Source organism: Halomonas litopenaei, assembly GCF_003045775.1.
Taxonomy (GTDB): domain Bacteria; phylum Pseudomonadota; class Gammaproteobacteria; order Pseudomonadales; family Halomonadaceae; genus Halomonas; species Halomonas litopenaei.
Genome location: NZ_PXNS01000006.1, coordinates 1 through 57,240, shown reverse-complemented (window position 1 = coordinate 57,240; position 57,240 = coordinate 1). Strand labels below are relative to the sequence as shown.

The following is a 57,240-nucleotide window of genomic DNA, read 5'->3' as shown; positions in this document are numbered from 1 at the left end:
GGAAGTACAGCGCCGCCGGAATCAGCGCGGCGAAGGCGATCTCGGTATAGGGGATGCCGGTGATCTCGGCCATGATAAAGGCGCCGGCGCCCATGATCGGTGGCACGATCTGGCCACCGGTGGAGGCTGCCGCTTCGATGCCGCCCGCGCTGAGCGGATGGTAGCCCACCCGCTTCATCAACGGGATGGTCAGCGAGCCGGTGGCCACCACATTGCCCGCCGAGGTGCCGTTGATCATGCCCATCAGCCCCGAGGCGAATACCGCCACCTTGGCCGGGCCACCGCGCGAACGCCCGGCCACGGCGAAGGCGAAGTTGACGAAGTAGTCCCCGACCTTGGAGGCCTGCAGAAAGGCGGCGAAGGTGATGAACAGGATGATGTAGGTGGACGACACCGCTGTGGTCGGCCCCAGCACCCCGCTGTCGGTGTACAGGTAGGTGAAGAAGCGCTTGGCCGTGTAGCCGTCATGTTCGAGGATGCCCGGCAGGTAGGGCCCGGCAAAGGCGTAGAGCAGGAAGACACTGGTGATGGCGATCAGCGCCAGACCGGCGATACGCCGGGTCAGCTCCATGATCAACAGCACCCCACTGGCCGAGACCAGCAGTTCAGGCGTGCCCACCAGCGGAGTGCCCGCCGCCATGCGCCAGCGTCCCAGTACGAAGATCAGAAAGGCCGCCACCACCAGCGCCGATACCATCAGCGCCAGATCCGGCCAGTGAATGCGATCACCACGACTGGGAAAGCACCAGCTCGATACCACCCCCGCCACGCTGGCGATCGCCAGCGCCACCGCCAGATGCAGCGGCAGCCAGTTGGTCACCGCCACACCAGGGCCTTCACTCAGCCCCCACAGGGCCAGCGCGCAGGCGCCCGCGTAGCCACTGGCGAGTGCCGTGATCAGCGCAGCGAGGCGTTCGAGTCCTGCTGGCCTTGAGCCCTTGCCGGCCCCGCCTTCAGGGTCCACCGACATCGCTGCGGTGATGGCGAAGCCGACCATCAGTCCACCGGCGATGTGCAGAATGCGAAAGGTCCAGGTCTCGATCGGCGCGATATTCAGCGCGTAGAGGTGCATCGCGGTAAACAGCACGCAGCCGAGCATCACTGTCCTGCCGACCAGCCCGCCGAGGACGCGCTCGTTGTGGGCACGGGGCAGCTCGTCGGCGCCATCCGCCACCACCGTCTGAAGCGGAGCCACCTCGTCGGCGGGCTCCGGTTGTCTTGTCGTTGTCATCTCGCTGTACCTCAGGTCACGAGGGCCGAGGCCCTGGCGGACCCCGGCTCACGAGCTTCAAGGGCCGACCGTCTCAGACGGCCGGCGCCATAGCACTTCAGCCTTCCAGATCGTCCGGGATGTCGTAGCCGTTCTCCTCGAACCAGCGCACGGCGCCCGGATGCCAGGGCATGAAGCTGTTCTGGGAGAAGTTTTCCGGCAGCGTCTCCTTGGCCGAGCCATGGACCTTGAGCATGCGCTCATGCTCTTCCATCACGGCCTTGGTGACCTCGTAGACCAGTCCCTCCGGCATGTCCTTGTGGGTGATGGCGAAGTTCCAGATCGACACCGCCGGTGTCGGCTCGTCCAGCGACTGATAGGCGCTGGCCGGGATCGACGAGGCGCTGAGTGCCGGGAAGTCCTCGAGGAACTGCTCACTCTCCTCCGGCGAGAACGAGAAGATGTTGACGTCGGCCTGGGCTTCCAGCTGACTGAACGCCGATACCGGAATCCCCGAGGCGAAGGCGAACGCATCGAGCAGGCCATCCTGGACCTGACCGGCCTGGTCGGCAGCGCCGCCGTTGCGGGTATCTGCCTCGATCCCGAGCTTGTCGAAGATCTGCGGGAAATACAGATCGCCGGTACCACCGGCCGGCCCGATACCGACGGTCTTGCCGTCGAGGTCATCGATGGAGTCGATGCCCGAGTCCTCGAGCGCGATCACCTGCAGCGCCGTCTGGTACATCGGGAAGACTGCGCGCACGTCGGTGTGCTCGACCCCCGGAGCCAGCTTGCTGTTGCCCTGCCAGGCCTGGTAGGCCGGTCCCATGGTGACCATGCCGAACTCGTGCTCGCCCATCTGCACCATGGTGACGTTCTGTACCGGGCCACCGGTGACCTCGGCGCCGAACGAGATGCCGGTGCGCTCACCGACCAGGTTGCCCCAGCCGCTGCCGTAGATGTAGTAGGTGGCGCCCTGGCTACCGGTGCCGATGGTGACACTCTGGGGCCAGTCACTCTGGTCGTCGGCGGCCATGCTCGGACTCGCCGCCACCGCGGCGATCACTGCACTGAAAAGAAGGGTTTGGGATTTCATGGCGTTGCTCCTTGGCGTTGTGATTGTTACTGCCAAGCCTCTCGATGGGCTCGTGGAGCGGGGAGTCTCTGCTCGAAAGCCGAGCCTCCCCGAATCCCGCGTCGGTGTTTCGGCATCGATGCCATCCGACGGGGACAAGGTCATCGCCTCCTGCCCGCAGGGGGCAGGAAACGACGGGGATCTCAGACTCAGCCCTGGGCCTCGATGTCGGCGCAGATGGCCGCCGTCACGTCGCGGGTCATGGCGTCGCCGCCCAGGTCCTTGGTCTGCATGCCGGACTCGGTCAGGCGCTCGATGGCTGCCATCAGGCGCTCGGCGGCGGTGTTCTCGCCGAGGTATTCGAGCATCATCGCCGCGGTCCAGAACGAGCCCACCGGATTGGCGATCCCCTGGCCCGCGATATCGAAGGCAGAGCCATGGATCGGCTCGAACATGGAGGGGAAGCTGCGCTCGGGGTTGAGGTTGGCGGTAGGCGCAATACCCAGGCTGCCGGAAAGCGCTGCCGCAAGATCCGAGAGGATGTCGGCGTGCAGGTTGGTGGCGACCACCACATCCAGGGTCTCGGGCTTGAGCACCATGCGGGTGGTCACCGCATCGACCAGCTCACGATCGATCTCGACCTCGGGGAAGTCCTTGGCCACCTCGAAGAACACCTCGTCCCACAGCACCATGCCGTGACGCTGGGCGTTGGACTTGGTCACCAGGGTCAGCTTCTTGCGCGGGCGGCTCTGGGCCATCTCGAAGGCAAAGCGATGGATCCGCTCGATGCCCTTGCGCGAGAAGATGGAAAGCTCGGTGCCGATCTCGTCGGGCAGCCCCTGGTGCACGCGCCCGCCGTTGCCGGAGTATTCACCCTCGCTGTTCTCGCGGATGATCACCCAGTCGATCTTGTCGGCGCCCTCGAGACGACTCTTCACGCCCGGCAGCACCCGCGCCGGGCGCACATTGGCGTACTGATCGAAGCCCTGGCAGATGGCCAGGCGCAGATCCCACAGCGACACGTGGTCGGGCACGTCCTGGCTGCCCACGGCGCCAAAGTAGATGGCGTCGAACTTCGCGAGCTTCGCGAGGCCACCCTCGGGGATGTACTCGCCCTGTTCCAGATAGCGCTTCGAGCTCCAGTCGAAGTCCTCGAATTCGAAGTTGAAGTCGCCGCTCTTCTTGGCCAGCGCCTCGATGACCTGCTTGCCTGCCTCGATGACCTCAAGGCCGATACCGTCACCGGGAATCACCGCCACCTTATGCGTTCTCATCTGCTGTCACCTCACTGAAGATTCTGTAAACCGGAGGTCTTGCCGGGTTCACGAAGGCTAGGTGACAGGGACAATTGGCGGCAATAGACTGGCGGTTGAAGCTACCATGACGCCTGGGTTAACCATGAAATCGCTTGCCGACCTCGAATTCTTTGTCATCCTGTGTGAAGCGGGCAGCCTGTCGCGCACCGCAAAGGATCTCGACATCACCCCGGCTGCTGCCAGCAAGCGCTTGGCAAATCTGGAAAAATCCCTGGACACCCAGCTTTTTTACCGCACCCCGAGAGCTATGAGTCTGACCCCGGACGGGGTCGTCATGTTGCGCTACGCGAAGCGCATGCTGGCCGACATGGAGGCGCTTCACCATGCACTAAAGGTGAACGCCGACGAAGCCTCGGGACAGATAAGAATCAACGCCCCCTTCGGATTCGGTCGACGTCATATTGCTCCTTTCGTCGCATCTTTCGTCGAACAATTCCCCGATATCGACTGTCAGCTTCACCTCTCGGATCACCCGCTTAATCTGGTGGCAAATGCCTTCGATATCGGTATCCGATTCGGCACCCTTCCCGACTCGGGACTGCATGCCAGAAAGATCGCCTCCCACCGACGTCTGCTTTGTGCATCACCCGAATATCTGAAGAAACACGGGCATCCCGACACCCCGGAAGCATTGAGCGAACACAACTGCATCGTGCTCAGACAGAACGAGGACACCTACGGCAACTGGCGCTTCACCCGGGGAGAGCGTCACCATCAGGTCAAGGTCCGTGGCAACCTGTCGGCCAACGACGGCGAGAGCGTGCTGACCTGGGCCATTCGCGGCCACGGCATCGCCGTGCGCGCCGAGTGGGACGTGCACGAACATCTGGAGCAGGGACGCCTGGTACGGGTGCTGCCGGACTACCAGCTACCCAACGCCGACATTTACGCGGTCTACCCCTACGCCGATCACCTGCCGATCCGCATCCGCCGCTTCATCGACCACCTGGTCAGCGAGATGGAGGCCTTGCCGTCGCACGAGTAGGCAGGGGGGACGAAGCGTCTACACCGACTGGCCGCAGGCCACGGCCGACGCCCAGGCCCACTGGAAGTTGTAGCCGCCGAGTTCGCCGGTGACATCGAGCACCTCGCCGATAAAGCGAAGCTGGGGCAGGCCCTGGACTTCGAAGGTCTTCGACGAGATGGCGTCGACGCAGACGCCGCCCATGGTCACCTCGGCGGTGCGCCAGCCTTCGGTGCCGGAGGGCTTGATGCGAAAGCGGTTGAGGAAGTCCGCCCAGGCCGCAAGGCTTGCGTTGGAGCGCTCGGCGAGTACGCCGTCATCGCCTTGCCACTCCACCAGGGACTGCGCCAGGCGCTTGGGGGAGTGCTCGGACAGCCAGGTGGACAGGCGACGCTTGGGGGTATCGCGGCGGGCCTGACACAGCGCCTCGAAGGCGTCCTTGCCGGGCATCAGGTCGATCTCGAGGTCGTCGCCGGGCTGCCAGTAGCTGGAGATCTGCAGCATGGCGGGACCGGACAGCCCACGATGGGTAAACAGCAAGGGTTCACGATACTCGCCCCCGCGACAGCGGGCGACGACGTCGGTGGACACCCCGGCAAGCGCCGCCGCCCGCTCCTTCCACTGCGAAGTGAGGGTAAAGGGCACCAGCGCCGCCCGGGTATCGGTGACCTCCAGGCCGAACTGACGGGCGATATCGTAGCCAAAGCCGGTGGCGCCCATGCTGGGGATCGACAGCCCACCGGTGGCGACGACCACTGCACCGGCATCGATGCGCCCGGCGGAGGTGGCCAGGCGCATGCTCTCGCCCTGGCGTTCGATGCGCTCGACACTGGTCTTCAGGCGTAGCTCGACGCCGGCCCAGTCGCATTCGGTCAGCAGCACCTGGAGCAGGTCCTTGGCGGAGTCGGCGCAGAACAACTGTCCCGGCGCCTTCTCGACGTACTCGAGGCCGTGGCGTTCGACCAGCTCGACGAAGTGCTCCGGGCGATAGCGCTTGAGCGCCGAGATGCAGAAGTGGGGATTGGCGGAGAAGAAGTTGGCCGGGGTCGTCGCCATATTGGTGAAGTTGCAGCGCCCGCCGCCGGACATCAGGATCTTCTTGCCCGGCTTGTTGGCGTGATCGATCACCAGCACCGAGCGTCCGGCGTAGCCCGCCGTCAGCGCACACATCAGACCGGCGGCTCCGGCACCAATCACTACCACGTCAACCTTCATGGATCATTCCCCTCACCGCCCGTTGTTCGCATCACGCCCTGGCGCCCTCGTCGGCAGCGCCTCACCCTGGGCTGGTCGCCATGTGCAAGCGCGCTGCCGAAACCCTTGGCGCAACAAAAGCCCGCCATACTAGCAGAGCCGTCCACTCGATTCGCCCTGAAACACCGTGGCATGCAACGGCCTGTTGTTACTCGGCGAACGACTTGCGAAAAGATTGTGCAACCCGCACCTTGCTCAAGCCAGCGAGGCCATGTCTCAGGCATGCTGTCGCTATCCTCGGACACTTGTGTACGACCATCGTATCCGATCGTTTACGCTGTGCGTCGGCCACGCCTCGAGCGCCGTCCACCGTAGAATGCCCAACGCAGGAAGCTTGCCATGCCGTCAGTTCGTTGCCCCAGGACCCTATCGCATCGCACGTCGAGACCAGGGAGGATGGGGGTTCGCCTGGCCCTGGCTCTGGTGTTGGCCCCGGTGCTGGCGGGTGTGGTGTCGCCCAGCCTGGCGCAGCAGCGCGGTGCCGGCACCCAGGGGCCTCCCCCCACCCCGGTGATCGCCGCCGAGGTGACCCAGGAGGCCTGGTCCGATCCGCTGGAGTCGCTGGGGACGCTATCGGCCAACGAGAGCGTGACCCTGTCGGCCACGGTGACCGACACCGTCTCGGCGCTCAACTTCGAGGGCGGGGAAGAGGTCAGCCAAGGCGATGTGCTGGTGGAGCTGTCCGACATCGAGGAACGCGCCGCCCTGCGCGAGGCCCAGGCACTGCGCACCGAGCGACAGAACGCGGTCAATCGCTTCGCCCAACTCGAAAGCCGCAATCTGGCGCCCCGCGCCGACGTTGAGGACAGTCGTGCCCAGCTTCAGCAGGTGGACGCGACCATCGCCGGGCTCGAGGCGATGCTCGAGAACTACCGGGTCAAGGCGCCCTTCGACGGCGTGGTCGGGGTACGCGATATCAGCGTCGGCACCCTGGTCACCCCGGGCACCGAGCTGACCACCCTGGACGACGTCTCCCACATGAAGCTCGACTTCGACGTGCCCGAGGTCCAGCTCGGTTCGCTGTCACGGGGGCTCACGCTTACCGCCACCACCGCGGCCTACCCGGACCGGGTGTTCGAGGGAGAGATCGCCACCATCGACTCGCGCATCGACCCGATCAGCCGCAGCATCTCGGTGCGCGCCCTGCTCGACAACGAAGAGAGGCTGCTGCGTCCCGGCATGCTGATGCGGGTGACCATCGCCAGAAGCCCGCGTCAGGCGCTGGTGATTCCCGAGTCCGCGCTGGTCCCGGAAGGCCAGCGCCAGCGGGTCTGGGTGCTGACCACGCGTGAGCCGACGTCGACCGAGGCCGGTGAGGTGGTCCGCCGGGATATCGAGGTAGGCTCGCGACGCGAAGGCGACGTGGAAGTCGTCAAGGGACTCGAGGCCGGCGAGCTGGTGGTCACCCACGGCAATGACCGCCTGCATGAAGCCTCCCGGATCACGCTGATCGGCATCGAGGACGAGACCACCAGCGTCAGCGACATCCTGCTCGAGCAGCGCCAGGGAGACGACACCTGATGCGCCTGTCCGACGTTTCCGTCCAGCGCCCGGTGCTGGCAACCGTGCTCGCCGCCCTGATCGTCGCCTTCGGCCTGCTGGCGCTGACCCGTCTGCCGCTGCAGGAATACCCGACCATCGATCCGCCCATCGTCAGCATCCGCACCGCTTACCCCGGGGCGTCCGCCGACGTGGTCGAGACCCGTATCACCCAGGTACTGGAAGAGCGCATCGCCGGCATCGCCGGCATCGAGGTGATCTCCTCCACCTCCACCGACGGCAGCTCCAATATCAACGTCGAGTTCAGCCTGTCCACCGACATCGACGCCGCCGCCAATGACATGCGCGACCGTATTTCCGGCGCCGCCGACAATCTGCCGGACGAGGCCGACCCGCCGGAGGTGCGCAAGGAGGACACCAGCTCCGAGGTGGTGATGTGGCTGATGCTGTCCGGCGAGGGCTATACCACGGCGGAGCTGACCGACTACGCCGAGCGCTACCTGGTGGACAGCTTCTCGGTGCAGGAAGGCGTTTCCGGGGTGTTCGTCGGCGGCGCCAAGGAATACGCCATGCGGGTGTGGCTCGACAATGACGCCCTGGCCGCCCGCGGGCTGACCGTCAGCGACGTGGAGTCCGCGCTCCGGGCTGAAAACGTCGAGCTGCCCGGCGGTGCGGTGGAGTCACAGGATCGCCAGTTCATGGTGCGCCTGCCACGAAGCTTCTCGACCCCCGAGGACTTCCGCGCCCTGGTGCTCGATCGCGGCGAAGGCGGCTATCTGGTGCGGCTGGCCGACGTGGCCCGGGTGGAACTCGGCACCGTGGAGGAGCGCTCGCTGTTTCGCGGCAACGGCCAGACGGTGGTGGGCCTTGGCATGGTCAAGCAGTCCACCGCCAACGTCATGGCGCTGTCCAAGGCGGTGCGCGCCGAAATGCAACGGCTGTCCCCTCGCCTGCCGGACGGCATGAGCCTGTCACTCAACTACGACGCCTCCACCTTCGTCTCCGGCGCCATCCGCGAGGTGGTCAGCACCCTGTTGATCGCCATCGGCCTGGTCGTGGTGGCAATCTTCGTGTTCCTCGGTAACCTGCGCACCACCCTGGTGCCAGCGGTCACCGTACCGGTCACCCTGATCGGCACCTTCGCCGCCCTGGCTGCCATGGGCTTCACCATCAACCTGCTGACCCTGCTGGCGCTGGTGCTGGCCATCGGCCTGGTGGTGGACGACGCCATCGTGGTGCTTGAAAACATCCATCGACGCATGCACCTGTACGGCGAGACGCCGCTGGTGGCGGCCTTCCGCGGTGCCCGCCAGCTGGCCTTTGCGGTTATTGCCACCAGCCTTGTGCTGATCGCGGTGTTCGTGCCCCTGAGCTTTATTCAGGGCGACGTCGGCAAGCTGTTCACCGAGTTTGCCCTGACCCTGTCGGCGGCGGTGGCCATCTCCACCCTGCTGGCGCTGACCCTGACCCCGATGATGGCCTCCAAGATCCTGTCGCCAAGCCTTCACGAGGGGCGCCTGGCCCACTGGGTCGACCAGGGGCTGAACTGGGCCCAGGGCGTCTACCGGGCTTGCCTGGAGGTCGTGCTCAAGGCGCGCTGGCTGGTGGTAGCCTGCTTTGTGGCGATGCTGGCCGGGATCGCCTGGCTGTATCCCCAGCTGCCGGCCGAGTACACCCCGCGGGAAGACCGCGGCACCTTCTTCGTCATCATCAGCGGCCCGCCCGGCGCCACCTTCTCCTATATGGAGGACTACATGGACGAGGTCGAGGCACGGCTGTTGCCCCTGCGCGAGACCGGCGAGGTCGAACGGGTGCTGATCATCGCTCCCCAGGGGCGCGGCAACACCGAGAACTTCAACTCCGGTTTCGCCATCGTCGGCCTGTCGGACTGGGCCGAGCGTCGACCCGCCTGGCCGATCATGAACGAGGTGCGCCAGTCACTGGCCGACCTGCCCGGCATCCGCGCCTTCCCGGTGATGCGCCAGGGCTTCGGCGGCGGCACCGAACAGGGCGTGCAGTTCGTGCTTGGCGGGGGCAGCTACGAGCAGCTGGTGACCTGGCGCGACGCCCTGATGGACCATATTCGCCAGACCAATCCGAGACTGTTGAACCTCGAGAGCGACTACGAGGAAAACCAGCCCCAGCTCAACGTCAATATCGACTACACCCGCGCCGCGGATCTCGGCGTCACCGTCAGCGAGATCGGCCGCACCCTGGAGACGCTGCTGGGGGGCCGCACCGTGACCCGCTTCACCGACCAGGGCGAAGAATACGACGTCATCCTCGAGGGCGAGCGTGGCTCCACCCCTACGCCGAGCTCCCTGGACAACGTACGGGTGCGCTCGGGCCGCACCGGTGAGCTGATCCCGCTGTCTAGCCTGGTCACCGTCGAGGCCTTCGCCGGGCCCAGCCAGCTCAACCGCTACAACCGCCTGCGGGCGATCACCGTGCAGGCCGACCTGGCCGACGGCTACTCCATGGGCGAGGCGCTGGACTACCTCGAGAACGCCGTCAGTGAGGTGTTGCCGGCGGGCGTGCAGACCGACGTCAAGGGCGCGGCCCGGGACTATCGCGAGTCCACCGGCGCCACCACCTTCCTGCTGGTACTCGGCACCCTGGTGGTATTCCTGGTGCTGGCGGCCCAGTTCGAGAGCTTCGTCCATCCGCTGGTGATCATGCTGACGGTGCCCCTGGCCATCGGCGGCGCCCTGCTCGGCCTGTGGCTGACCGGTCAGTCGCTGAATATCTATAGCCAGGTGGGCCTGGTCATGCTGGTGGGACTCGCCGCCAAGAACGGCATCCTGATCGTCGAGTTCGCCAACCAGCTCAGGGACGAAGGCACCGAGTTCCGCGAGGCGCTGATGCGTGCGGCCATGACCCGCCTGCGTCCCATCGTGATGACCTCGGTCACCACCATCGCCGGCAGCGTGCCCTTGATCCTGTCCAGCGGCGCCGGCGCCGAGACGCGCATCGTCATCGGCACCGTGATCTTCACCGGCGTCGCCGCCGCCACCTTCTTTACGCTGTTCGTGGTACCGGTGGCCTACGATCTGATGGCACGGCGCACCGGCTCGCCCGGCGACGTGGCGCGCAAGCTGGAGCGAGAGATGGAACAGTCGCCGGACGCCCACTGAACCGTTGTCCTGGAAACCAGCGTTCTAAAAACCTGCGTTCTCCAGGCAGTCGGCCAGGGTCTCCAGCGCCGGGACACCCTGGACGTCGGTGGCGAGCCAGGGCACCCGCGGACGCGGCAGATGGGCGAAGGTCGTGTCGATACGCGCAAGATATGTCTCTTCCTGCAGGCGACGGGCGGCAAGAAAGTCGCCGTCCGCCTCTACCGGCAGTACGCGGTTGACCAGGGTGGCGGCAACGGGAATCCCCGCCTCCTCCAGCGACGCCACGGCACGGGCGGTCTCGAGGATCGGCAGACGCTCCGGTGTCAGCACGAACAGGAAGCCATTGTGACTTGCGTCCTGGATGCGCCGGCGGGCCTGATGAAACAGCCGCCGTCGCGCCAGCAGGGTCTCGGCGATATCCCGGGTGCGCGGGTCCTGGTCCGGGGACGCCGCCTCGTCGTCCGACTCGAACGGCGAGGTCACGTCGCGCCGAGAGCCAGGCGTCAGATGGGCCAGCACCTTGCCCAGATGCTCGGACTTGCGGCTGTGGGCGAGCAAGCCGTCGGTCCAGGCGGCCATGGCCTCGGGCAAGCTCAACAAGCGCAGGGTATGACCGGTGGGCGCGGTGTCGAACAGCACCAGATCGTAGGGCAGGCTGTCATCGGTCATCAGCCGCGACAGCCGCTCCAGCAGCGCCGCCTCCTGGGTCCCCGGCGACTGCCGCGACAGGCGCATCTGACGTTCCAGCTCGTCCATCATGGCAGGCGCCGCATAGCGCCGCATCTGGGCGGTCACCCGCGCCAGATGCGCCTCGACCTCGCGATCAGGATCGATCTCCATGGCGTCCAGCCCGGGCAATAGCCGCCGCGGGGTATCCCCGAGTTCACTGGCAAAGACGTCGCCCAGGCTATGGGCGGGGTCGGTGGAGGCCACCAGCACCCGCTTGCCTCGGCGTGCCGCCAGCACACCCAGCGCCGCCGACATCGAGGTCTTGCCGACGCCGCCCTTGCCGCCGACCCACAGTCGGCGACGATCCAGCAGTTCCTTCATGGTCTTCCCTTGTCCATTCTGGTCCCTTGTCACCCCAGCCCTTGTCAGCCCTGCCCTTGTCAGCCCTGCCCTTGTCAGCCCGGTACAGCGTTACCCCCTGTCCAGCGCACGCTCGGTCCCGGCGAAGGTTGCTAAAGGGGGGCGTGATGGTCCTCCGCCGCCGGTTCAGCAGCAGCGGAAGTCATCCAGCGGTGAGCGCTCCATGCCCATGCGCTGGTGCCAGTCATGGAACCGTTCCATCAACAGTGGCTGAAGCTCCAGGGTGTAGTAGCCCACCGGATTGGGCATGCCCATCAGCTCCGAGAACACCAGCAGCATGAACAGGTCGTCCTCGTCGCGCCGGGCGCGGGCAATGGCACCGCGATACGGCGCCGAGTAGGACTCCTCGGCGAAGTGGCGCGCCGACGACAACCAGCGACGCCACTTGGCCAGACCCTCGTCGTGATCGCTCACGGCGCCTCCCCGCGCACCTCATGGCGTAGCCGCTTGAGCGCCGAGGCGCACTCCATCGCCACCAGCACCGAGGCGATCAGCACCACAATATCGAGCGCCAGCAGGAAGTAGTTGCCTGCGACGAAGAAGCTCTTGAGCTGGGCCAGCAGCGCCAGCACCGTGACGATCAGCAGGAACACCAGGGGAATCAGGGTGTAATAGACCGGGCGATGGTTGCGCATCAGCATCACCGTGACCACCAGCAGGGTCAGGCCGGCCAGCAGCTGGTTGGTGGTGCCGAACAGCGGCCAGATGATCAGGCCACCGGAACCGTCTGCCCCAGCGCCGAAGGCCAGCACCAGGCACGACAGCACCGCCAGCAGGGTCGCCACCGCCGGCTTCTTCATCCACGGCTGGTCGTAGATCTCACCCCACTCCTGGAAGATGTAGCGCTGCAGGCGCAGGCCGGTATCCATGGTGGTGCCGGCAAACAGTGCCGCCATCACCGTGAGCAGGGTCGCGGCGGTGGCCTGGGGCAGACCGATGCCGTTGTGGATGATGAAGGCACCGCCCTCGACGAAGGCGTTGACCCCGCCCTTGCCGAAGGCATCGTACATGGCCTGCCAGTCGCCGAGGGTGGCGAAGCCAGCGGTGGCCGCCAGGATCGACCCCAGCGCCAGCATGCCCTCGCCCACCGCGCCGAAGTAGCCGACGAAGCGCACGTCGGTCTCGCGATCCAGCTGCTTGGAGGTGGTGCCGGAAGACACCAGACCATGGAAGCCGGAAATCGCGCCGCAGGCGATGGTCACGAACAACAGCGGGAACAGCGACGGCGTGCCCTCGGGTACATCGCTGTTGAAGCCAGGCGCCACGATGTCCGGGTTCAACAGCGCCAGGGCGCCGTAAAGGATGATCAGGCCGATGAACAGCTGCAGGCCGTTGATGTAGTCGCGCGGCTGCAGCAGCATCCACACCGGCAGCAGCGAGGCGATGGCGGCATAGCCGAACAGCAGGAGGATCCACACCGCCTGACCGGACAGCACGCCGACCTCGGTGGGCATCTGGATCGGCACCGCCGGTCCGATGCCGATCAGCGCGTAGAGCGCCACCACACCGATCACCGACACCAGGCCGAGGCCGATGATCCGGCGATAGATCAACTGACCGATGACCAGCGCCACCAGGATGGCGCCCCACACCGGGATGACCGCCGAGGGGAACTTCATCATCAGGCCGGCGATGACCACGGCAAAGACCGCGTTGACCATCAGCAGCAGCAGGAAGATCACGATCATGAAGATGCTGCGGGCACGGGTGCCGACCACTTCCCCGGTGAGCGCGCCCACCGACTTGGCCTTGTTGCGCACGCTGGCCCAGATCGCGCCGGCGTCATGGACCCCGGCGAAGAAGATGGTGCCGAAGATGACCCACAAGAAGGCCGGTACCCAGCCCCAGATGACCGCGATGGCCGGGCCGACGATGGGTGCCGCTCCGGCCACCGAGGTGAAGTGGTGGCCCCACAGCACGTAGCGGTTGGTCGGCACGAAGTCGACGCCATCTTCGAACTCGTGGGCGGGGGTGACGAAGTCCCTGGACAGCTTCAACACCTTCTCGGCGATGAACTTCGAGTAGATGAAGTACCCGAGGGCCATGGCGGCCAACCCTAGGACCAACACGATGACTGCACTCATGAGCGACTCCCTTGCGGCAGGTTATTGGTAACGGCCTTGCGTCGAGGGTCCCTTCCTGAAAGCACAGCACCCGTAGCCACCAGGCTCTCCTCGACGTCTTACCCCCTGCTTAACAGCTTTGTTTTTATTGGAAAAACAGCATCCTGGATATCCGCCAGAATGTGGACCGAGATCAACTATCGTTGCTGGATCTGGCCTGGGGTTCGCCCGGCCCAGGCCAGAAGAAGGGATTGTGGGCCACCTCCCAGAGGTGCCCGTCAGGGTCGGCAAAGTAGCCGGAGTAGCCGCCCCAGAAGGCCTTCTGCCCAGGCTTGAGCAGGTTCCCGCCCGCTCGCCGGGCCTGGAGCAGCACCGCGTCCACTTCTTCGGGGTCCTCGGCCATGTAGGCCAGGGTCACGCCGCGAAAGCCCTCGCCACCGGCGTTGACCATCAGGTCATCGGCCAGATCGTGCCAGCCGTACAAGGCAAGCCAGGTACCCTGCAGCGAAAAGAAGGCGATCCTGGGGGCGCTGTCTTCCAGGCGAGGCCAGCCAAGCCCCTGTTGATAGAAGTCGATGGCCCGTTCGAGCGAGTGAACACCGAGGGTGATCATTCCGATACGCGGCTTGGGCGCGCGGGGTTCGACCTTTGCCATCTGGCCCTCCTGACGCTTTGGCGTACGACAGCTATTGCTGAGAGCCTAGACGGGAAAACTCTGATGCTGGAGATACAAAAAACCCGCCGTGTCGAAACGACACAGCGGGTATCAAGGTGGTTAAGCTTTTTCGTCGGATGCGTAGGCGATCGTCAGGTGTCGCGATCCTATGGGTCTGAGGCACGCGCGCACTGACCGGGGTCTAGTCTAGCCTGACTAGATTTGACCTGGCCTCGCCTCGCCTCGCACCCGCCGTCGACAATCGCAGGCACCTTTCAGACAAGCCTCGGGCTTTCTTCGGAAGGTCGGCGAGCACCGGCACTTTTCGCGCCAGCCTTCCGCTGTATCCTTGGCCTTCGACAACCAGCTTATAGTCCAGGGTTGGATTCAGTGGGCAGGAGTAGACGTATTCACCGGGTTCCAGGCTGACGGCGAAATCCCCGGTCTGGCCGGTGCCGAGGCCACCGCCGGATACGCTGGGTAGCCGAGCGCGGTTGAGCAGGCCGTCGCCACGCAGCCAGAAACCCAGGTCATAGGGCACGCCCTCGTTCTTGACCCGGAACACATAGTCTCCGGCGGGCACTTTCAGCACCCTGGCCTCTGCCAGCCGCGCCTCACCGGTGTCGTCGTTGAAGGCCTCGCAGTCAGCCTTGCTCTGCGGGTGAATGCCGTGATCGGTGCCGTTCTCGCTTTCCAGGAACTGACAGCCGACCTGGGTCAACTCGATGACGGTTGCCTGACCGGAGGACGTGTCGGCTGCCTGGGCTTGCTGTGAATGGGCCGGCGCGACCCAGCCCAGTGCCCCCACCAGGCCGAAGGCCAGGGCCCAGCTCGCCCACCCCACCGTCTGGCCTTTCTCTCCATCCGCTTGCATGTTCGCCACCCTCCTTTGCATGATGATGCCTGGTCTGGTCATGGCGCCGACATTGCTGTGTTCACACCTGTATCTATCGCTACGTTCGAAGCAAGGTCGGGGCCTACCTGTCGTTGTCGCTATCGTTACGTCAGGCCTTACGACCGAGTGCAAGGACGGCAAAGCGTTGGCGTCGAACACGGAAGATCGGCCGCCATGGATGCCACAGCGACTATGCTGAGAAAATCCCGTCACGCTGCATCGCGACGTGAGTCCCGCCGTCCCCGACAAGGAGATTCAAGATGCTCGAGCAGATTCCCCACCCGGCCGAACACGTGGTCGCCATCCGCGCCGGCGGTACCGTGACCGCGCAGGAACTCCAGCAAGCCATCGATCTGATCGAAATGACCAAGAAGCGCTGCCCCAAGGTCAGCCTGGTGGCGGAACTCGATAACCTGCGATGGATGACCCTGACCGCACTGCTGCGTGACCTGGGCTATGGCCTGACCCAGATCGGCGAGCTTGACCACTACCATCGCGCCGCGGTGATCACCGACAAGGAGTGGATCAAGCACATCGCCCATCTCGAGGACAAGCTGGTCAGGAAGATCGAGATCCGCACCTTCTCCCACAAGGAGCACAGCGCGGCCATGGAGTGGGTGGCCGAACTGCCAGAAGCAGCCACCGATGACGCCGATGAAGAGCCCGAGCAAAAGGGCTACCACGGGGCCTGACGCACATCAGGCGCGAGCGGCTCAGTCGGATGCCTTGTCGCCGGTCTCGACGCCTGCCCCGACACCCGTATCGGCGGCTGTCGTGGCACCCGCCGTCCCACCTTCCCTGCGGCGCAGCAGGTGGGGGCCGAGCTGGTCGATGGCGGTTACCCCGAGCAGCGCCATGTTGCGCTCGATCTCCTCGCTCATCAGACGAATGGCGTGGGCGACCCCTGCCCCTCCGGCGACGCTCGCCGCATAGTTGAAGGGCCGGCCGACAAACACGAAGTCGGCCCCCAGCGCCAGCGCCTTGAGCACCTGGCCGCCGCGGCGAAAGCCCCCATCGATCATCACCGGAACCTTGCCCTCCACCGCCTTCACCACCTCGGGCAGCATGGTCATAGGCGCCACCGTAGCGTCGAGCTGGCGGCCGCCGTGGTTGGACACGATAAGACCGTCGGCGCCCGCCTCGCAGGCCCGGCGTGCGTCGTCGGGATGCAGGATCCCCTTGACCACCAGCTGGCCGGGAAAGCGCGAGCGCACGTGCTCGAGGGTCGACCAGTCAAGATGACGCCGGCCGGCGAAGTCGCGGGCGGCGTGCTTCGCCAGCACCGGCACCCCGCGCGTCGCCGCGTTGTTCTCGAAGTGGGGAACGCCATGACGCAACAGGGTGCGCAGGAAGGTGCCGGTGAGCCAGCGCGGACGTGTCAGACCATCCCAGGCCAGCCGCGCGCTCGGCTTCAAGGGGCTCGAAAAGCCCGAGCGACGATGGTTTTCCGGGTTGGGCGGCACCGGGTAGTCGACGGTGATGACCAGACGCTTGTAGCCGGCCTGGATGACCCGCTCAAGCAGGGCGTCGATACCCTCCAGGGTGCCGGGCAGGTAGGCCTGGAACCAGTCCGCACCGGTGGCTTCGGCGAGTTCTTCCATGGGTATCAACGAGGATGCGCTGACGATCATCGGGATCTCGGCACGCTGGGCCTGTTCGGCCAGCACCATGTCACCCCGGTAGGCGGTCAGCGCGCTGATACCCATGGGGGCGATACCGAAGGGCTGCGAGAACCGTTGCCCCAACAGCTCCACCTCGGTGGAAATCGACGACACATTGACCAGCGCCCTGGGCAGCCAGTGCACTTCATTGAAGGCCTCGCGACCAGCCCTTGCCGTCTCGCCCTCCTCGGCCACGCTGGCGACATAGCCGAACAGGGGCCGCGGCAGGTGACGACGCGCCGCCCGCTCGAAGTCGTCCAGGCTCAGGATGCGCTCGAGACGTCGCTTCATGATGCCCTCCCTGCTCGCCAGGACGCCTTGTTGACGGCGTTGACCGGGCCTTCGCCGACCAGCGCACCGATCAGGTTGTCCACCGCGCGCCGCGCCATGGCAGCACGGGTCTCGTGGGTGGCCGAACCGATATGCGGCAGCACCACCACATTGTCCATGCGCGCGAGCGGCGAGTCGGCGTCCAGCGGCTCCCGGGTGAAGACGTCGAGCCCGGCGGCGCGGATGGTGCCCTGTTCCAGCGCCTCGATCAGTGCCGTCTCGTCGACGACCTTGCCCCGGGCGATGTTGATCAGCGCGGCGGAGGGCTTCATCCGGGCAAGGGCGTCGGCATCGATCAGGTGATGGGTGTCATCGCTGTAGGGCACCGCCAGACAGACGATGTCGGCGCGCGCGAGCAGCTCGTCCAGGGAGCAGTGTTCGGCGCCGAGGTGTTGCTCGAGCTCAGGCTTCGGTGCCCGCGCGGTGTACAGCACCGACATGCCGAAGCCCAGCGCGCCGCGCCTGGCGATCGCCGCGCCGATACGCCCCGCGCCGACGATGCCCAGTGCCTTGCCGTGCACGTCGTGACCAAACTGGTCGGGACCGACATGGGACGTCCAGCGTCCTTCCCGCACCATGCAGGACAGCTCCACCAACCGCCGCTGGGTCGCCATGATCAGGGCAAAGGCGGTATCTGCGGTGGTCTCGGTAAGCACGTCCGGGGTATTGCACAGCAGGATGCCCCGACGATTCATCGCCTCGAGCGGCAGCTGGTCGTAGCCGACCGAGATGGTCGACACCACCTCGAGATTAGGAGAGCGCTCGAGCATCGCCTCATCGAGTTCGAGCTTGCCGCCGATCAGACCGTGGGCGCTGGCCATCGCTGCCTCGAAGGCCTCGCGATTGCCCTCGTTCAGATCCTCGAAATAGTCCACCTGGCCCACCTCGTTCAAGGCCGCGAGTTCCTCCTCGCCCAGCCGCCTCAGGGCGACGATACGAGGCGCCTGCCCACGATCGCGGGCAGCGGGTGCTTTATCCATGTTGCTCCTCCTTGAGTCCCGGCATGGCGAAGTCTCGCTCTTCCAGCGCCGCGATCAGCTCCTGGCGACGCCCTGCGGCCAGTTCAATCAAGGGCGGGCGTAGCGTCGCCCAGGACGCCTGTCCCGAAAAATGTGCGGTAGCCGCCTTCATCGCCGGTATCAGCGGATAGCGCTCGAACAGATCGCGCATGGCGTTCAACCCTGCCTGGCGTTCATCGGCCTCGGCTGTCTGCCAGTCGGCGGCGAGCCCGGCGATGGCCGCCGGATTGACGTTGGCGGTGGCACTGATGCAGCCCGCTCCCCCGCCGCGCAGCGTATCCAGCAGAAAACGCTCGCTGCCGGCGTACACCGCAAAGCCGTCGGCGCCGAAGGCGTCGATCAGTGCCTGGGTGTTGGCGAAGTCGCCACCGCTGTCCTTGATCCCCGCGACCATCTCGGGGAAGGCCTCGCGCAGCCGTGCGATCAGCTCGATCGACAGCGGCACCTGGGCCACCGGCGGAATATGGTAGAGATACAGCCGCAGGCGCGCATCGCCTACCCGCTCGATGACCTCGGAATAGTAGCGATAGAGGCCCTCGTCGCTGACGCCCTTGTAGTAGAACGGCGGCAGCATCAGCACTCCGGCCGCGCCCATGTCTACCGCGTCGCGGGTCAGCGTGACCGTATCGTCGATGGCGCAGTGGCCGGTGCCCGGCATCAGCCGGGAGGGATCGATGCCCGCCTGCCCAAGCTGTGAGAGCAATTCGCGCTTCTCGCCAAGGGTCAGCGAGTTGGCCTCGGAGTTGGTGCCGAACACCGCGAGTCCGACCCCGTGGGAATCGAGCCAGCGGCAGTGGGCAATGAAGCGCTCGGTATCGACGGCTAGATTCGACGTGAAGGGGGTGATCACCGGCGACCAGGCGTCGCTGGCATGTGCCAGGTTGGTGGCTGTCATGATGCGATTTCCTTAAATGGAGTGGAGCGCTCGATCGGGGTCGGGCCCCGCCCGACCAGCGTCCGATGACGACGGGTCACGACCAGGGCTCGCTGGCGTAGCGCTCCAGCGCCTCGCTGTCGAAGTTGAAGCCAAGGCCCGGGGCGCTTGGCAGCAGCAGGTCGCCGTCGGAGAACTGAAGCTGGGTGTCGATCAGCCGGCGGAAGTTGAGGACCTGGTCATCGGCGAAGAACTCCACCATGCGCGCGTTGGGCGCCGAGGCCACCAGGTGCACGTGCAGGTCATGGAACCAGTGGGGATAGACCTCGACCCCGTAGCTCGCCGCCGTGGCGGTGATGCGGCGAAACTCGGTGATGCCGCCGCACACCGCAGCGTCGGTCTGCAGGATCATCGCCGCCTCCTTGTCCAGAAGCTCCTTGAAGCGCCAGCGTCCGGCCTCGATCTCGCCGGTGGCGACCGGCACCGGGGTACGCTCGGCCAGACGGCGGTGGTTGTCGATGTCGTCGGGGCTGAACGGCTCCTCGATCCAGAACGGCGAGTACGCTTCGGCCATGCGCATGAACGCGAGCGCAGATGGCAGGTCGCGCCAGGCGTTGTTGGCATCCATCATCACCGCCACATGGGGGCCGACTGCTTCGCGCACCGCCGCCAGTCGCGCCTCCTCCCCGGCCAGGTCCTCGCGGCCCACCTTCAGCTTCACCGCCTTGAAGCCCTGCGCCACGTAGCCGGCCATTTCCTCGCCCAGCATCTCCGGCGTCTTGCCGTCGAGGTAGTAGCCGCCACTGGCGTAGGCCGGGACGCTGTCGCTGTCACTCGCCCCCAGGTACTTGTACAGCGGCAGCCCCGCCGCCCGGGCGTTGCGATCCCACAGGGCGGTGTCGAGAATGCTGATGGCCCGCATCACCGAGCCGCAGCGACCATGCAGCAGAGACTCCTGATACATGGCCTGCCACAGGCCTTCGGTGGCGTGGGCGTCGGCCCCCAGCAGTACTGGCCTCAGCAGCTCACGAACCGCCTGTGATACCAGCAGACCGGCATTGTTGCCGCCGTAGCAGAAGCCGATCCCGACCACGCCGTCGTCGCCTTCGACCTCCACCAGGGCGTAGTCGCGCTTGAACACCTGACGATTGGAGAAGCTGGTGGGATGGTCCAGTGGAACACTGATGGTGCGGGCACGGACGTCGCTGATACGCGTCATGGTGGGCTCCTTTCAAGACATTATTGTGGTTATCGCTAGATGGTTGCAGGCGTGGATGAAGCGCTGTCACCGCTAGTGAAGCGGTGACAGCGCCTCGATCAGCCGGTGCGTGCCCCGCGCCGCAACGAGCTTCGCAGCCAGCGGAAGACCGGCGTGGCCTGGAGGATCGACAGCACCGCGATGCCGAGCAGCACCATGGCGATGGGGCTTTCGACGAAGATCATCGGGCTGTTCTGGCCGATCAGCATCGACTGCTGGAAGCTGGTTTCCATCACCGGCCCCAGGATCAGACCGATGACCATCGGCGCCGGTGAGATGCCGGCCTTGTTCATCCAGTAGCCGAACAGGCCGAAGCCGAGCATCAGCCCCACCTCGAACAGACTGTTGTTGATGGCGAAGGCGCCGATCACGCACAGGGTAATGATGGCGCAGGCGACGAAGCTGTCCGGCACCTTGGTCACCCCGACGCACAGCCGGGTGAACATCAGCCCCACCGCCAGCAGGCCGACATTGGCGAAGATCACCGCCCAGATCAGGGTGTAGGTGACGTCGCCATAGTCGGTGAGCAGGTTGGGGCCTGGCAGGATGCCCTGGACCATCAGCGCCCCCAGCAGGATGGCAGTGGACGAGCTGCCGGGGATGCCGAGGGCGATGGTCGGAATCAGCGCGCCGCCGACCACCGCGTTGTTGGCGGCTTCGGGGGCGGCAACGCCGGCGATGTCGCCCTTGCCGAAGCGGCTCTTGTCCTTGGCAAAGCGCTTGGCCTCGTTGTAGGCAAACCAGCTCGCGGTGTCGCCGCCGGTGCCGGGGATCAGGCCGGTAACGATACCGATGCCGCCGGAGCGCAGGATGTTGGGCATCAGCGTGCGCAGCTCTTTCAGCCGCGGCACCAGCCGATCGGTGATCTTGCTGGCCACCTTGTCGCTGTCGTGGGCGTTTTCGATCAGGATCAACGCCTGGGGAATCGAGAACAGCCCGATCAGCGCCACCGTGAATTCGATGCCGGAAAACAGGTTGATGTTGCCGAAGGTCATGCGCGGTGTGCCGGTGATCAGGTCCATGCCCACGGTGCTGAGCAGCAGCCCCATGATGCCGGACAGCAATCCGCTGACGATGGAGCCCTGGGACAGCGAGCCGATGATGGTGATGCCCAGCACGGCGATGGCGAACAGCTCCACCGGGCCGAACTTCAACACCAGCACCCCCAGCAACGGTGCGGCGGTCAGCAGGGCGATACCGCTCATCAGGCCGCCAAAGAAGGAGGCGAACAGCGACACCCCCAGCGCCTTGCCCGCCTGCCCCTGCTGGGACAGCGGAAAGCCGTCGAGCACGGTGGCCGCCGCCGAGGGCGTGCCTGGGGTCCGCAGCAGGATGGCGGCGATGGAGCCGCCGTAGGAGGCGCCGACGTACAGCGAGGCCAGCATGCTGAGCCCCGTCGCCGGGTCCATGGTAAAGGTCAGCGGCAACAGCAACGCCAGCGCCATGGTGGCGGACAGCCCCGGCATGGCGCCGACGAACAGCCCCAGCAGGGTGCCGCCGAGGATCAGCGCAATATTGGTGAAGGTGAGCACGTTGCTCAGCCCCACCATCACAAGCGAGTCGTTCATAGGGTCAGGCTCCAGGTTCGCGCGGGTGCAATGACGACCTCAGCGAAGCCGATCGGTGTGGCGAAGCGCACGACAGGACTTAAAACAGCGGTGGCAACAGCGGCACGGGCAGGCCCAGAAAGCCGATGAACACCAGGCAGACCACGGTGATCAGGCCGGCGATGCCGATCAGACTGAAGCGCAGCGACACATGGCGCACCAGCCACAGCGACAGGCCCATGAAGGCCGCCGTGGCGACCACGTAGCCGAGCCAGGAGATGCTGTAGATGTAGACGGCGGCGAACGCGAACACCGCCATCGCCTTGAGCGGCCTGGCGGGCGGCGCGGGTGCGCTATCGCCTTCGGTGAGTTCGCCCTCGGCCAGCTGACTGCCCTCGAGGGTGGGCGCGGCGCTCGACGAGGCCTGGGCCCGCGCGCGGGAATGCGCGGTCAACTCCTGCACGATCATGGCGATGGCGAACAGTCCCACCACCACCGCGTAGATCAGCGGCATCCGCGCCGCGGCGTCGGGATAGCCCAGCGAGGTGACCCCGAACAGCGTGGCCACCCCAAGGGCGAAAAGGCCAAACAGCAGGCGACTGAGTTTCATCAGTATGACTCCCTCGGTCGCTTGCCGACGGGCCAGGCCCGTCGGCAAGCGCACCGATCAACCGTTGATCTCGTCCTTCACGCTGGCCCAGATCTCCTCGAACTGGCCTTCCATGTCCTCGATCATCTGGCGATAGTCATCGCCGGTCTGGATATCGAGGTTCATGGCCCGCTCCTCGGCGACCTTCTTGAACTCCTCGTTGGTCTTGAGTGCCTCGAAGGCGTCGATCAGCTGCTGGCGCGCCTCATCGGGGATGCCGGCCGGTGCGCTGTACCCACGTGAGGAGCCGGCCACCACCTCGATGCCCTTCTCGCTCAGGGTCGGCACGTCGGGCAGCATCGACAGGCGCTCGCGGGCAAACACCGCCAGCGGCCTCAGGCTGCCGGACTGAATGTGTCCGTAGACGTTGCCCAGGTTGTTGAAGCTGGCGTCGATCTGCCCGCCCATGGCGGCGGTGGCCGAAGGTCCGTCACCCTGGAACGGCACCTTCTGGAAGCTGATCCCCGAGGCCTGCTCGATCAGGATGGTGGAGAAGAAGTCATCACCGCCCACGCCGGAGTTGCCCACGGTGATGGTGCCCGGGTTCTCTTCGGCGGCAGCCAGGAACTCCTCCACCGTCTCGTAGGGACTGTCCGCCGGGACCACGATAATGCCCGGGTCGGTCACCACATTGGCGATCGGGGTCAGCTCGTCCACCGAGTAGGTGATGGTGTCGTTCATGATGTAGTTGGTCATCAGCATCGGCGTATTGGTGATGCTGATGGTGGTGCCGTCGGCCTCGGTCTGCTTGGCCAGGCGGGTCCAGGCGATGGCACCGGTAGCCCCCGGCAGGTACTCGTTGACGAAGTCCACTCCCAGCGACTCGCGCAGGAACGGCTGGGTCAGCTGGGCTAGGGCGTCACTGCCCCCGCCGGCCTTGAATCCCTGCAGCACCTTGATCTCGTCGCCGGCGGAGTACTCCGCCATGGCGGCGCCGGGCAGAAGCAGGGTCGACAGAAGGATGGCGGCGTAAGCTCCACGATGTTTCATGGCTGCACCTCTTGTGCGGTTGTCGTTGTCTTTATCGTTGTCTTGCACTGGTACGTGCGACGGGCGCGGTCATCGCGCACCTGCTCAGGCGCTGTCTCCGAGCGCTGGGCCCTGTCTCAGGACGCTGGGGCGCTGTCTTGGGGCGCTGAGTCGGGGCGAAGGCGCCGGGCACGTCGTGACTGCCAGATTCAACGTAGACGGTCGCCAATAAAATTGTCAATAATCTTGTTAACCATCTTTTCTCGTCCTAACCTAGCTAGCGAACCACGACGCAACGCCCTCCTGCGAAGGGGCTGTTCGGCGCCAGCGATAAAGATACGAGGACCGATCGATGAGCCAGGACTCAGACAACAACCACAACAACGCCACCCGGGGCATGTCCAACCGCCTGACCAACTACGGTGACGCCGACTTTTCGCTGTTTCTGCGCAAGGCGTTCATCAAGGGCATGGGCTATACCGACGATGCGCTGTCTCGGCCGGTGATCGGCATCGCCAACACCTACAGCGGCTACAACGCCTGTCACGGCAACGTGCCGGGGCTGGTCGAAAGCGTGAAGCGAGGGGTGATGCTGGCCGGCGGGCTGCCGGTGGAGTTCCCCACCATCACCTTGCACGAGTCCTTCGCCCACCCCACCAGCATGTACCTGAGAAACCTGATGGCGCTGGACACCGAGGAGATGATCCGTGCCCAGCCGATGGATGCGGTGGTGGTGATCGGCGGCTGTGACAAGACGGTGCCGGCCCAGCTGATGGCGGCGGCCAGCGCCGATATACCCACCGTCCAGCTGGTCACCGGGCCCATGCTGTCGGGCTCCCATCGCGGCACCCGGGTCGGCGCCTGTACCGACTGCCGTCGCTACTGGGCGGCCTACCGCGGCCAGGACATCGACGACGCCGAGATCAGCGAGGTCAACGACAAGCTGGTGCCTACCGTGGGTACCTGTTCGGTGATGGGCACCGCCAGCACCATGGCCTGCCTGGCCGAGACCCTGGGCATCATGCTGCCCAACAGCGCCACCGCGCCGGCGGTCTACGCCGACCGCCAGCGCATCGCCGAGCAGTCCGGGACCGAAGCGGTACGGCTGGCCCGTGACGGGGTCACGCCCTCCCGGATCCTGACCCCCAAGGCCTTTGAAAATGCCCTGCGGGTGCTGCTGTCACTGGGAGGGTCGACCAACGGTCTGATCCACCTGACCGCCATCGCCGGTCGGCTGGGCATCGACATCGACCTGGACGCCTTCGATCGCATGAGCCGCGAGACGCCGGTGCTGGTCGACCTCAAGCCCTCCGGCGAGGGCTATATGGAGGATCTGCATCGCGCCGGCGGCCTGCCGACGCTGCTGCGAGAGCTGAAGCCCCTGCTGCACCTGGACACCATGACGATCAATGGTCGCACCCTGGGCGAGAACATCGACGCGGCGGTGCATCTGGTCGAGCAGCCGGTGGTGCGCCCACGCTCCCGTCCTGTCTACGCACAAGGCGGTATCGCCGTGCTGCGCGGCAACCTGGCCCCGGCCGGCGCCATCATCAAGCAGTCGGCGGCGTCTGCGGAGCTGATGCAGCATCGCGGACGGGCGGTGGTCTTTCATTCGCTGGAGGATCTGGCGACGCGCATCGACGATCCGGACCTGGACGTCAACGCCGACGACGTCCTGGTGCTGGCCAACATCGGCCCCAAGGGCGCCCCGGGTATGCCCGAGGCCGGATACATTCCGATCCCGAAGAAACTCGCCACCCAGGGCGTCAAGGACATGGTGCGCATCTCGGACGGACGCATGAGCGGCACCGCCGCCGGCACCATCGTGCTGCACGTATCGCCGGAGGCCGCCGAAGGAGGGACGCTGGGGCTGGTGCGCGACGGCGACATCATCGAACTCGACGTCTCTGCCAACCGTATTTCGCTGGAAGTGGACGAGCAGACCCTGGAGAGCCGCCGCCAGGAGACCACGGCCCCGCCGCGTGAGCAGCCACCGATGCTCGGCTATCGTCGACTGTTCATGGAGCAGATCCTGCAGGCCGACCAGGGCTGTGACTTCAAGGTGTGCCGCCCCGAGTCCCACTGTCGCGTGCCGACCCAGGAGTGAGGAAAGTCATTCGAGCCGATGAAGGCGGTGAGCGCTATTGATAGACTGGAGTCGGCGACGGGACCGTCTCGTCGCCGCTTCACCATCGTGATCGCAGAGGATGCGAGATGAGCCAGGTCAGCGTGCAGGACCCTTCCAACAGCACCCGTCGTCCCAGCGCCACCAGCGTGGCGGAGGACATCGTCGGCAGTGTCGAGGAGGACATCGTGCTGGGGCGTCTGCACCCCAGGGAGCGGCTGGTCGAGGAGGACCTGATCGAGCGCTTCGACTGCAAGCGCCACGTGGTGCGTCAGGCGCTGTTTCAGCTCGAGAGCATCGGCCTGGTCGAACGCATCAGGAACCGCGGCGCCTTCGTCAAGGCCTACACGCCCGAAGAGGTCGAGCAGCTCTATGCCATGCGTGAGATCCTCGAACTCGCCGGTGTCGATGCCCTGCCACTACCGGCGCCGGAGCCGTGGCTGAGCGAGCTCGAGGACATCCACCAGCGCTACAGCACCGCCGTGGACGCCCATGATCTGCGACGGGTATTCCACCTCAATATTGCCTTTCACCGCACCCTGTTCGCGGCGACCGGCAATCCCTACCTCTACGAGACCATCAACGAGTTCGCCCAGAAGGCCCACGGCATTCGTTTTATCGCCATCGCCGACAGCCACAGCCTGTCCCGGGCGCGCCACGAGCATCAGGCGATGATCGAGGCGATCCGCCAACAGGACCGCCACGCGCTGCGCGAGCTGTGCCGGCAGCACTTGCTGCCCTCCAAGAATCGCTACCTCGAGCTGCATCCTTCCAATCGCTAGGCGCTGACATCCTCCCTTGCAGGCATCCCTGGCGACCTCCGGGAACTGACGCGCCACTAGACTCTTCCAGCGCGTCCTCCAGCGCTTCCTCCAGCGGCCGACAGGGCGAGCCATCAGCCTTGCTCGCAGGCGCCCTTGGCGACCTCCCAGGACTGACGGATATGATCTTCGAGAAGGTAGCGGGCATCGTGGATGCGCCGGTCCAGCGCCAGCTCGACCAGCTCGCCGTGCTGGGCATCGAGCCGGTCACGAATCTCCGGGTTGCCCGGGGCCAGCCGGCGATAGCGATCGAACTGATCGTGCAACTGCTCGATGAAGCGTAACAGCCAGTGCGAACCACAGGGCGCCAACAGGGTGCGGTGAAAACGCTGGTGGGCCTGCTCCCACTGTTCGATCTCGCCCTGGGCCTTGTTGGCCCGCGACAGACGATGGCTGGCGGCCAGCAACTGCGACTCCCACTCGGCGTCACCCTCCTGGAAGGCCTGGGTCAGCGCCATGCACTCCAGCTGCATACGTAGCCGAGAGATATCCTCGAGTTCTTCCGCCGACAGCGGCGGCACCCGGAAGCCGCGCTGATTGTGCTGCTCCAGCAGGCCGTAGGCGGCCAACCGGTTGAGCGCCTCCCGCAGCGGGCTCAGCCCCACCTCGTAGCGCTCTTTCAGCGCGCTGATGGCGAGCTTCTCCCCCGCCGCAAAACGCCCACGGATCAGGTCCTGCTTCAGCGCACTGAATACCTGGCTCGCCGCCGTCTCGCCGCTCGCCGCTACCTCGGCTGGTTGGGAATTGATCATGACAACACTCGCAAATAACAGGCTTGCAGAGTACGTCGGCAATTGACGTTCGCCAAGCGCTGGGCCATAGTTTTTAGAAAATATCGATATTAACTACAGTAGACGATATTTCTTACAACGATCGAGATATTTCTTCCACAAGGGTCGATATCTCTGACAAAACAGGCCCTGGCACAGAATGCCCCGACACAGAAAACCCTGACCCAACAGGGCGGAGCCTGTCCCCTTCACCACAACAACAGCTTCGGAACACGCCCATGTCCCAAGACGCTTCCCCTTCGACAGCGCCCGCTGTCTCGCTGTCTGGCCCTCGCCATCTGATTCTGCTCATCGCCGCCATCGGCAGTCTGCTGGTCGGCATCATGGGCCTTGGCATTCCCACCGCGGTGGCGCTGATCGTCGCCGGCGCCATCGCCATGACGCTATGCCTTGCCTGGGGTATCGCCTGGCCCCGTCTGGAAAGTGATCTGCTCAAGGGCATCCAGGCCATGCTGGTACCCATCCTGATCCTGATGAGCGTCGGCATGATGGTGGGGGTATGGATGCTCTCCGGCACCATTCCTGCCATGGTCACCCTGGGCCTCGAGTCGCTGACGCCGGGGCTCTTTCTGGTCGTGGCCTGCCTGTCATGCTCGCTGATGTCGGTCATGGCCGGGACCTCCTGGGGCACCCTCAGCACCATCGGCGTGGCGCTGATGGGGGTCGCGCTGGGACTCGGCATCCCCCCGGCCTACGCCGCTGGCGCCATCGTCACCGGCACCTTCTTCGGCGACAAGCTGTCGCCGCTGTCGGATACCACGGTGATGGCCTCGGCGGTATGCGAGGTCAATATCATCACCCACATCCGCCATATGCTGTATTCGACCCTGCCGGCCTACCTGATCGCCCTGGCGGTCTACGCCTGGCTCGGCACCGACGTCGCCGCCTCCGGGGCGACCCTCGCCGGTGACGGCATGTCGACCCAGACCCAGGCGATCATCGACACCCTGGCCGCCACCTTCAGCGACAATCTGCTGACCCTGTTGCCGCCCCTGGTGGTGTTCGGCTGCATCCTGGCCAAGAAGCCGGTGCTGCCCGCCTTCATGCTCGGCATCGTCAGCGCGGCGCTGATCGCGGTGGTGCTCCAGGGCGCGAGCCTTTCCGAGATCGGTTCCGCCATGAACGCAGGCTTCGTCGCCGATACCGGGGTCGCCATGGTCGACAAGATGCTGTCCCGGGGTGGCCTGCAGGGCATGATGTCCACCGTGGCGGTGCTGATCGCCGCCGCCGTATTGGGGGCCCCGTTCAAGAGTGCCGGCACCCTGGACGCCGCCATCGCCTACCTGGCCCGACGCCACGCCGGCCGGCGCCAGGTGCTCGGTGGCTCCATGGCGCTGCATAGCCTCGCCTTTCTGCTGACCGGCAGCTACTACGTGACCTTCTCGCTGCTTGGCCCGCTGCTGCGCCCGCTGGTCGCCAGCAGTGGCAGCCCGACCAGGAACCTGTCACGTATCCTCGAGGACACCGGCACAACCCTGTCGCCGCTGGTGCCCTGGGGCGTCACCGGCGCCTTCACCGCCGCCACCCTAGGGGTCGCCACCGCCGACTTCTTCGTCTACGCCATCCTCTGCTACGGCGCCATCGCCTTCTCGTTGCTCTATGTGCTCACCGGCCTGACCCTGGGTCATGGCAGCGACGAGCGCCAGCCGGCCGGCTCCGCCTCAGGGGCCTGATATTCCGCCAGAGCCTGCGTCACCGCTGGATCGCGGCCACGATGACCATCAAACCCGCCATCATCCACGGGGCCCGCCTTGCCGGGCCCCGAACCGTTGGATCGCTCTTCAGGGGATTGACGGCCTTTCGAGGGCGCGGCATAGTCGGGTCATAAAATCGATTTTTAACACCAATAACGATTGACCCGATCCAGCTTGGATCAGCGACCTCGAGTCAGCCACCTTGAAGAGAGACGCCATGTCTTCCCAGCGCGCGAACCCCAGCTCCCTGTCCACTCCCTACCCCGATGCCACGCCCTACCCGTCCCGGCGCAGCCCGACCTATTCTCGCGATGGCATGGTGGCGGCGTCCCAGCCCCAGGCCGCGCAGATCGGCCGCGATATGCTTGCCCGCGGCGGCAACGCGGTGGACGCCGCCATCGCCACCGCCGCCGCGCTGACGGTGGTCGAGCCCACCGGCTGCGGCATCGGCGGCGACGCCTTCGCGCTGGTGTGGATCGCCAACGACGATCAGGGCAACGGCGAGCTGCACGGGCTCAACGCCAGCGGCGTGGCGCCCCAGGCGCTGAACCGGGAAGCGCTGGTCGAGGCCGGCCACGACAAGGTCCCGCTCTACGGCTGGACCCCGGTGACGGTGCCCGGTACGCCATCCGCCTGGGCCGAACTGTCGCGCCGCTTCGGCAAGCTGGATTTCAAGACCCTGCTCGAACCCGCCATTCGCCTGGCCCGCGACGGTTTTCCGGTGTCACCGGTCATCGCCAGCCTGTGGCAGCGCGACACCGCGACCTTCCACAAGCATCTCGAAGGCGAAGCCACCCAGCCCTGGTTCGACACCTTTACCTTCGATGGCCGCGCTCCCGACGCCGGTGAGTGGTTTCGCAACGAAGACCAGGCCAGGACCCTGGAGGCCATCGCCGAGAGTCAGGCGGAGAGCTTCTACCGCGGCGAGCTGGCCGAGGCCATCGACGCCTTCTCGCGTCGCACCGGCGGCTATCTGCGCAAGGACGACCTGGCGGCCTATCAGCCTGAGTGGGTCATCCCGATCTCGGCCCGCTACCGAGACGTCGACGTCTGGGAAATCCCGCCCAATGGCCAGGGCCTGGTGGCGCTGATGGCGCTGCGCCTGCTCGATGGCTATCCGGCGTCCCACCGCGACGACCCGGAACTGCTGCATCGTCAGCTCGAGGCGATGAAGCTCGCCTACACCGACGGCAAGACCCATATCAGCGAGCCACAGGCCATGACCTACACGGTCGAGGAGCTGTTGTCCGACGCCTACACCGAGGCCCGTCGCGAGCTGATCCAGGACGCGGCCATCGACCCGCAGCCGGGCAAGCCCAGGGCCGGTGGCACCGTCTATCTGGCCACCGCCGACGCGGACGGCAACATGGTGTCCTTCATCCAGAGCAACTATCACGGCTTCGGCTCCGGCATCGTGGTGCCGGGAACCGGCATCGCCTTGCAGAACCGCGGTCACGACTTCAGCCTCGACGAGAGCCACGACAATGTGCTCAAGCCTGGCAAGAAGACCTTCCACACCATCATCCCGGGCTTCCTGACCCGAAACGGCAAGGCGCTGGGGCCCTTCGGCGTGATGGGCGGTTTCATGCAGCCCCAGGGCCACGTCCAGGTAGTGATGAACCTGGTCGACTTCGGCCTCAACCCCCAGTCGGCGCTGGACGCACCGCGCTGGCAGTGGATGGGCGGTCGTACCATCGGTATCGAGCACGGCTATCCGGCACCGCTGGTACGTGCCATGGCCGCACGTGGTCATCGCATGCAGGTAGATACCGACAGCCGCAGCTACGGCCGTGGCCAGGTGATCCTGCGAGACCCCGATACCGGCATCTACTGTGGCGGCACCGAGCCCCGCACCGACGCCACCATCGCGGTGCTCTGACCCATGAGCGTACAAGCTTCGCTATTTGCCGCCTTCTTTCGCATCGGTATCTTCGGCTTCGGCGGCGGTCCGTCGATGATTCCGCTGGTCCACCAGGAGGTGGTCAAGCGCCACGCCTGGATGGACGACGACGCCTTCGCCGATGTCCTGGCCATCGGCAATACCCTGCCGGGGCCCATCGCCACCAAGATGGCCGGCTACATCGGCTATCGGGTCGGCGGGGTGTTCGGCGCCATCAATGCGGTGGTGGCGGTGATCGTGCCGGTGATCTTCGCCATGATCGCGCTGCTCGGCCTCTACAGTCGCTACGGCGACCAACGCTGGGTGCAGGGCATGGGGCTGGGCGTGGTGCCGGTGGTGATGGTGATGATGGCCCAGCTGACCTTCGACTTCTTCCAGAAGTCCCGGGCCGGGCTCGGCGTGGTCGCCACCCTGATCATGGGAGTGGCCGCCGGTGGCCTGATATATGGTCTTGGCGTACACCCTGGGCTGATCATCGGCGCCATTCTGATCGCCGCCCTGCTCAGGCCCGAGAAGCCCCGCAACGCCCCTGAAGGAGGTCGCTTGTGATGATCTACTGGCAGCTATTTCTGGCCTTTTTCATCCCCAATATCGTCGGCTACGGCGGTGGGCCCGCGATCATTCCGCTGATCGAGAACGAGGTGGTCGGCACCTACGGCTGGATGACCCATCAGGGCTTCGCCGAGACGCTGGCGCTGGGCAATGCCCTGCCGAGCCCCATCGCCACCAAGATGGCCGGCTACATCGGCTATGAGGTAGCCGGCGCCGGCGGTGCCATGGTGGCGGTGCTGGCCACCGTCGGCCCTTCGCTGCTGCTGATGCTGGCGGCCCTGGGCACCCTCTATCGCTACCGTGACTCGATCAAGGTCAAGTCCATGAGCCAGTGGGTCCGTCCTGTCGTCATGGTGCTGATGGCCTACCTGACCGTCAGCTTCCTCAAGGAGGGCATGGCGACATCGGGCCTGGTGCACACCCTGATCATCGCGGCAGTGGCGGCACTGCTGCTGCTCAAGACCCGCGTACACCCGGCCCTGGTGGTGTGCTTCGGGCTGGGCTACGGCGCCCTGCTGCTAGGCTGAGAGACGACACAACACCACCGATCCATCCACAACAACTACGCGTGACCTTCGATCCACCCATAACAATCAACCCGACCATCCATCCCAACAATCACAGACAAAAGCCCTCAACGCACAGGACAATCCCATGACCCTGCACCATACCCCGTAAAAGACCGCTCTTTCCCGCCGCTCTTGCACCCGGACCGCGCTGGCCCTGATGGTCTCTGCCTCCGCCCTGGCCGCCGCCAGTGTGGCCGTGGCCCAGGACGCCTACCCTGACAAGCCGGTGGAATTCATCGTGCCCTGGTCGCCGGGTGGCGGCAGCGACACCCTGATGCGCCTGGTCGCCAACCACGCCGAATCCCAGCTTGGTCAGCCGATCCCGGTGATCAACATGCCCGGGGTCAGCGGCACCACTGGCCTCAAGGAGCTGTCCCGGCGTGACGCCGACGGCTACACCATCGGTCAGGTCCATGAAGGCCTGCTGGTGGCCCACCACACAGGCCTGACTCCGCTCAACTATGACGACTTCGAGCCGGTGGCCGGTGTCACCCAGTCGCCCCAGTACCTGACGGCGCCCGCCGACGCGCCCTACACCACCTTCGAGGAGTTCGTCGAGTACGCCAAGGCCAACCCGGGTGAGGTCCGCTTCGGCGTGACCCTGGGCGGTGTGCCGCATATCCACGCCGCCATGATGGAAGAAGCCGAAGACCTGCAATTCCGCTACGTCGGCTTCGAGGGCACCGGCTCGCGCATCCGCGCCCTGGTCGGCGGCCACATCGACGCCGCCATCGGCGACATTTCCTCCAGCGGCGAGTTCGTCAAGAACGGTGACCTGCGATTCCTGGCGGTGGGCAGCGAGGAGCGCCAACCCGAAGCGCCGGACGTGCCGACCTTCGCCGAACTCGGCCATCCTGAGCTCAAGCTGAACATCATTCGCGGCATTCTGGCACCCAAGGGCACCCCGGAAGAACGCATCGACACCCTGGCCGAGGCCTTCGAGGCCATGAGCCAGGACGAGGCCTTCGCCCAGGCGGTGCACAACGCCGGCGCCAGTGTGGTGTTCGAAGGCCCCGAGGCGTTCGCCGAGTACCTCGAGACCAGCAACGCCACCATCGAGCGTCTGTCAGGGAAGCTTGCACGATGAGCCAGAGCACCACCGACCGCTCCCCTTCCGGGGAGCGGCACGCCGCGGGCCGGGGTGGTCCCCTGGCCCATGTGCTGTTGAACATCGCCCTGGCGGCGCTGTTCACCGCGCTCTTTGTCAGGGCCCAGGCGCTGCCATCGTCGATGTGGGAACCACTGGGTTCGGGCAGCTTCCCGCGGCTGGTGCTGGCGGCGCTGGTGGCATTGAACCTGGCCATCGCCTTCAAGGAGGCGCGTGCCTTCCTGCGCCAGAGCCCCGGTGAGCGCGGCCAGGTCGGCGCCTGGATCTGGCGTCACCGGCTGGCCTTCGCTGTGCTGGCGCTGTTTGCGGTGTACATCATCGCCCTGCCCTGGCTGGGTTTCAGCCTGGCCTCGCTGGCCTTCCTGCTGGCGGGTCAATGGCTTCTGGGCGCGCGCTCGCTCAAGGCCCTGGCCATCGCTGTGGTGGTCGCCCTGGTGTTCTCGCTCGGGGTCGATACCCTGTTCCGCGACGTCTTCGTCATCAGCCTGCCCCGCGGCCTGTTCGGCTGAGGCGGCAACGACTCCTCGAGGAAATTGCTCATGATGGATGCGCTGCTGTCCGGCATGGACCAACTGTTTACGCTCTCGACCATGATCGCCATGCTGCTGGGTGTCATCGCCGGTGTCATCGCCTCGGCGATTCCTGGCTTCACCATCACCATGGCCATCGTGCTGACACTGCCGCTGACCTTCACCATGGACCCGCTGCAGGGCGTGGCCACCATGCTGGCGGTCTATGTCGGCGGTTATACCGGCGGCCTGATCTCCGCCGCGCTGCTCGGCATCCCCGGCACGCCGTCGTCGGTGGCGACCACCTTCGACGCCTTCCCGATGGCGCGCAAGGGCGAGCCTGGCCGCGCCCTGGCGCTGGGTATCTGGGCCTCCTTCTTCGGCGCGCTGGTCAGCGTGGTGGTGTTGATCATCGCCGCCCCACCGCTGGCACTGATCGCCGTCAAGCTGGGCGCCTGGGAGTACTTCTCGCTGATCATCTTCGCCATGACGGTGGTCGCAAGCCTGGTCGGCAAGTCCATGCTCAAGGGCCTGATGACCGGCCTGCTGGGACTGTTCATTGCCACCGTCGGCTCCGACCCGATGATGGGAGTGGCACGCTTCACCTTCGACTCGGACCTGCTCGCCAACGGCTTCCCCTTCCTGGTGGTGCTGATCGGTATCTTCGCCGTCAGCCAGCTGCTGTCCGAGGTGGAAGACGCCGAGGGCGTCAAGCACGGCAAGGCGCTGATGCCCGACGACGTCAACTTCAACCCCATGGCGGCGCTGAAGGAAACCTTAAGCTATCCGGTCAACCTGGTGCGCTCTTCACTGGTCGGGGTGTTCATCGGTGCGGTGCCCGGCGCCGGCGGCAGCATCGCCAACCTGCTGGCCTATGACCAGGCCAAGCGCGCTTCGAAGACCCCGGAGGCCTTCGGCACCGGGACGCCGGAAGGGGTGATCGCCTCGGAGTCCGGCAACTCGGCCACCTCCGGTGGCGGCCTGATTCCGATGATCGCCCTCGGTATCCCCGGCAGCGCGGTGGACGCGGTGTTGATGGCCTCGCTGATGGTCCATGGCATCGGCGTCGGTCCGCGCCTGATCATGGATCACGGTGATCTGGTCTACGGCATGTTCATGGCTATGCTGGTGGCCGCCTTGATGGTACTGGTGGTGTGTCTGTTCAGCATGCGCTGGTTTCTGCGCGTCACCGAGGTGCCCAAGTCGATCATCGTGCCGGTGGTCCTGGTGTGCTGCGTGATCGGTGCCTTCGCGCTGAACAACCGGGTCACCGACATCTACCTGCTGCTCGGCGTCGGTGTGTTCGGCTATGTGCTCAGCAAGCTGGACTACCCGCTGGCACCGCTGGTACTGGGCGTGATTCTCGGCCCCATCGCCGAGACCAACCTGCGCCGCGCGCTGATGTCTGACGAGAACTGGACGCTGTTCTTCACCCGTCCGATATCGCTGGGCCTGCTGTTGCTGGCGGCACTGTCGATCGTGCTGGCGGTACGCCACCACCGTCGCGCCAAGCGCCTGCAGGCGGCCTGACGGCCTGGGTGCCAATCACCCGACAGACCCTCGACGGGGCCCTGCTGGCCCCGTCGACGGTCACCATAACGATAACCCCTCCCCCTTCTTCCCTGACGACAAGGTTCCCCATGCGCTCTTTCTCCCAGCGTCTGCTGTCCCCCCTGGCCATCGCCTGCGCGACGATGCTGACGATGCCCGCCGCCTTCGGCGACGAGGCTCGCCAGGTGCGTATCGCCGTCGATGTGCCTTATCCACCGTTCGAATACCGCGACGCCAACGGCGAACTCGCGGGCTTCGAGATCGATCTGGGCAACGAGTTGTGCAAACGCGCCGAACTGGACTGCGAGTGGATCGTCCAGGGCTGGGACGGCATCATCCCCGGCCTGCTGGCACGCAAGTACGACGCCATCCTGTCGTCGATGCGCATCACCGAAGCGCGTGAACGCCAGGTTCGCTTCAGCGAGCCCTACGCCATGTCGCCCAAGGTCTGGGTGGCCCGTCGCGGCGAGGCCGTCGACCCGGAAGACCTGGCAAGCCTCGAGGGCATGACCGTCGGCGTCCAGCGCGGTACCACCCAGGACACCTACATCACCGGGCGCTATCGCGACACCCTCGATATCCGTCGCTACGCCACCGCCGACGAGGTCGCCCTCGACATGGAAAGCGGGCGTCTGGACCTGGCCTTCATCAACTACCCGGTGGCCATCGAGGCGCTGGATATCAAGGCCGAGGATGGCGACTTCACCCAGGTCGGCGAGCGTATCAATTCGCCAGAATCGATCTTCGGGCGCGGCAACGCCATCGCCGTGCGCCCCCGCGATGAAGCCCTGGCCGAGACCTTCAACCAGGCTCTAAACGAGGTCTACGCCGACGGCACCTTCCAGCGCCTGATGGAGCAGTACTTCGACTACGATCTGCGCCCCGCCAGTCGCCTGTAACCGGCATGGCAATCACAAGGGCCCGCCGGAGCATGGCGGGCCCTTGTCGTTTCCTTCGTGGTTTCCCTTGATGCTTCCCTCGATGCTTCCTACGTTGGTCTGACCGGCGTCGGCTCAGCTTTCCGCCTCACCCCGCTTTTCGCCGTCGCTTTTATTACCGCTTTCGTTGCTGTTTTCCGGGCCGCTGTCAGGGCCGGCCTCGCCTCCGTCGACACTAGTACCGCCGCCGTTGTCGTCACTCGCTTTGCGGGCATAGCGTGCCAGCAACCACCTGACGCCTCTCTCCCACGCCCAGGTGGGTAAAAGCCAGTGGAGGAAGATCAATATCCTGGCGTCCCGAGGCCGCGCGTAGCGTCGACGTGGGCGACTGGCGGTCAGGGCATGGACCACCGCCTCGGCGATCATCTCGGGGGTGCCGGCCCGGGAGTGATCGGCAAGGATGGCGGCCATGCCACGCTTGATCCGCGCATAGGGCGCCTCGGGAGGGTCCTCGCACAAGGGCTTGCGGGCAATCGCCGCCCATTCGCTGCGAATCACCCCGGGCTGGATCAGGCTGACGGACAGGCCAAAGGGGCGCGTCTCGACCCTCAGGGCATCACTCAGCGCTTCCAACGCGTACTTGGTGGCGTGGTACCAGCCACCCACCGGAAACCAGATACGGCCGGCCATGGAGCCAATATTGACGATGCGACCGCGCCGTCGACGTCGCATGCCGGGCAAGACCTCCCGGGTCAACGCCATCAGCCCGAACACGTTGACCTCGAACTGACGCCTGGCCTCCTCGATCGGGACTTCCTCCAGCACGCCATAGCTGCCGTAGCCGGCGTTGTTGACCAACCCATCGAGCTCGACGCCGTCGCGCTCGATACGTGTCAGCACCGCGGCAATGCTGTCGGCGTCGGTGATATCCAGCGCCAGCACCCGGGCGCCCTTATCAGCCAGGTGGCTCATGCGCTCGACCCTACGCGCGCCTGCGTAGACGATAAACCCCTGCTCGAGCAGCGCGGTGACGATCGCCTCGCCGATCCCTGACGACGCCCCTGTCACCAGCACGCACCTTTCAGTCCCTTGATGGTTCAACGGCCAAGCTCCCTATTTCATGGATTCGGTTACCACGCTAGCGCGTTTGAATTCGAAGATGGCACTCACCTTTCGAGGTAGGTGCTCGATCTTGTGCTCTTTTAGCCCCGACCATGGTGAAGAGGCACAGGCCTCGGAGAGAAGGCACAGACTCGAGCTTTCATCACGTTATGCTCAAACATGCTTGGACAATCCAGGGGGGCTTCTTATCGGGTAACGCTGATCTAGAGTATGAAGTGCCTTTGAAGCGACTGGCCTCGGCCCTCGGCCGGCCACCGTCTCCCATGTCAGCACCGCCGTTGACACTCGTGCCTGCGCCACCGCCATCACGACCGTGCTCATCGGCGCCAGCGCTATCGATAACCGTCCCAGGAGCCGCCATGCCCATCCGCACGATCAACGCCCTTGCCCTGTCGCTCGCCCTTGCCATCACACCGCTTGCCGTCACACCACTTGCGGCCTTTGCCGACGAGATGCCCGGCCGTCAGTTTGCTGATGTAGGAGACTTTCGCGTCGCCTATCGCGAATGGGGCGAGCCTGGTGACCCGGCGGTCATGCTGATCCATGGCATTCCGCTCAACAGCGTGCTGTTCTCCCGGGTGGGCCCGCTGCTGGCGGAACAGGGCTATCACGTCTTCGCGCCCGGCCAACTCGGGCTCAGCTACACCGACGGCCCCATGGATGCCGACCACTCGCTCAAGGGCCAGGCCGAAATCATGACCGACTTCGCCAATCAGGTGATGCCCGGCCCCTACATCCTGTTCGGCCACGACCTGGGAGGCGGCATCGCCCAGATCATGGTGACCGATTCCGAGCTCAAGGAGCAGAACCAGGTCCGCAAGATCGTGATCGGCAACTCCGCCGTGCTCGACATGTGGCCGGTCCCTGAGGCCAACGCCGCCATCGCCAAGGCCAAGTCCGCCGAGGCCAGCCAGATCTTCAGTGCCGACAACGTCCGCGAGATCGTCAAGAACTTCGCCTCAGCAGGTCTCATGCAGCCGGAGGAGACCCTGACCGACGAGATCCTCGAGGACCTCTACGGCAACTATGCCGAGAACGAGTCGACCCGCAACCATTTCATCGAGTACCTCAAGGCCATGGATAACCGCCTTACCCTTGAGGCCTCACCGCAGATGGTGATGTGGAACAAGCCTGCGATGCTGCTGTGGGGCGTGCATGACCCCTTCCAGCCGCCCTACGTCTCCGGCGTGGCGCTGGCCCGCATCATGCCCCACGCCACCTGGGAATATCTGGACGCCAGCCACTTCTATCCGCTGGAGCGCCCCCAGGAGGTGGTCGACGCCTTCGTCGCGTGGGACCAGCAATAGGAGGTTCTGCCCTTGTCAGCGCTGCTCGCCGGGAGACCCGACCTTGGGTCCTGAACGGCGACGGCGTTCACCATGCCGATCACGCGCCCGCTTGATGCGGGCGCGTGCTGTTTCGCCAGCCGCTTTAAATCCCTTGGCGGTAAGCGAGCCCTCGCTCTCTCGTGGCGGGCGCCAACCTGAGGCATAGTGGACGCTCGATAGATTTCTTTCGCATCCATCATTTGCCCCTGGTCGACTCGCCTGTACTGGCTACCCGGGGCCCTGCAACGGAGGTCAGACATGGCTCGCATCCACGACGACAATGCCCAGGCAATCGGCAACACCCCACTGGTGCGGCTGAACCGGGTCAATGAAGGCGCCACGATCTGGGCCAAGATCGAGGGGCGCAATCCGGCCTACAGCGTCAAGTGCCGGATCGGTGCGGCGATGATCTGGGATGCCGAGGAACGCGGCGTGCTCAAGCCGGGCATGACCATCATCGAACCCACCAGCGGCAATACCGGCATCGCCCTGGCCTTCGTTGCCGCCGCCAAGGGCTACCCGCTGACCTTGACCATGCCGGCCTCCATGAGCCTGGAGCGGCGCAAGGTACTGAAGGCCCTGGGCGCCGAACTGGTGCTGACCGAACCGGCCAAGGGCATGCCCGGCGCCATCGCCAAGGCCGAAGAGATGGCCAAGTCCGATCCGTCGACCTACTTCCTGCCCCAGCAGTTCTCCAACCCGGCCAACCCGCGCATCCACGAGACCACCACCGGCCCCGAGATCTGGAACGATACCGACGGCGAGGTCGATGTCTTCGTAGCCGGCGTCGGCACCGGGGGCACCCTGACCGGGGTCTCGCGCTACATCAAGAAGACCCAGGGCAAGGCGATCACCACCGTGGCGGTGGAGCCCACCGACTCCCCCATCCTGACCCAGGCCAGGGAAGGCAAGGAACTCAAGCCCGCTCCCCACAAGATCCAGGGCATCGGTGCCGGCTTCGTGCCGGACAATCTGGACATGGATCTGGTCGATCGCGTCGAGACGGTCACCAACGAGGACGCCATGGCCATGGCCCATCGACTGATGCGTGAGGAAGGCATCCTCTGCGGCATTTCCTGCGGGGCAGCGGTCGAGGCTGCGGTGCGTGTCAGCAAGCTGCCCGAGTTCGCCGGCAAGAATATCGTGGTGGTACTGCCAGACAGCGCTGAGCGCTATTTGAGCTCGGCGCTGTTCGCCGACCTGTTCACCGAGCAGGAACTCAACCAGTAACGTCGCCCAGACGGTCAACAGGCGAGCCGGCCCGTGCCGGCTCGCCTGTCATTTCGATCCCGCCTTTCATCGCTGCCGCTGGAGAGGCGAGTCGCGCAGCCTCCCGCGGCATCTCAGGTATTGAGCACCACGCCACCGTTGAGGTGCAGCGTCTGGCCACTCATGTAGGACGACTCTTCGCTGGCCAGATAGACATAGGCGGGCCCCATCTCGCTGGGTTGGCCTGCCCGGTTCATCGGCACCTGACCACCGAACTCGGCGACCTTTTGTTCGTCGAAGCTCGCCGGGATCAACGGCGTCCACACCGGCCCCGGCGCCACTGCGTTGACGCGAATCTCGCGATCCATCAGGGTCGCCGCCAGCGAACGTACCAGTGCCTGCACCGCCCCCTTGGTCGCGGTGTAGTCGAGCAGGGTGTCATTGCCCTTGAAGGCATTGATCGAGGAGGTAGCGATGATGGTATCGCCGGCGTCGAGGTGGGGCACCGCCGCCTTGGACAGATAGAAGTGGCTGTAGACATTGGTGCGGAAGGTCCGCTCCAGCTGCGCCTCATCCACCTCGGTAATATCGGACCAGTCATACTGTTCGGCGGCGTTGTTGACCAGGATATTGAGCCGTCCAAAGCGCTCGATGGTGCTGGCCACGGCCTGACGACAGAAGTCGGCATCACCGACGTCCCCCTTGAGCACCAGGCACTCACCGCCTTCCTTCTCGACCATCTGGCGGGTGGTCTCGGCATCCTGATCTTCTTCCAGATGCACGATGGCGCAGTGCGCGCCCTCACGGGCATAGTGCACCGCCACGGAGCGACCGATACCGCTGTCGCCGCCGCTGATCAGCGCCACCTTGCCGTCCAGCTTGCCACTGCCACGGTAGCTGTCCCGGATCACCTCCGGCTCGGGCTGCATGGCCGACTCGCTGCCGGGCTGACGATGCTGTTGCTGAGGGGGTTGCTGTGTAGACATGGATCCACTCCTTCGGCTCATCGACATGGCGAACGTCATGGCCCCCGCCACCACGGGCATCCCTGGGGGCCGGCGGTACGCAACAGGCGTCTGCGGCAGAAGCCCTTTTCTGCACGTGACGTGAAGGTTGTGTACCACTTTTGTACAGAGTGGGACAGTCAGCGACTGACTTCAAGGGCCAAGCAACGACTCTCTACTTTGCACCGTCAAGCATCTCGACCTCTCGCCGCCTTCATGTCGCTCACACTGGTCCATAGGCGCTGCGTGCCGACGTGCCCCCTATCCCCATGGCTTGAAAAGGAACACCCATGCCCCATCGCACTCCTCCCAGCGTCAGTCGCCAACGCAACAAGGTGGTCAGTGCCGAGGAGTCGGTACAGCTGATCCGTGACGGCGACAGCCTTGCCACCGGCGGCTTCGTCGGGGTGGCCTTTCCCGAGGCACTGGCGGTAGCGCTGGAGCAACGCTTCGTGGAGTCCGGCCATCCTCGTGACCTGACGCTGATCTACGCCGCCGGCCAGGGCGACGGCAAGGGCCGTGGCGTCGATCACTTCGGTCACCCGGGACTGCTCAAGCGCGTCATCGGAGGCCACTGGGGGCTGGTACCGCGCTTGCAGAAGCTGGCCATCGACAACCAGATCGAGGCCTACAACCTGCCACAGGGCGTGATCTCCCATCTATTTCGCGACACCGCCGCCGGCAAGCCGGGCACCCTGACCAAGGTGGGGCTCGATACCTTTGTCGACCCACGCCAGGGGGGCGGCAAGATCAACGAGCGCACCACCGAAGATCGCGTGCGGCTGATGCCTATCGATGGCGAGGAGTACCTGTTCTACCAGGCTCAGCCGATTCAGGTCGCGCTATTGCGCGGGACCACCGCCGACGCCGACGGCAATGTGACGATGGAGCGTGAGGCGCTGTTTCTGGAGATGCAGGCCATTGCCATGGCGGTGCACAACTCCGGAGGCATCGTCATCGTCCAGGTCGAGAGTCTGGCCGAACGAGGCACCCTCAAGGCCAAGGACGTGAAGATCCCCGGCGTGCTGGTCGACGCCGTGGTGCTGGCACAGCCCGAGCATCACTGGCAGACCTTCGCCACCCAGTTCAGTCGTGCCTTCGCCGGCGAACTGAAGGCGCCGATGAATGACATCGCCAGCCTCTCGCTGACCGAGCGCAAGGTCATCGCTCGCCGCGCCGCCTTCGAGCTTCGGCCCAACAGCATCGTCAATCTGGGCATCGGCATGCCCGAGGGCATCGCCAACGTGGCCAATGAGGAAGGGCTGCTGGAGTACCTGACGCTGACCGCCGAGCCCGGCGTCATCGGCGGTCTGCCGGCGGGCGGGCTCGACTTCGGCGCCGCCATCAATACCCAGGCGATCATCGACCAGCCAAGCCAGTTCGACTTCTACGATGGCGGCGGCCTGGACATCGCCTTTCTCGGTCTCGCCCAGGTCGACCAGGAGGGCAGCGTCAACGTCAGCCGTTTCGGCCCCAGGCTTGCCGGCGCTGGCGGCTTTATCAACATCAGCCAGAACGCCAAACGGCTAGTGTTCGTCGGCACCTTCACCGCCGGTGCCCAACTGTCCATCGAGTCGGGAAGACTAAAGATCGACGCCGACGGCAGCCAGCGCAAGTTTGTCGAGCGCGTCGAGCACCGCACCTTCAGCGGTCCCCTGGCGGCGAAGCGCGGCCAGCCGGTGCTCTACGTCACCGAGCGCTGCGTGTTCGAACTGCGCGCGCAAGGGCTGACGCTGATCGAGATCGCCCCGGGGGTGGAACTGGAGCGCGACATCCTGGCGCTGATGGACTTTCGGCCCCACATCGACGCGCCCCTTGCCACCATGGATCCCCGCCTGTTCGACAGCACCTCCATGGACCTGCTCGAGACCCTGCTGGAGCGCCCGATCGCCGAGCGCTTGAGCGTCGATCTCGACACTTACCAGTTCTTCATCAATTTCGAGGGACTGGCGGTCAACGACGATGACACCATCGCCACCATCGAGAGGGAGGTCGAACGCCTGCTTGAGCCCCTGGGCCGTCCTGTCTATGCCATCGTCAACTACGACAACTTCACCATCGCGCCGCACCTTGTCGAGCGCTACACCGAAATGATCTGCGGATTGTCCGAGCGCTTCTACGAGCGCGTCACTCGCTACACCACCAGTGCCTTCCTGCGCCTCAAGCTCGGCGACGCGCTGGAGCGCCGTGCCGATGCACCGCACATCTACGAGAACCGCAAGGACGCCCTGAGCCACCTGCTCGACGAGCAGCAAGACAGCTGACCATTCTGCGACCATATGGCTGTCTGATGGCTCTCCATGAAAAAGGCGCTGGAGTTCCCTCCGGCGCCCTTTATGCAAGCGGCTTGGAAAGCGTCTGCCTTCAGCCGGCTTCCCGATCCTGCATGTCCTGCAGGTACTCTTCGGCGAGGTTGGCCTTGGTGGCATCGTCAAAGGCGCGTCCGGCGAGCTGGAACACCTCCTGCTCTTCCTCGTCGAGGTGATGAGTGACCAGATGCTGCAGCTTCTTGGCGCTGGCAAGCCAGCCCGGTGAACTGTAGTCGGTCGTCTCGAGCGCCTCGATCAGCTCATCGATCTCGTGGTGCTCGGCCACGCTGTGCCGCGCCTTCTCCTGGGTCATGTCATGCTCCATCATCGGCATGTACAGGGCCCGCTCTTCTGCGCCAGCGTGGTTCTCGAGCTCCTTCTTGACGCGTTTGAACAGCTCACCACGCCCGTTACTGTCGCCTTCGGTCTCCACCAGCAGTTCCAGCAGGCGGCGCTGCTTGTCGTGGCTCTCACGCAGGGCTTCAAAGATGGTCACGGATCTCTTCCTCCTTGTCGAAGCGAAGCCAGGATCGCGCCGTCGACGGCGTCTGTTCCATGGCGATGTCACGGCTCTTCCATATACCAAACTTGTACAAGGATGGTTGTATTGTTCAAGATCCGCAACCCGAAGCCTACGATCGCCTAAGTCTACCGAGTCTGTCCGTGACTCCTTCTCCGCTTAAACAGAGACTTGCTGCCGGTCCGGCTGACGCCGGGTACGCAACCAGAGCATGGCGCTGACGAAGTACACCAGGGTCGGCGGCACGATCCACCACCGATAGGTCTCGAGGAAATCTTCCGGCGCAGCGGCTCCCAGCCAGGGCCACAGCGACATGGCCAGAATCACCGCCAGGCAAGCCACCGCGACCACGAAGCTCGGCTGTCTGGTCGACACCGGAGCAGGCATCGCGGCCGGTTCGCTCTCGCTGACATCGATGGGACCATAGGCCTCCTCCCAGGGGTCTTGCGTGGAGCAACGAAGGCTCCCCATGACACGACACAGCAGCGGATAGGCGATAAACGAAAGCGCCCACACCGGGATGAAGATGGTGAAAAGGTGCAGCGATCCTTGAAGCAGCAGTCCCAGCGCCAGCAACAATGCCCCGGCCCAGGTCAGTATCGCCGGCAGATTGTCCACACGCTGCTGCCGGTGGCGCCAAAACGGCGCTATTCCGAGGCGTGGCAGGACGAAGTGTTCAGCGGCGATGATCGCGCCGACCGGCGCCATCAGGATGATGAAATAGGACAGCACGTTGAGGAGTTGGGTAAACGCAAAGGGAAAGCAGGCTACCACCGTGGTGACCACGCCCACCGCCAGAGTGACACGGTCAGGATCGTGACGCGTGAACAGCGCCTGAAACGCGAGCCCCGCGCGATACAGACTTGGAATGGAGGTGGTCCAGCCGGCCACCACCACCGCCAGCAGCCCCATCGCCCCCAGTACGCGGAAGGCCACCGCGCCAGGATCCAGCTCTACCAGCGTCGACTTCAGCAACAATGCCGCTGCCGCCCCCATCAAGCCCGCGCAAAGCCAGGCCATGAAGTGACCAATAAACATGCCCGAGGCAGAAAAGTAGCCGTAGGATGCCTTGCGCGCGAACCGCAAGGTGCTCATGTCACTCATGCCCAGGTGCAGGGGCAGATTGACGCTCCAGGCCCAGGCCGCGATCACCCACACCGACAGGCCCGGATCACCCTCGGGAGTCACCCCGGTCCACACCAGCGCATCGAGCACATCGCCGAGAACGGTCAGGCCGTTTGCCGCCCCATGATCAAGCAATACCGGCAGGCACAGAATACCGCTGGCGAGAAAGAGCACGATCATCCAGGGCGCGCAGACACTGGCGAAGTTGGCGATCAGCTTGAAGCCTTTCATCACCATCCAGACCGTGACCCCCCCTACCGCCAGGGCCAGCGCAACAAAGCTCAGACTCTGTGGGTACCAGGCGGTCTGCGGCGGAATATCGGTCAGCACCCGAAAGGCCGAGGCCGACACCGTGATCATGGCGCCGCCGAGTATCATGAAGAACAAACCGTTGACCAGATTGAAGGCCGCCGAAAATCGGCGGCCGGCCACCCGGCCAAGGTAGTCGTACACGGTCATGCGAGCACGCACCGCCACCGGTGCACAGACCCAGGCCCAGGAAAGCACCGCCATCAGGTTACCCAGGATCAGCCCCCAGATCAGGTCGCTGGTCCCTACCCCCAGCGACACCAGCGCGGCGCCGATGACGAACTCGGTACCGGCGATATGCTCACCGGAATACGCCGCCAGAAAGTACTTGCCGCTCAACTGCTGGCTGGGCGGCACTCGCTCAAGGCCGGCCGCTCCCGCCGAGCCACGCGGCTCGGTCGATGTAGAATCGGTCATGATCTTGTTCTCTTCGGGGAATGTTGGCTGCCATCGGGAGTGAATGGCGATCCTGTCGCTGATGACGCGACAGGTGGCCTCTCGCACACCGTCACTCCCGACCCTTTGCCGTCACTGCGTGCCGCTCAGGCCTCCAGGTAGACGACCTGGGTGTGGGTGTACTCGTAGAGTCCGTGCTTGCCGTCGGCGCCGCCGATGCCGGACTTGCGCACCCCGGCGTGGAAGCCCTGCATGGCCTCGAAGTTTTCGCGGTTGATGTAGGTCTCGCCGTAGTCGATCTCGCGGCAGGCACGCATGGCGTTGGCCAGGCTGCGGGTATAGATCGAAGAGGTCAGGCCGTACTCGGAGTCGTTGGCCAGGGCGATAGCCTCGTCCATGTCCTCCACCACCTGAATGGGCAGCACCGGGCCGAAGATCTCCTGACGCATGATGGCCATGTCGTCGCGGCAACCGGCCAGCACCGTGGGTCGATAGTGATACCCCTTGCCCAGATCAGCGACGCTGCCTCCGCTGACCAATTCGGCCCCCTCTCCTACCGCCTGCTTCACCATCGCATCGACCTTGGTCAGGCCTGCCTGATTGATCAACGGCCCCATTTCCACGTCGGGCTGGGCCAGAGGATCGCCATAGGTGGTGGCGTCCATCGCCCGGGACATTCGCTCGATGAACTCGTCGGCCACGCTGCGCTGGACATAGACCCGTTCGGCGCAGTTGCAGACCTGGCCGGTATTGATAATGCGCGAGGCGCGGATGGCCTTCACCGCCAGCTCAAGATTGGCGTCACCGAGGACGATGGCCGGCGCCTTGCCACCAAGCTCGAGATTGAGCTTGGTCAGGTGGCGCGAGGCACTCTGCATGATCCGTGAACCGGTGGCGACGCTGCCGGTAAAGCTGATCAGGTCGACCCGTGAACTGTCGCTGAGCGCCTGCCCGACGCTGCCACCGGTACCACTGACCACGTTGAATACGCCCCTGGGCAGCCCCACCTCCTCGACGATGCGGGCAAAGGCGAAGCAGTTGTTGGGCGTCTCTTCGCTGGGCTTGATGACGATGGTATTGCCGGTCACAAGGGCCGGCGCCATCTTGCGGGCGATCAGGAAAAACGGGAAGTTCCAGGGCAGTATTCCTGCCACCACCCCCAGAGGCTTTCGCAGCATCAGGATGGTCTCGTTGGGCCGATCGCTCTCGATCACCTCGCCTTCGATGCGCCGCGCCCACTCGGCCATGTAATCCAGGTAGTCGGCGGTGAAGTTCACCTCCACCTCGGCCAGACCGCTCACCTTGCCCTGCTCCTCGGTGATCATGCGCGAAAGCCGTGGTACGTCCTGACGAATACGCTCGGCGATTCGGCGCAGGTAGCCGGCCCGCTCGATCGCCGGCAACGCCGCCCAGGCTTTCTGGGCATCACGTGCCGCACCGATGGCTCGCTCCACCTGCTCACCGTCGGATTCGGGAATGCGTGACAGCAGATCGCCATTGGCCGGGTTGAACACCTCCAGGTGGTCGGGCGAGTCGACGAAGGCGCCGTCGATAAAGTTCTGGTGAGTCGGAATCTGGCTCATGTCTGTGTTCCTGTCTTGTCGTTGTCGGATGGTGTGGTGGGACGAGTCTGCGTCAGTAGGTGTGCGAAGCGCCCGCGGTAGCGCTGCCCCCCGCCGCCTCGTCAAACCTCGCCAGTGACGCCCTCGCCGCCTGGCGCAGCAGGCTGACATCGATCGACACGGCGACGAAGTCGCAGCCAAGGCCGATGTAGCGGCGGGCATCGTCTTCCTGCGGAGCGAGAATCCCCACCGCCTTGCCCGCCGCCTTGACGGTCTCGATGGTGGCAGCGATCGCCTGCTGCACCTCGGGATGGCCCGGATCACCGGGGTGTCCCAGCGCCGACGAAAGATCCGCCGGGCCGATGAACACCGCATCCACGCCCTCCACCGCAGCGATGGCGGCGGCATTGTCGACGCCGGCGGCGGATTCGACCTGTACGATCAGACACAGCTCCCGATGGGCCAACGTCAGATAGTCCTCGACATCGTCCCACCGCGTGGCCCGCACCAGCCCGCCACCGACACCCCGCTTGCCATGAGGCGGATAGCGCATGGCCGCCACCAACGCGCGCGCCTGGGCCTCTGTTTCCACCATGGGCACCATCAGCGTCTGGGTTCCGATGTCGAGCAACTGCTTGATCAACGACGGGTCGTGATTGACGCAGCGCACCACCGGCGCCACCGGATACCCCGCCACCGCCTGCAGCTGGGCCAGAATCTGGGGCACCGTATTAGGCGCATGCTCGCCGTCGATCAGCATCCAGTCGTAGCCAAGGCCCGCCTCGATTTCGGCGCAGTAGCCGCTGGCAAAGCCGGACCACAGTCCGAACTGGACGGCATCGCGCTCAAGACCGGCGCGAAAACGGTTGTCGGGAAGTTGCATGGTCAAGCTCCAGGTCAAGGTCGTGTGTCCATTACTATCAAGGCCGCTGTGGTGTCGCCGTCGCTACTGCAGGTTGACGAACATGCCACCATCTACCAGCAGCGAGGCGCCGGTGACGTAGCGGGCCATGTCGGAGGCCAGAAAGACGATGGGTCCGGCCAGATCATCCGGGTTTCCGAGACGTCCCAGCGGCGTCCGCGACTCCATGTACTGGCGTTTTCCGTCGTCGCTGAGATCGTCTCGATTGATGTCGGTCTCGATGGTGCCGGGCAGCACCGCGTTGCAGCGAATGCCGTAGGGCCCCAGCGCCACCGCGCAGGACTGCATCAGCGACAACAGGCCAGCTTTCGTCGGCGTGTAGTGGGTCTGCATGGCGCCGCCCACCAGGGCGCTGATCGAACTGACCGCGATGATCGCCCCGCCTCGGCCCTGCTCCTTCATTTGCCTGGCCGCCGCCTGAACCGCGAAGTAGGCACCGTTGAGGTTGGTATCCACGGTCTTCAGGTAGGTCTCGCGGGGCATGTCGAGAAAGCTGTGGAAGGGGCAGATGCCGGCATTGTTGACGAACACGTCGACGCCGCCGAAGTGCTCCACCGCCGCTGCCACCAGCGCCTCGCCGGTGTCAGGATCTTCTGCCGGGGCACCCACGGCCACGGCCTTTCGCCCCAGCGCTTCAATCTGTTGAATCAATTCATCGACATGGCCCTTGCTGGAAGGACTACCGCTGTAGCCGATGACCAGATCAGCACCCTGGCGGGCACACTCCAGCGCCGCTGCGGCACCAATGCCGCGCGAGGCACCGGTGATGATGACGGTCTTGTCGTTGAGCAACATGGCGTTCTCCTGAAATAGAGGGGTCAAAGCATCCAGATGGGCCGGAGGCGGCGAGCGAGATACCGCTCACAGTCGATAGCAGCGTCTGGCGTTGTCGCGGAACAGGGCATCGCGTTCGCTGTCGGAGACGCCCGTCACGATCTCGAGGTAGGTCCGCCAGATGTCTTCATAGCCGGCGTACAGGCCGTCCACCGGGAAGTTGGAGGCGAACATGGCCCGCTCGATACCGAAGGCATCGATGGCCTCCCACACCAGTGGCACTACCGCGTCTCGCGTCCACCGATGGTCGAGCATGCCGAAGCCACTGAGCTTGATCATGACGTTGTCGCAGGCCGCCAGCTCACGTAGCCCATCCCTCCAGGCACGCCAGCCATCGAGATGCTGTCGGTCCACGTACATACCCGCGTGATTGAGCACGAAAAGGATGTCGTCGCATTCACGTGCCAGCGCAGCCGCCTGGGCCATCTGGCTCGGGTAGATCTGCAGGTCGAAGGACAGCCCCCGCGATGCCAGCATGCGTAGATTGCTTCGCCAGCCTGGCTCGCTGACGTAGTCACGCCCCACGTAGTCGAACAGTGGATCGTCATGAACGTTCAGGATCTGACGTACGCCACATACCCGATCGCTCAGCTCTCGCTGAGCATCGAGCTGCTCTTCGGCGTCCTTATGCGACAGGTCGACCCCGACCACCAGAGCATCGGGCGCCAGCCGTGCTCCGCTGGCGATCACCTCGGCCAACCAGCGGGTTTCCGCCACCGGATCGACCGCATCGGCCTCCACGTGGACGCAGGCCTGAATATCGATCTCACCTCGCGCACGCTCCAGATCCTCCGGCAGATGATCCTGCGCCATCGGCGAGTAGTCCCCCAGCAGATTGGGTACCGGGTTTTCCAGCCAGGGCTGGTTACCGCTGGCCAGTGACCAATAGTGGAGATGGGGATCGACAATCGAGATGGCGCTCATGAGGTGGCTCCTGGAACGAAGGCAAAGACTTCCTCGAGATCTACCACCACAGGCGAATCGTCTGGATGGGTGTCCATGATATCGGCCATGTGCGCCCACCAGCGACGCACGACGGGGAGCTCCGGCAAGTTATCGACGGAGTGGCCCTCGGCCAGCTGCATCACCGCAAACAGGGTGTGGCGATCGCCGTCCAGAAAGATCCGGTAGTCAAGCACCCCGGCGTCGGCCAGCGCCTGGCCCAACTCCGGCCACAACGCGTCGTGGCGACGGCGGTATTCCTGATGCTGGCCGGGGAACAGGTTCATGCGAAAGGCTTTCAATTCCATGGGGCCTCCCTGACGTCACCATCGACGCCGCTGCTCAATGGGTATAGGGACGACTGAGCTCGCATTCGGGATTCAGGCGAACCCCGAAACCCGGCTTGTCCAGCGCCGACACCGACATCCGGCCATGGCTCGGCACTGGCTCATCGAGCAGCAGCGGATGGAACATCGGCACCACCTCATCGGCCTTGGGCGCCATCATCAGGAATTCGGCAAAGGGGCTGTTGTGGCGGGTGATAACGAAGTGATAGCTGTACACCGAGGAGCCATGCGGCACGACCAGCTTGTTGTGGGCATCGGCCAGCGCCGAGATCTTGATCAATTCGGTCACCCCGCCGCACCAGCCCACGTCGGGCTGAATGACGTCGCAGCAGTCCATTTCCATCAGCAGGCGGAAGCCCCAGCGAGTGGCCTCGTGCTCGCCGGTGTTGACCAGCATGCCCTTGGGCACATTACGCTTGAGCTCGGCATAGCCCCAGTAATCATCGGGCGGCAGGGCCTCCTCGATCCACTTGAGCCCCAGTTCACTCGCGCCCTGGGCCAATCGCGTGGCGTAGTTCACGTCCAGGCTCATCCAGCAGTCGTACATCAGCCAGAAGTCGTCACCGACCCGCGAGCGCATCTCGGCCAGATGCTCAAGGTTGCGGGTCAGCCCCTCATTGCCCTCGGCGGGGCCATGAGCAAGCGGCATCTTGCCGCCGATAAAGCCCATGTCCCTGGCCAGATCGGGGCGCGCCCCTGTGGCGTAGAACTGGAGCTCGTCGCGCACGGCGCCTCCCAGCAGTTCATGTACCGGCTCCCCGCGCACCTTGCCGAGCAGGTCCCAGAGGGCCAGGTCGACCCCGGAGATGGTATTGATCACGATGCCCTTGCGACCATAGAACAGGGTGGCGTTGAACATCTGATCCCACATCTTCTCGATCTCGGTGATCTTGCGACCCTCGAGAAACCTCGCCAGATGTCGCTCGACGATAAAGGCGCCGATCTCGCCGGCGGTGGTCACCGCGAAGCCTACAGTGCCATCGCTGGCCTCTACCTCCACCACCAGGGTGCCCAGCACATTAAGCCCGAAGCTACGGCGATTCATCCGGTATTCCGGATACTTGCTCATGGGTGTGGATATCTGCCCGTCGATCCAGTGTCCTTCGGACTGATCATGGTAGTCGGCACCGCCGCCGCGAACGGTGTAGGCGCGAACCTGCTTGATGGTGACATCGGTCATGCGATTCTCCCTCGGATAATGCGCTTGGAATGACTCCTTTCTAGCCAACTCGTGGTCGTCGACACCAATCGAAAAGGCGGCTCTTCTGATACCTTTTTGTTATCGACCGAGGGCAATACCCGTGCCTAGGCGGCCTTCGGCAAACTCCCGCTTACCGCTCTCCAATAACGGTTTAGACCAATGTCTAAGGCATCGGCGGGCGCTACCTGCTCATAATCTTTAGGTATCACTTCTCACTCCAAGGAGATTCGATGGAGGCCTATCAGGCCCTGCTGGCACGCCTGCGCTACAAGCATCTCTTGATGATCGCGACCCTCGGTCGCCGCAAGAACCTTCACCAGACCGCCGACGCCATGCACATGTCCCAGCCGGCCGCCACGCGCATGCTGGGTGAAATCGAACGGGCTTTCGGCTGCCAGCTGTTCAAGCGCACGTCGCGGGGCATGTTGCCTACCAGTGTCGGGGAGATGCTGATCGACTTTGCCGACAACGCCCTGGCGCGCCTCGACCGCTGTGCGGAGGAGGTTCGTCGTCACCAGTTGGGCGGCCAGGGGCAACTGGTGTTGGGCGCCATCATGGGCGCAGCGCCGGATCTGGTCGCCGATGCCATCATCGCGCTAAAGCGTGACCGACCGCTGCTGCAGATACGACTGATGGGCGAAACCAGCGACCAACTGGCCGAGCTGCTTGATCAGGGCAAGATAGAGTTGGCCATTGCCCGCTACACCACCGCCTCGCAACACAACGCCTTCGACTTCGAGGCGCTCGGCGAAGAAACCCTGCTGACGGTCGTGCGGCGCGGACACCCCTTGCTTGAGCCAGAGCTCCCTCCACTATCCGCATTGCTGGACGACTGGCCCTGGCTGCTGCAACCGCTGAGCACACCGGCTCGCCAGGCAGTAGAAAAGGCGTTCGAGGTTCAAGGCCTGGTCTCCCCCCGCGACGTGATCGAGTGCGGCTCGATTTTCGCCGCCTTGCAGTTGGTACAGCGCAGCGACTGCCTGATGGTGATGTCGGAGAGCGTGCTGAGTGAACACCTGGCCATGGGCCATATTCAGGCCCTGCCGCTGTCGCTAGGACGCACCCTGGCGCCCTACGGCCTGATGACCCGCAAGGGAAGCTTGCTTAGTGAACCAGCGAGAGCGCTTTGCGAACGCTTGAGGACGCTAGCCGGTCGGGCTCGTCCAGGAGACGCCAGGTAGCGACCGCCAGCACTGGGACGAACGTCATTTTCGGGCGGACCCAATTGGCAAATTCTTGCTCGGTACGTGCCAAATCGTGCGGCTTCGGGAACACCTCGAGTCGCACCGACAGGTTGGCGGTTAGCATCCGACAGAGGCTGTGTCGACTGACCACAAACTCTGAGGTCAGCCGCCCTGAGTCGGCAATCCCGGCTACAGTGTGTGGGCAGCAAGGAGCGGGGGGAGGGGACGATGGTAGCTTGCCCAGTCACTCGGAAGCTGCGTTACTGTACATGGACACGCAATAGCGGGAGGACACCCTGCCTTGAGAGCCAGCATTCGACTTGCCGTCATGGCCTCATGCATCGTGCTTTCTGCCCGAGCCGCCGACTCCCCTCCTCTGACGTCAGGACAGACCCTCTACCAGCAGGGAACCCACGGCGAGTCACCTCATCCCTCCTGTGCAAGCTGCCACGGTGTCGATGGCCTGGGGATCGATGGCACTGCACCCGCTGTCCATTGGACGGCATTGACCAGCGAAGACCACCAGCCTGGCTATGATCGAACGAGTCTGCTGAAGGCACTGAGTCAGGGCATCGCTCCCGATCAACGCCGACTGTCTGCGCAGATGCCACGTTACGCGCTGGACGACGACGTTCTGGACTCGCTGATCGACCACCTGCAACAGCTCTCGGCGGCGACGGACACCGGCATCGAACCCACACGAGTGCTGGTGGGCATCTCCGGAAATTCGGACCTGGATATCGGCTTCAGCGCGGCCATTGCTGCCTTCAATAGCCAGGGCGGCGCTTTTGGTCGACGTATCGAGGTGACGACGCGGCCTGACGTGTTAACGACCCTGGCCGAGATCGACGACCGGCTGGAAGAGCGCTTGCAGACGGCCTGCCTGGTGGCCTCCGTCAAGGAAGTGCGCAATACCAGCGCACAGCGCGTGGGCCTGCTCGGCCGCCCTGGCGACGAATTTCGCTTTCGGCTGATGACCATGAGTCTTCCGCTCTCGGCGGCAGCCGATGTGACCCTGGTCGCCAGCGACAATATTGTCGACGAACTGGAAAATGGTGAACTGCTGGACACCCCCAGAACCCTGGTCGGTTGTCTGGATCATCTCGGCGAACACGCCGCTGCCCTGGCAGAAGCCGGCCATGAGGTTATCCTCGCCATACCGCACCAGGACGCCCTGAGCTGGGCCGCCCTCCACGATCAGGGGCCCGAAGCCCTGCGCGGCTACGCCCTTGGCGCCCTGCTCGGAGAAGCCCTGGCTGCAGCGGGGGCCGATCTGACACCGGAGCGATTGAACAAGGCACTCGAGAGCATTGCTCTGACGGCCCAGACCGTCTATCTGGAACCTCGCTTCACCCCAAGGTATCTGCTCAGCCCGCCGTGATCAGACGCGCCGCCAGATACATGCCCAGGGCAAAGACGATATGGCCCACCACGTTGTTCATGCGGGCGAGGCTCGGGTTGGGAGCGCCCGAGCAGGCAACCCCCACTCCCATGCCAGGCTGCAGGATGAACCAGCCCGCGCCTACCGTCACCAGGCCCACGATCAAGGCCGGGCCAAAGGTCGGTGCCAACGCCCAGCCATCTCCCCACACCAACAACAGCGCCAAGGCAAAGCTCACGCCCACGACGTAGTGCATGATCCAGCCGATGGCGAGCTCCCCGCCGATCGCAGGCGAGGAAGCGATCCCCTGGCGATGGACCAGTCTCCCCTTGGGCAAGCCCGAAAACCAGCGGCCGACCAGATGCCAGGGTGGCAGTGGTTGCCCTATCGACTTGTTCAACAGCCAATTCCACAGATCCAGCAGCGCCGTCCCGCCGACACCGATCACCAGGGCAAGACCAAGCGTATCGAACATCCCTTTCTCCTGACACTGGACTCCATCAATCGCCCTGGAGCCGAAGGCAGAGGCGCCCGTCACACGATCGGCGTCACCACCGACGCGCGCAGGCCAAGCTGAAAAATACAGGCAAGACAATCGCCCTGCCGAGATAGCATCGACCTGCCCCGCCTTCTTCATGCTGCTTCAAGCAAGCCTCAGCGCCTGATCGAGATCCTCGAGCAGGTCTTCCACGTCCTCGAGCCCTATCGACAATCTCAACATGCTGTCCGAAATACCTCTGCGCTGGCGTTCCTCGTCGCTCAAGTCCACGTGGGTGGTCGTGCGGGGCTGAGTCACCAGACTTTCGGCGCCACCCAGGCTTGGTGCCAGGGCAAACCAGCGAAGCGATTCCGCGATCTTCTCCGTCAACGAAAGGTCCGCCTCCAGCTCGAGCGTCAACATGCCCCCGAACCCACGCATCTGCCGCCTGGCCACCTCGTGCCCGGGGTGACTCGTCAGACCAGGATAGTGGACACGACGTACTGCCGCATGCGATTGCAGCGCTTCGGCGATCGTCTGCGCCGAACGGTTGTGCTGCGCCACTCGAACCGACAGGGTCTTGAGGCTTCGCGACAACAATGACGCTGTCTGCGGCGATGGTGCACTGCCCAGGGACTGACGCCACCAATCGATAGGCTCCAGCAACGCACGAGTGCCCATCACCGCCCCTGCGGTGAGATCACTGTGCCCTCCCAGATATTTGGTGGCGCTGTGCACCACCAGATCGGCGCCGAGTGGCAGCGGCAGCTGGTTGACCGGCGTGGCAAAGGTATTGTCCACCACCACCAGTGCGCCATGGGCGTGCGCCTGCCTAGCCAGCTTTTCGATATCGGTGATGGCAAGGGTCGGGTTGCTCGGTGTCTCCACGAAGACCAGACCAATGCCCTCGCGTAGCCTCCGCTCGAGAGCGTCGCCTTCATCGTCCAACACCAGGTCGACGGGATAACCGAGGCTTGGCAATCCCTTCGCCATCAGCCCCAGGGTGCCACCGTAGATCTCACCGTAGCCCACCACCCCTTTTTTACCGTGGGCCAGCAGCAAGGCGCTGATGGCCCCCATCCCTGCACTGAAACTCAGGGCGGCCTCGGCGCCCTCCAGTCCTGCCAACACGTCCTCGAGGGCGTACAACGTCGGATTCATGCCATAGCGCGAATAGAATCCTCCACGCTTCTTCCCTTCTCCGACCTCTCGCAGAGAGGCCGTATCATCGAAGGCGAAGGTCGTGGTGTCGTAGATCGGCATATGGGGACTGCCGAAGGGATCACGCTGTTGCTGGCCATGGATGGTGCGCGTCGCCAGTCCATAGCGGTCGAGACGGGGCATGCTGCCTCCTTTGTGAGCTTGCAAGCCAATCACCGTCTGACCAACCTAGCGTGAAAGCAGACACTTCACCAGAGACGCATGCCCAAGCGCCCGCGCTCGATAACGACGTCGATAACGAAAGGGCAAGGCCCGAGGAACCATCACTGGATGATATTCACCGGACCCTATCGGCAAGCGCCCGCCGCAGAAATATTCATGGACTCCGCTCTCGGAGGCCGCTCTCAGCAGCCGTCACGGCGCTTAAAAGGCGTTGAGTGGGATCTTGAGGTAGCGACGACCGTTGGACTCTGCCTTGGGCAAACGCCCTCCCAGAATATTCACCTGGAGTGACGGCAGCATCAGCGCAGGCATCGGCAAGTCCTGGTCGCGTCCATTGCGCATGGCGATGTAGCCGGCCTCGTGCTGACCCTGGAGATGGATGTTGTCACGGCGCTGCTCAGCCACCGTGCTCTCCCACCGGGGCTCTCGGCCTCCAGGGCGATAGTCGTGCCCGGTAAATATGCGGGTATCTTCCGGCAAGGCAAGCAGGTCCTGTATCGACTGCCACAACGCCTGAGCGTCGCCACCGGGAAAGTCTGCCCGGGCCGTGCCGAAGTCAGGCTGAAACAGGGTGTCGTGGACGAAGGCCGCATCACCGACGCGGTAGGTCACCGACGCCAGGGTATGCCCGGGAGAGAACAACACCTCGACCTCGAGACTACCGATGGAGAAGCGATCCCCCTCGGCCCACAGCCTGTCCCACTGGCTACCGTCGCAGGCCAGCTCCGGCCAATGATAGATATCCTTCCACAGCGCCTGTACCTCGGTGATCTTCTGCCCAATCGCCGTCGGCGCCCCCGTCTGCTGCTTGAGATACTGCGCCGCCGACAGATGATCGGCATGGGGATGGGTATCCAGCACCCACTCGACTTCGAGGCCGTGCTCCTTCACGTAGCCAAGCAGTTCATCCGCGCTGGCGGTGGACGTCGCACCGGAGGCCGCATCGAAATCAAGCACCGGATCGATGATGGCACACCGTCTGGTATCGGGGTCCGTGACCACGTACTGGACGCTCGATGTCGCGGTATCGAAGAATCCCGTCACCTGTGGCCGCCCCTCGGAATGACGAATTCGTTGCATCTGGCACCTCCTTCGCTCTGTGTACGATGAATATGCCATTTTGATCTTTCTTTATCACCTTCGTTCCATCCAGAGCAGCATTCCGCAGGGGAAGCAGAAACGAAAGAAGCCCAACTCCTCTCGGAATTGGGCTTCTTCTAAAGAAAATCCTGACGATGACGCTTAGACAGCAATGTCGCTCGCATAGGGGTGAGTCACCCCAGCGCTCTTCACAAGGGCTGCAGCGAAGCTGCAAGGGGGGACGAACGACGCGAGCCCGCCCTTGAGAAGAGCCAGGCCGGACCGCGCCGAGGGGGTTATCGGCGCGGCCCCACATATAAAAAGCGGGGTCTGCCCCATGCATGCGAAAAAGCCCAACTCCTCTCGGAATTGGGCTTCTTCTGAATAAATGCCTGACGCCTCTGCGGCCACTTCGTGGCCTTGAGCCTGGGCTCGGGGCGCCGCAAGCGGCTTTACATCCCTCGCCCGTTCGAGCCTGACAATGCGTTGCATTGTCCGGGCGGCTCTCACCCTACTCTCGCATGCGAGGAAGGGTCATCGTACAGACATAAACAAAAACCCCCAACTCCTTCGGAGCTGGGGGTTTTTGTTTATGTAAATGCCTGACGATGACCTACTCTCGCATGGGGAGACCCCACACTACCATCGGCGCTGAGCGGTTT

General features: G+C 64.7%; 49 protein-coding genes (1 of these 49 only partly in view). 19 read left to right on the top strand and 30 right to left on the bottom strand.

From position 1 onward, the window contains the following. From C6W88_RS11770 to C6W88_RS11760, 3 genes are all read right to left on the bottom strand, one after another. Positions 1 to 1,231 carry the 5' portion of a TRAP transporter permease gene (locus tag C6W88_RS11770; RefSeq protein WP_181248644.1) on the bottom strand. 956 nt of this gene lie to the left of the window's left edge, so 1,231 of the gene's 2,187 nt are visible here — the first part of the coding sequence; its start codon is at positions 1,229 to 1,231; the stop codon falls past the left edge of the window. Positions 1,232 to 1,328: 97 nt separating this feature from the next. Beyond that, entirely contained in the window at positions 1,329 to 2,306 is a 978-nt protein-coding gene (locus C6W88_RS11765) for a TAXI family TRAP transporter solute-binding subunit (RefSeq protein ID WP_045993315.1), read from the bottom strand. 188 nt (positions 2,307 to 2,494) lie between these two features. After that, entirely contained in the window at positions 2,495 to 3,559 is a 1,065-nt protein-coding gene (locus C6W88_RS11760; RefSeq protein WP_045993316.1) for a tartrate dehydrogenase, read from the bottom strand. A gap of 124 nt (positions 3,560 to 3,683) precedes the next feature. Here C6W88_RS11760 and C6W88_RS11755 point away from each other — a divergent pair, with 124 nt between their 5' ends. Beyond that, positions 3,684 to 4,586, top strand: a complete 903-nt coding sequence (locus C6W88_RS11755; protein ID WP_108132603.1) for a LysR family transcriptional regulator — start codon at positions 3,684 to 3,686, stop codon at positions 4,584 to 4,586. An 18-nt stretch (positions 4,587 to 4,604) separates the two neighbouring features. Here C6W88_RS11755 and C6W88_RS11750 read toward each other — a convergent pair whose 3' ends face one another. After that, positions 4,605 to 5,780 (bottom strand): BaiN/RdsA family NAD(P)/FAD-dependent oxidoreductase, encoded by a 1,176-nt coding sequence (locus C6W88_RS11750; RefSeq protein ID WP_108132602.1) that lies wholly within the window; start codon positions 5,778 to 5,780, stop codon positions 4,605 to 4,607. Between the two features lie 435 nt (positions 5,781 to 6,215). Here C6W88_RS11750 and C6W88_RS11745 point away from each other — a divergent pair, with 435 nt between their 5' ends. Both C6W88_RS11745 and C6W88_RS11740 read left to right on the top strand, forming a co-directional pair. Beyond that, the gene (locus tag C6W88_RS11745) at positions 6,216 to 7,340 is read left to right on the top strand and encodes an efflux RND transporter periplasmic adaptor subunit (protein ID WP_045993319.1); all 1,125 of its coding nucleotides are present in this window, start codon (positions 6,216 to 6,218) and stop codon (positions 7,338 to 7,340) included. Further along, positions 7,340 to 10,453, top strand: coding sequence for an efflux RND transporter permease subunit (locus tag C6W88_RS11740; protein ID WP_108132601.1), 3,114 nt, complete (start codon positions 7,340 to 7,342; stop codon positions 10,451 to 10,453). The genes C6W88_RS11745 and C6W88_RS11740 overlap by 1 nt, the downstream gene beginning before the upstream one ends. Before the next feature lie 24 nt (positions 10,454 to 10,477). Here C6W88_RS11740 and C6W88_RS11735 read toward each other — a convergent pair whose 3' ends face one another. From C6W88_RS11735 to C6W88_RS11715, 5 genes are all read right to left on the bottom strand, one after another. After that, positions 10,478 to 11,485: an ArsA family ATPase gene (locus C6W88_RS11735; protein WP_108132600.1), complete on the bottom strand. Its 1,008-nt coding sequence runs from the start codon at positions 11,483 to 11,485 to the stop codon at positions 10,478 to 10,480. A gap of 165 nt (positions 11,486 to 11,650) precedes the next feature. Beyond that, positions 11,651 to 11,917: a cory-CC-star protein gene (locus tag C6W88_RS11730; RefSeq protein WP_045993347.1), complete on the bottom strand. Its 267-nt coding sequence runs from the start codon at positions 11,915 to 11,917 to the stop codon at positions 11,651 to 11,653. A gap of 17 nt (positions 11,918 to 11,934) precedes the next feature. Continuing rightward, positions 11,935 to 13,608, bottom strand: a complete 1,674-nt coding sequence (locus C6W88_RS11725; protein WP_108132599.1) for a carbon starvation CstA family protein — start codon at positions 13,606 to 13,608, stop codon at positions 11,935 to 11,937. Positions 13,609 to 13,780: 172 nt separating this feature from the next. Next, positions 13,781 to 14,242 carry a VOC family protein gene (locus tag C6W88_RS11720; protein ID WP_108132598.1) on the bottom strand — a complete coding sequence of 154 codons (462 nt, stop codon included), beginning with the start codon at positions 14,240 to 14,242 and terminating at the stop codon, positions 13,781 to 13,783. Positions 14,243 to 14,444: 202 nt separating this feature from the next. Then, positions 14,445 to 15,116, bottom strand: a complete 672-nt coding sequence (locus tag C6W88_RS11715) for a hypothetical protein (RefSeq protein ID WP_181248645.1) — start codon at positions 15,114 to 15,116, stop codon at positions 14,445 to 14,447. A 281-nt stretch (positions 15,117 to 15,397) separates the two neighbouring features. Between C6W88_RS11715 and C6W88_RS11710 the strand changes: the two genes are divergently transcribed. Beyond that, a complete protein-coding gene (locus C6W88_RS11710) occupies positions 15,398 to 15,829 on the top strand; it encodes a SpoIIAA family protein (RefSeq protein WP_045993324.1) in 432 nt (143 codons plus the stop codon). Positions 15,830 to 15,850: 21 nt separating this feature from the next. On the opposite strand, the gene C6W88_RS11705 is transcribed toward C6W88_RS11710, so the two are convergent. The 7 genes from C6W88_RS11705 to C6W88_RS11675 form a co-directional block, all read right to left on the bottom strand. Continuing rightward, positions 15,851 to 17,089 carry an alpha-hydroxy acid oxidase gene (locus C6W88_RS11705; RefSeq protein WP_108132597.1) on the bottom strand — a complete coding sequence of 413 codons (1,239 nt, stop codon included), beginning with the start codon at positions 17,087 to 17,089 and terminating at the stop codon, positions 15,851 to 15,853. Then, on the bottom strand, positions 17,086 to 18,108 hold the full coding sequence (locus C6W88_RS11700) for a 2-hydroxyacid dehydrogenase (protein WP_108132596.1): 1,023 nt from the start codon (positions 18,106 to 18,108) through the stop codon (positions 17,086 to 17,088). Before C6W88_RS11700 ends, C6W88_RS11705 begins: the two co-directional genes overlap by 4 nt. Continuing rightward, complete coding sequence (locus C6W88_RS11695; protein ID WP_108132595.1) at positions 18,101 to 19,042, bottom strand: dihydrodipicolinate synthase family protein; 942 nt, start codon at positions 19,040 to 19,042, stop codon at positions 18,101 to 18,103. The genes C6W88_RS11700 and C6W88_RS11695 overlap by 8 nt, the downstream gene beginning before the upstream one ends. A 76-nt stretch (positions 19,043 to 19,118) precedes the next feature. Then, entirely contained in the window at positions 19,119 to 20,240 is a 1,122-nt protein-coding gene (locus C6W88_RS11690; protein WP_108132594.1) for a mandelate racemase/muconate lactonizing enzyme family protein, read from the bottom strand. 98 nt (positions 20,241 to 20,338) lie between these two features. Beyond that, positions 20,339 to 21,847: a tripartite tricarboxylate transporter permease gene (locus C6W88_RS11685; RefSeq protein ID WP_045993329.1), complete on the bottom strand. Its 1,509-nt coding sequence runs from the start codon at positions 21,845 to 21,847 to the stop codon at positions 20,339 to 20,341. Between the two features lie 79 nt (positions 21,848 to 21,926). Continuing rightward, a complete protein-coding gene (locus tag C6W88_RS11680; protein WP_108132593.1) occupies positions 21,927 to 22,436 on the bottom strand; it encodes a tripartite tricarboxylate transporter TctB family protein in 510 nt (169 codons plus the stop codon). Positions 22,437 to 22,493: 57 nt separating this feature from the next. Next, positions 22,494 to 23,465, bottom strand: coding sequence for a tripartite tricarboxylate transporter substrate binding protein (locus tag C6W88_RS11675; protein WP_108132592.1), 972 nt, complete (start codon positions 23,463 to 23,465; stop codon positions 22,494 to 22,496). Positions 23,466 to 23,796: 331 nt separating this feature from the next. Here C6W88_RS11675 and C6W88_RS11670 point away from each other — a divergent pair, with 331 nt between their 5' ends. Together C6W88_RS11670 and C6W88_RS11665 are read left to right on the top strand one after the other, a co-directional pair. Next, positions 23,797 to 25,551: an IlvD/Edd family dehydratase gene (locus tag C6W88_RS11670; RefSeq protein WP_108132591.1), complete on the top strand. Its 1,755-nt coding sequence runs from the start codon at positions 23,797 to 23,799 to the stop codon at positions 25,549 to 25,551. A gap of 107 nt (positions 25,552 to 25,658) precedes the next feature. Beyond that, positions 25,659 to 26,351, top strand: coding sequence for a GntR family transcriptional regulator (locus C6W88_RS11665; protein WP_108132590.1), 693 nt, complete (start codon positions 25,659 to 25,661; stop codon positions 26,349 to 26,351). A gap of 113 nt (positions 26,352 to 26,464) precedes the next feature. Here the strand turns inward: C6W88_RS11665 and C6W88_RS11660 are convergent, their stop codons facing one another. Then, a complete protein-coding gene (locus tag C6W88_RS11660; RefSeq protein ID WP_045993333.1) occupies positions 26,465 to 27,142 on the bottom strand; it encodes a GntR family transcriptional regulator in 678 nt (225 codons plus the stop codon). Positions 27,143 to 27,399: 257 nt separating this feature from the next. Here C6W88_RS11660 and C6W88_RS11655 point away from each other — a divergent pair, with 257 nt between their 5' ends. The 8 genes from C6W88_RS11655 (at position 27,400) to C6W88_RS11620 (ending at position 35,963) form a co-directional block, all read left to right on the top strand. Next, complete coding sequence (locus C6W88_RS11655) at positions 27,400 to 28,854, top strand: Na+/H+ antiporter NhaC family protein (RefSeq protein ID WP_108132589.1); 1,455 nt, start codon at positions 27,400 to 27,402, stop codon at positions 28,852 to 28,854. A gap of 238 nt (positions 28,855 to 29,092) precedes the next feature. After that, positions 29,093 to 30,754, top strand: coding sequence for a gamma-glutamyltransferase family protein (locus C6W88_RS11650; protein WP_108132588.1), 1,662 nt, complete (start codon positions 29,093 to 29,095; stop codon positions 30,752 to 30,754). A 3-nt stretch (positions 30,755 to 30,757) separates the two neighbouring features. Continuing rightward, positions 30,758 to 31,324 (top strand): chromate transporter, encoded by a 567-nt coding sequence (locus tag C6W88_RS11645; protein WP_108132587.1) that lies wholly within the window; start codon positions 30,758 to 30,760, stop codon positions 31,322 to 31,324. Beyond that, positions 31,324 to 31,854, top strand: coding sequence for a chromate transporter (locus C6W88_RS11640; protein WP_045993337.1), 531 nt, complete (start codon positions 31,324 to 31,326; stop codon positions 31,852 to 31,854). Before C6W88_RS11645 ends, C6W88_RS11640 begins: the two co-directional genes overlap by 1 nt. 199 nt (positions 31,855 to 32,053) lie before the next feature. Beyond that, complete coding sequence (locus tag C6W88_RS11635; RefSeq protein WP_108132586.1) at positions 32,054 to 32,983, top strand: tripartite tricarboxylate transporter substrate binding protein; 930 nt, start codon at positions 32,054 to 32,056, stop codon at positions 32,981 to 32,983. After that, positions 32,980 to 33,513: a tripartite tricarboxylate transporter TctB family protein gene (locus C6W88_RS11630; RefSeq protein ID WP_108132585.1), complete on the top strand. Its 534-nt coding sequence runs from the start codon at positions 32,980 to 32,982 to the stop codon at positions 33,511 to 33,513. The genes C6W88_RS11635 and C6W88_RS11630 overlap by 4 nt, the downstream gene beginning before the upstream one ends. A gap of 30 nt (positions 33,514 to 33,543) precedes the next feature. Then, on the top strand, positions 33,544 to 35,043 hold the full coding sequence (locus C6W88_RS11625; protein ID WP_231498630.1) for a tripartite tricarboxylate transporter permease: 1,500 nt from the start codon (positions 33,544 to 33,546) through the stop codon (positions 35,041 to 35,043). 110 nt (positions 35,044 to 35,153) lie between these two features. Continuing rightward, positions 35,154 to 35,963, top strand: a complete 810-nt coding sequence (locus C6W88_RS11620; RefSeq protein ID WP_045993339.1) for a transporter substrate-binding domain-containing protein — start codon at positions 35,154 to 35,156, stop codon at positions 35,961 to 35,963. 114 nt (positions 35,964 to 36,077) lie between these two features. Here C6W88_RS11620 and C6W88_RS11615 read toward each other — a convergent pair whose 3' ends face one another. Beyond that, complete coding sequence (locus C6W88_RS11615) at positions 36,078 to 37,016, bottom strand: oxidoreductase (RefSeq protein WP_108132584.1); 939 nt, start codon at positions 37,014 to 37,016, stop codon at positions 36,078 to 36,080. 407 nt (positions 37,017 to 37,423) lie between these two features. Between C6W88_RS11615 and C6W88_RS11610 the strand changes: the two genes are divergently transcribed. Both C6W88_RS11610 and cysK read left to right on the top strand, forming a co-directional pair. Continuing rightward, positions 37,424 to 38,371: an alpha/beta fold hydrolase gene (locus C6W88_RS11610; protein ID WP_045993340.1), complete on the top strand. Its 948-nt coding sequence runs from the start codon at positions 37,424 to 37,426 to the stop codon at positions 38,369 to 38,371. 279 nt (positions 38,372 to 38,650) lie between these two features. Then, on the top strand, positions 38,651 to 39,622 hold the full coding sequence (gene cysK / locus C6W88_RS11605) for a cysteine synthase A (protein WP_045993341.1): 972 nt from the start codon (positions 38,651 to 38,653) through the stop codon (positions 39,620 to 39,622). 113 nt (positions 39,623 to 39,735) lie between these two features. Here cysK and C6W88_RS11600 read toward each other — a convergent pair whose 3' ends face one another. Further along, entirely contained in the window at positions 39,736 to 40,587 is an 852-nt protein-coding gene (locus tag C6W88_RS11600; protein WP_108132583.1) for an SDR family oxidoreductase, read from the bottom strand. A 308-nt stretch (positions 40,588 to 40,895) separates the two neighbouring features. Between C6W88_RS11600 and C6W88_RS11595 the strand changes: the two genes are divergently transcribed. Then, positions 40,896 to 42,869 (top strand): acyl CoA:acetate/3-ketoacid CoA transferase, encoded by a 1,974-nt coding sequence (locus C6W88_RS11595; protein WP_108132582.1) that lies wholly within the window; start codon positions 40,896 to 40,898, stop codon positions 42,867 to 42,869. A gap of 100 nt (positions 42,870 to 42,969) precedes the next feature. Here C6W88_RS11595 and C6W88_RS11590 read toward each other — a convergent pair whose 3' ends face one another. The 8 genes from C6W88_RS11590 to rhmD form a co-directional block, all read right to left on the bottom strand. Next, positions 42,970 to 43,410 (bottom strand): hemerythrin domain-containing protein, encoded by a 441-nt coding sequence (locus C6W88_RS11590; RefSeq protein ID WP_108132581.1) that lies wholly within the window; start codon positions 43,408 to 43,410, stop codon positions 42,970 to 42,972. Between the two features lie 183 nt (positions 43,411 to 43,593). After that, on the bottom strand, positions 43,594 to 45,285 hold the full coding sequence (locus C6W88_RS11585; protein ID WP_146164654.1) for a purine-cytosine permease family protein: 1,692 nt from the start codon (positions 45,283 to 45,285) through the stop codon (positions 43,594 to 43,596). A gap of 125 nt (positions 45,286 to 45,410) precedes the next feature. Beyond that, complete coding sequence (gene aldA / locus C6W88_RS11580; protein WP_108132579.1) at positions 45,411 to 46,847, bottom strand: aldehyde dehydrogenase; 1,437 nt, start codon at positions 46,845 to 46,847, stop codon at positions 45,411 to 45,413. 52 nt (positions 46,848 to 46,899) lie between these two features. Then, complete coding sequence (locus tag C6W88_RS11575) at positions 46,900 to 47,709, bottom strand: aldolase/citrate lyase family protein (RefSeq protein ID WP_108132578.1); 810 nt, start codon at positions 47,707 to 47,709, stop codon at positions 46,900 to 46,902. Positions 47,710 to 47,772: 63 nt separating this feature from the next. Next, on the bottom strand, positions 47,773 to 48,543 hold the full coding sequence (locus tag C6W88_RS11570) for an L-rhamnose 1-dehydrogenase Lra1 (protein ID WP_108132577.1): 771 nt from the start codon (positions 48,541 to 48,543) through the stop codon (positions 47,773 to 47,775). Between the two features lie 66 nt (positions 48,544 to 48,609). Then, positions 48,610 to 49,506 carry an amidohydrolase family protein gene (locus C6W88_RS11565; RefSeq protein ID WP_231498629.1) on the bottom strand — a complete coding sequence of 299 codons (897 nt, stop codon included), beginning with the start codon at positions 49,504 to 49,506 and terminating at the stop codon, positions 48,610 to 48,612. Further along, positions 49,503 to 49,832, bottom strand: coding sequence for an L-rhamnose mutarotase (gene rhaM / locus C6W88_RS11560; protein ID WP_108132576.1), 330 nt, complete (start codon positions 49,830 to 49,832; stop codon positions 49,503 to 49,505). The genes C6W88_RS11565 and rhaM overlap by 4 nt, the downstream gene beginning before the upstream one ends. A gap of 34 nt (positions 49,833 to 49,866) precedes the next feature. After that, positions 49,867 to 51,051, bottom strand: a complete 1,185-nt coding sequence (rhmD, locus tag C6W88_RS11555; protein ID WP_108132575.1) for an L-rhamnonate dehydratase — start codon at positions 51,049 to 51,051, stop codon at positions 49,867 to 49,869. Between the two features lie 251 nt (positions 51,052 to 51,302). On the opposite strand from rhmD, the gene C6W88_RS11550 reads away from it, so the two are divergent. Further along, positions 51,303 to 52,253 (top strand): LysR family transcriptional regulator, encoded by a 951-nt coding sequence (locus C6W88_RS11550; RefSeq protein ID WP_108132574.1) that lies wholly within the window; start codon positions 51,303 to 51,305, stop codon positions 52,251 to 52,253. 331 nt (positions 52,254 to 52,584) lie between these two features. Further along, entirely contained in the window at positions 52,585 to 53,637 is a 1,053-nt protein-coding gene (locus C6W88_RS11545) for a c-type cytochrome (RefSeq protein ID WP_108132573.1), read from the top strand. Here the strand turns inward: C6W88_RS11545 and C6W88_RS11540 are convergent. The 3 genes from C6W88_RS11540 to C6W88_RS11530 all read right to left on the bottom strand — a co-directional run bounded on the left by C6W88_RS11540 (position 53,624) and on the right by C6W88_RS11530 (position 56,578). Then, entirely contained in the window at positions 53,624 to 54,112 is a 489-nt protein-coding gene (locus C6W88_RS11540) for a DUF2938 family protein (protein WP_108132572.1), read from the bottom strand. The two genes, C6W88_RS11545 and C6W88_RS11540, sit on opposite strands and share 14 nt — an antisense overlap. Positions 54,113 to 54,280: 168 nt before the next feature. Then, the gene (locus C6W88_RS11535; protein WP_108132571.1) at positions 54,281 to 55,459 is read right to left on the bottom strand and encodes a trans-sulfuration enzyme family protein; all 1,179 of its coding nucleotides are present in this window, start codon (positions 55,457 to 55,459) and stop codon (positions 54,281 to 54,283) included. A gap of 240 nt (positions 55,460 to 55,699) precedes the next feature. Further along, positions 55,700 to 56,578, bottom strand: coding sequence for an MBL fold metallo-hydrolase (locus tag C6W88_RS11530; protein ID WP_108132570.1), 879 nt, complete (start codon positions 56,576 to 56,578; stop codon positions 55,700 to 55,702). Between the last annotated feature and the right edge of the window lie 662 nt (positions 56,579 to 57,240).

Excerpts from the sequence above, each read along its gene's own strand:
- C6W88_RS11765 (WP_045993315.1), bottom strand. The coding sequence starts at position 2,306 with ATGAAATCCCAAACCCTTCTTTTCAGTGCAGTGATCGCCGCGGTGGCG.
- C6W88_RS11760 (WP_045993316.1), bottom strand. The coding sequence starts at position 3,559 with ATGAGAACGCATAAGGTGGCGGTGATTCCCGGTGACGGTATCGGCCTT.
- C6W88_RS11755 (WP_108132603.1), top strand. The coding sequence starts at position 3,684 with ATGAAATCGCTTGCCGACCTCGAATTCTTTGTCATCCTGTGTGAAGCG.
- C6W88_RS11750 (WP_108132602.1), bottom strand. The coding sequence starts at position 5,780 with ATGAAGGTTGACGTGGTAGTGATTGGTGCCGGAGCCGCCGGTCTGATG.
- C6W88_RS11745 (WP_045993319.1), top strand. The coding sequence starts at position 6,216 with ATGGGGGTTCGCCTGGCCCTGGCTCTGGTGTTGGCCCCGGTGCTGGCG.
- C6W88_RS11740 (WP_108132601.1), top strand. The coding sequence starts at position 7,340 with ATGCGCCTGTCCGACGTTTCCGTCCAGCGCCCGGTGCTGGCAACCGTG.
- C6W88_RS11735 (WP_108132600.1), bottom strand. The coding sequence starts at position 11,485 with ATGAAGGAACTGCTGGATCGTCGCCGACTGTGGGTCGGCGGCAAGGGC.
- C6W88_RS11725 (WP_108132599.1), bottom strand. The coding sequence starts at position 13,608 with ATGAGTGCAGTCATCGTGTTGGTCCTAGGGTTGGCCGCCATGGCCCTC.
- C6W88_RS11720 (WP_108132598.1), bottom strand. The coding sequence starts at position 14,242 with ATGGCAAAGGTCGAACCCCGCGCGCCCAAGCCGCGTATCGGAATGATC.
- C6W88_RS11715 (WP_181248645.1), bottom strand. The coding sequence starts at position 15,116 with ATGCAAGCGGATGGAGAGAAAGGCCAGACGGTGGGGTGGGCGAGCTGG.
- C6W88_RS11710 (WP_045993324.1), top strand. The coding sequence starts at position 15,398 with ATGCTCGAGCAGATTCCCCACCCGGCCGAACACGTGGTCGCCATCCGC.
- C6W88_RS11705 (WP_108132597.1), bottom strand. The coding sequence starts at position 17,089 with ATGAAGCGACGTCTCGAGCGCATCCTGAGCCTGGACGACTTCGAGCGG.
- C6W88_RS11700 (WP_108132596.1), bottom strand. The coding sequence starts at position 18,108 with ATGGATAAAGCACCCGCTGCCCGCGATCGTGGGCAGGCGCCTCGTATC.
- C6W88_RS11695 (WP_108132595.1), bottom strand. The coding sequence starts at position 19,042 with ATGACAGCCACCAACCTGGCACATGCCAGCGACGCCTGGTCGCCGGTG.
- C6W88_RS11690 (WP_108132594.1), bottom strand. The coding sequence starts at position 20,240 with ATGACGCGTATCAGCGACGTCCGTGCCCGCACCATCAGTGTTCCACTG.
- C6W88_RS11685 (WP_045993329.1), bottom strand. The coding sequence starts at position 21,847 with ATGAACGACTCGCTTGTGATGGTGGGGCTGAGCAACGTGCTCACCTTC.
- C6W88_RS11680 (WP_108132593.1), bottom strand. The coding sequence starts at position 22,436 with ATGAAACTCAGTCGCCTGCTGTTTGGCCTTTTCGCCCTTGGGGTGGCC.
- C6W88_RS11675 (WP_108132592.1), bottom strand. The coding sequence starts at position 23,465 with ATGAAACATCGTGGAGCTTACGCCGCCATCCTTCTGTCGACCCTGCTT.
- C6W88_RS11670 (WP_108132591.1), top strand. The coding sequence starts at position 23,797 with ATGAGCCAGGACTCAGACAACAACCACAACAACGCCACCCGGGGCATG.
- C6W88_RS11665 (WP_108132590.1), top strand. The coding sequence starts at position 25,659 with ATGAGCCAGGTCAGCGTGCAGGACCCTTCCAACAGCACCCGTCGTCCC.
- C6W88_RS11660 (WP_045993333.1), bottom strand. The coding sequence starts at position 27,142 with ATGATCAATTCCCAACCAGCCGAGGTAGCGGCGAGCGGCGAGACGGCG.
- C6W88_RS11655 (WP_108132589.1), top strand. The coding sequence starts at position 27,400 with ATGTCCCAAGACGCTTCCCCTTCGACAGCGCCCGCTGTCTCGCTGTCT.
- C6W88_RS11650 (WP_108132588.1), top strand. The coding sequence starts at position 29,093 with ATGTCTTCCCAGCGCGCGAACCCCAGCTCCCTGTCCACTCCCTACCCC.
- C6W88_RS11645 (WP_108132587.1), top strand. The coding sequence starts at position 30,758 with ATGAGCGTACAAGCTTCGCTATTTGCCGCCTTCTTTCGCATCGGTATC.
- C6W88_RS11640 (WP_045993337.1), top strand. The coding sequence starts at position 31,324 with ATGATCTACTGGCAGCTATTTCTGGCCTTTTTCATCCCCAATATCGTC.
- C6W88_RS11635 (WP_108132586.1), top strand. The coding sequence starts at position 32,054 with ATGGTCTCTGCCTCCGCCCTGGCCGCCGCCAGTGTGGCCGTGGCCCAG.
- C6W88_RS11630 (WP_108132585.1), top strand. The coding sequence starts at position 32,980 with ATGAGCCAGAGCACCACCGACCGCTCCCCTTCCGGGGAGCGGCACGCC.
- C6W88_RS11625 (WP_231498630.1), top strand. The coding sequence starts at position 33,544 with ATGATGGATGCGCTGCTGTCCGGCATGGACCAACTGTTTACGCTCTCG.
- C6W88_RS11620 (WP_045993339.1), top strand. The coding sequence starts at position 35,154 with ATGCGCTCTTTCTCCCAGCGTCTGCTGTCCCCCCTGGCCATCGCCTGC.
- C6W88_RS11610 (WP_045993340.1), top strand. The coding sequence starts at position 37,424 with ATGCCCATCCGCACGATCAACGCCCTTGCCCTGTCGCTCGCCCTTGCC.
- cysK (WP_045993341.1), top strand. The coding sequence starts at position 38,651 with ATGGCTCGCATCCACGACGACAATGCCCAGGCAATCGGCAACACCCCA.
- C6W88_RS11600 (WP_108132583.1), bottom strand. The coding sequence starts at position 40,587 with ATGTCTACACAGCAACCCCCTCAGCAACAGCATCGTCAGCCCGGCAGC.
- C6W88_RS11595 (WP_108132582.1), top strand. The coding sequence starts at position 40,896 with ATGCCCCATCGCACTCCTCCCAGCGTCAGTCGCCAACGCAACAAGGTG.
- C6W88_RS11585 (WP_146164654.1), bottom strand. The coding sequence starts at position 45,285 with ATGACCGATTCTACATCGACCGAGCCGCGTGGCTCGGCGGGAGCGGCC.
- aldA (WP_108132579.1), bottom strand. The coding sequence starts at position 46,847 with ATGAGCCAGATTCCGACTCACCAGAACTTTATCGACGGCGCCTTCGTC.
- C6W88_RS11575 (WP_108132578.1), bottom strand. The coding sequence starts at position 47,709 with ATGCAACTTCCCGACAACCGTTTTCGCGCCGGTCTTGAGCGCGATGCC.
- C6W88_RS11570 (WP_108132577.1), bottom strand. The coding sequence starts at position 48,543 with ATGTTGCTCAACGACAAGACCGTCATCATCACCGGTGCCTCGCGCGGC.
- C6W88_RS11565 (WP_231498629.1), bottom strand. The coding sequence starts at position 49,506 with ATGAGCGCCATCTCGATTGTCGATCCCCATCTCCACTATTGGTCACTG.
- rhaM (WP_108132576.1), bottom strand. The coding sequence starts at position 49,832 with ATGGAATTGAAAGCCTTTCGCATGAACCTGTTCCCCGGCCAGCATCAG.
- rhmD (WP_108132575.1), bottom strand. The coding sequence starts at position 51,051 with ATGACCGATGTCACCATCAAGCAGGTTCGCGCCTACACCGTTCGCGGC.
- C6W88_RS11550 (WP_108132574.1), top strand. The coding sequence starts at position 51,303 with ATGGAGGCCTATCAGGCCCTGCTGGCACGCCTGCGCTACAAGCATCTC.
- C6W88_RS11545 (WP_108132573.1), top strand. The coding sequence starts at position 52,585 with ATGGCCTCATGCATCGTGCTTTCTGCCCGAGCCGCCGACTCCCCTCCT.
- C6W88_RS11540 (WP_108132572.1), bottom strand. The coding sequence starts at position 54,112 with ATGTTCGATACGCTTGGTCTTGCCCTGGTGATCGGTGTCGGCGGGACG.
- C6W88_RS11535 (WP_108132571.1), bottom strand. The coding sequence starts at position 55,459 with ATGCCCCGTCTCGACCGCTATGGACTGGCGACGCGCACCATCCATGGC.
- C6W88_RS11530 (WP_108132570.1), bottom strand. The coding sequence starts at position 56,578 with ATGCAACGAATTCGTCATTCCGAGGGGCGGCCACAGGTGACGGGATTC.